The 56,885-nt window shown below is 65.3% G+C and carries 50 protein-coding genes (1 of these 50 running past the window's edge); 13 read left to right on the top strand and 37 right to left on the bottom strand.

Annotated features, from left to right (window positions below):
* Window positions 1-672 carry the 3' portion of an IclR family transcriptional regulator gene (locus ACGLHR_RS15100; RefSeq protein WP_400094842.1) on the top strand. It extends 183 nt beyond the left edge of the window, so the window shows 672 of its 855 coding nt (coding positions 184-855); the start codon falls outside the window, past its left edge; it ends in the stop codon at window positions 670-672.
* Between the two features lie 530 nt (window positions 673-1,202).
* Here ACGLHR_RS15100 and ACGLHR_RS15095 read toward each other — a convergent pair.
* The 13 genes from ACGLHR_RS15095 to ACGLHR_RS15035 form a co-directional block, all read right to left on the bottom strand.
* Window positions 1,203-2,429, bottom strand: coding sequence for a polyhydroxyalkanoate depolymerase (locus ACGLHR_RS15095; RefSeq protein ID WP_400094840.1), 1,227 nt, complete (start codon window positions 2,427-2,429; stop codon window positions 1,203-1,205).
* A 202-nt stretch (window positions 2,430-2,631) separates the two neighbouring features.
* On the bottom strand, window positions 2,632-2,832 hold the full coding sequence (locus ACGLHR_RS15090) for a DUF2905 domain-containing protein (RefSeq protein WP_400094838.1): 201 nt from the start codon (window positions 2,830-2,832) through the stop codon (window positions 2,632-2,634).
* 135 nt (window positions 2,833-2,967) lie between these two features.
* On the bottom strand, window positions 2,968-3,288 hold the full coding sequence (locus ACGLHR_RS15085; protein ID WP_267602403.1) for a non-heme iron oxygenase ferredoxin subunit: 321 nt from the start codon (window positions 3,286-3,288) through the stop codon (window positions 2,968-2,970).
* Window position 3,289: 1 nt separating this feature from the next.
* The gene (locus ACGLHR_RS15080; RefSeq protein ID WP_400094836.1) at window positions 3,290-3,658 is read right to left on the bottom strand and encodes an SUF system Fe-S cluster assembly protein; all 369 of its coding nucleotides are present in this window, start codon (window positions 3,656-3,658) and stop codon (window positions 3,290-3,292) included.
* A gap of 4 nt (window positions 3,659-3,662) precedes the next feature.
* Window positions 3,663-4,112, bottom strand: coding sequence for a Fe-S cluster assembly sulfur transfer protein SufU (gene sufU / locus ACGLHR_RS15075; RefSeq protein WP_400094834.1), 450 nt, complete (start codon window positions 4,110-4,112; stop codon window positions 3,663-3,665).
* Window positions 4,112-5,380 (bottom strand): SufS family cysteine desulfurase, encoded by a 1,269-nt coding sequence (locus ACGLHR_RS15070; RefSeq protein ID WP_400094832.1) that lies wholly within the window; start codon window positions 5,378-5,380, stop codon window positions 4,112-4,114. The genes sufU and ACGLHR_RS15070 overlap by 1 nt, the downstream gene beginning before the upstream one ends.
* Window positions 5,377-6,705 carry a Fe-S cluster assembly protein SufD gene (gene sufD / locus ACGLHR_RS15065; RefSeq protein ID WP_400094830.1) on the bottom strand — a complete coding sequence of 443 codons (1,329 nt, stop codon included), beginning with the start codon at window positions 6,703-6,705 and terminating at the stop codon, window positions 5,377-5,379. Before sufD ends, ACGLHR_RS15070 begins: the two co-directional genes overlap by 4 nt.
* Window positions 6,702-7,472, bottom strand: a complete 771-nt coding sequence (gene sufC, locus ACGLHR_RS15060) for a Fe-S cluster assembly ATPase SufC (RefSeq protein ID WP_318236406.1) — start codon at window positions 7,470-7,472, stop codon at window positions 6,702-6,704. The genes sufD and sufC overlap by 4 nt, the downstream gene beginning before the upstream one ends.
* Before the next feature lie 74 nt (window positions 7,473-7,546).
* The gene (sufB, locus tag ACGLHR_RS15055) at window positions 7,547-8,995 is read right to left on the bottom strand and encodes a Fe-S cluster assembly protein SufB (protein ID WP_400094828.1); all 1,449 of its coding nucleotides are present in this window, start codon (window positions 8,993-8,995) and stop codon (window positions 7,547-7,549) included.
* A gap of 23 nt (window positions 8,996-9,018) precedes the next feature.
* Window positions 9,019-9,489, bottom strand: coding sequence for an SUF system Fe-S cluster assembly regulator (locus ACGLHR_RS15050; protein ID WP_318236404.1), 471 nt, complete (start codon window positions 9,487-9,489; stop codon window positions 9,019-9,021).
* Between the two features lie 415 nt (window positions 9,490-9,904).
* Window positions 9,905-10,180: a hypothetical protein gene (locus ACGLHR_RS15045; protein WP_318236403.1), complete on the bottom strand. Its 276-nt coding sequence runs from the start codon at window positions 10,178-10,180 to the stop codon at window positions 9,905-9,907.
* 309 nt (window positions 10,181-10,489) lie between these two features.
* A complete protein-coding gene (locus tag ACGLHR_RS15040; RefSeq protein ID WP_318236402.1) occupies window positions 10,490-10,861 on the bottom strand; it encodes a hypothetical protein in 372 nt (123 codons plus the stop codon).
* Between the two features lie 762 nt (window positions 10,862-11,623).
* Window positions 11,624-12,310: a hydrolase gene (locus ACGLHR_RS15035; RefSeq protein WP_267602396.1), complete on the bottom strand. Its 687-nt coding sequence runs from the start codon at window positions 12,308-12,310 to the stop codon at window positions 11,624-11,626.
* Between the two features lie 502 nt (window positions 12,311-12,812).
* Between ACGLHR_RS15035 and ACGLHR_RS15030 the strand changes: the two genes are divergently transcribed.
* Window positions 12,813-16,241 carry an adenylate/guanylate cyclase domain-containing protein gene (locus ACGLHR_RS15030; protein ID WP_400094826.1) on the top strand — a complete coding sequence of 1,143 codons (3,429 nt, stop codon included), beginning with the start codon at window positions 12,813-12,815 and terminating at the stop codon, window positions 16,239-16,241.
* A gap of 103 nt (window positions 16,242-16,344) precedes the next feature.
* Here the strand turns inward: ACGLHR_RS15030 and ACGLHR_RS15025 are convergent, their stop codons facing one another.
* The 3 genes from ACGLHR_RS15025 to pedF form a co-directional block, all read right to left on the bottom strand.
* A complete protein-coding gene (locus ACGLHR_RS15025; protein WP_400094824.1) occupies window positions 16,345-17,394 on the bottom strand; it encodes a patatin-like phospholipase family protein in 1,050 nt (349 codons plus the stop codon).
* Between the two features lie 398 nt (window positions 17,395-17,792).
* Window positions 17,793-18,686 carry a substrate-binding periplasmic protein gene (locus ACGLHR_RS15020; RefSeq protein WP_400094822.1) on the bottom strand — a complete coding sequence of 298 codons (894 nt, stop codon included), beginning with the start codon at window positions 18,684-18,686 and terminating at the stop codon, window positions 17,793-17,795.
* A gap of 129 nt (window positions 18,687-18,815) precedes the next feature.
* Window positions 18,816-19,295, bottom strand: coding sequence for a cytochrome c-550 PedF (pedF, locus tag ACGLHR_RS15015; RefSeq protein ID WP_400094820.1), 480 nt, complete (start codon window positions 19,293-19,295; stop codon window positions 18,816-18,818).
* Window positions 19,296-19,555: 260 nt separating this feature from the next.
* Between pedF and ACGLHR_RS15010 the strand changes: the two genes are divergently transcribed.
* Window positions 19,556-21,610, top strand: a complete 2,055-nt coding sequence (locus ACGLHR_RS15010; protein ID WP_400094819.1) for a sigma-54-dependent Fis family transcriptional regulator — start codon at window positions 19,556-19,558, stop codon at window positions 21,608-21,610.
* 86 nt (window positions 21,611-21,696) lie between these two features.
* On the opposite strand, the gene ACGLHR_RS15005 is transcribed toward ACGLHR_RS15010, so the two are convergent.
* Both ACGLHR_RS15005 and ACGLHR_RS15000 read right to left on the bottom strand, forming a co-directional pair.
* Entirely contained in the window at window positions 21,697-22,656 is a 960-nt protein-coding gene (locus tag ACGLHR_RS15005) for an MBL fold metallo-hydrolase (protein WP_400094817.1), read from the bottom strand.
* Window positions 22,656-23,594 (bottom strand): alpha/beta fold hydrolase, encoded by a 939-nt coding sequence (locus ACGLHR_RS15000; RefSeq protein ID WP_400094815.1) that lies wholly within the window; start codon window positions 23,592-23,594, stop codon window positions 22,656-22,658. Before ACGLHR_RS15000 ends, ACGLHR_RS15005 begins: the two co-directional genes overlap by 1 nt.
* Before the next feature lie 85 nt (window positions 23,595-23,679).
* Here ACGLHR_RS15000 and pqqA point away from each other — a divergent pair, with 85 nt between their 5' ends.
* From pqqA to pqqE, 5 genes are all read left to right on the top strand, one after another.
* Window positions 23,680-23,754 carry a pyrroloquinoline quinone precursor peptide PqqA gene (pqqA, locus tag ACGLHR_RS14995; RefSeq protein ID WP_318236424.1) on the top strand — a complete coding sequence of 25 codons (75 nt, stop codon included), beginning with the start codon at window positions 23,680-23,682 and terminating at the stop codon, window positions 23,752-23,754.
* Window positions 23,755-23,880: 126 nt separating this feature from the next.
* The gene (gene pqqB / locus ACGLHR_RS14990) at window positions 23,881-24,798 is read left to right on the top strand and encodes a pyrroloquinoline quinone biosynthesis protein PqqB (RefSeq protein ID WP_400094813.1); all 918 of its coding nucleotides are present in this window, start codon (window positions 23,881-23,883) and stop codon (window positions 24,796-24,798) included.
* A complete protein-coding gene (pqqC, locus tag ACGLHR_RS14985) occupies window positions 24,795-25,487 on the top strand; it encodes a pyrroloquinoline-quinone synthase PqqC (RefSeq protein WP_400094811.1) in 693 nt (230 codons plus the stop codon). The genes pqqB and pqqC overlap by 4 nt, the downstream gene beginning before the upstream one ends.
* Window positions 25,484-25,756 (top strand): pyrroloquinoline quinone biosynthesis peptide chaperone PqqD, encoded by a 273-nt coding sequence (pqqD, locus tag ACGLHR_RS14980; RefSeq protein WP_400094809.1) that lies wholly within the window; start codon window positions 25,484-25,486, stop codon window positions 25,754-25,756. The genes pqqC and pqqD overlap by 4 nt, the downstream gene beginning before the upstream one ends.
* Window positions 25,728-26,912 (top strand): pyrroloquinoline quinone biosynthesis protein PqqE, encoded by a 1,185-nt coding sequence (gene pqqE / locus ACGLHR_RS14975; RefSeq protein WP_400094807.1) that lies wholly within the window; start codon window positions 25,728-25,730, stop codon window positions 26,910-26,912. Before pqqD ends, pqqE begins: the two co-directional genes overlap by 29 nt.
* A 142-nt stretch (window positions 26,913-27,054) precedes the next feature.
* Here the strand turns inward: pqqE and ACGLHR_RS14970 are convergent, their stop codons facing one another.
* From ACGLHR_RS14970 to ACGLHR_RS14920, 11 genes are all read right to left on the bottom strand, one after another.
* Window positions 27,055-27,384, bottom strand: coding sequence for a c-type cytochrome (locus ACGLHR_RS14970; protein WP_400094805.1), 330 nt, complete (start codon window positions 27,382-27,384; stop codon window positions 27,055-27,057).
* Window positions 27,385-27,491: 107 nt separating this feature from the next.
* Window positions 27,492-29,234: a PQQ-dependent methanol/ethanol family dehydrogenase gene (locus ACGLHR_RS14965; protein WP_400094804.1), complete on the bottom strand. Its 1,743-nt coding sequence runs from the start codon at window positions 29,232-29,234 to the stop codon at window positions 27,492-27,494.
* A gap of 193 nt (window positions 29,235-29,427) precedes the next feature.
* Complete coding sequence (locus ACGLHR_RS14960) at window positions 29,428-30,360, bottom strand: quinoprotein relay system zinc metallohydrolase 1 (RefSeq protein ID WP_267602389.1); 933 nt, start codon at window positions 30,358-30,360, stop codon at window positions 29,428-29,430.
* Entirely contained in the window at window positions 30,357-31,127 is a 771-nt protein-coding gene (locus ACGLHR_RS14955) for a quinoprotein dehydrogenase-associated SoxYZ-like carrier (protein WP_400094802.1), read from the bottom strand. The genes ACGLHR_RS14960 and ACGLHR_RS14955 overlap by 4 nt, the downstream gene beginning before the upstream one ends.
* Window positions 31,124-31,948, bottom strand: coding sequence for an ABC transporter permease (locus ACGLHR_RS14950; RefSeq protein ID WP_400094800.1), 825 nt, complete (start codon window positions 31,946-31,948; stop codon window positions 31,124-31,126). The genes ACGLHR_RS14955 and ACGLHR_RS14950 overlap by 4 nt, the downstream gene beginning before the upstream one ends.
* Window positions 31,949-31,966: 18 nt before the next feature.
* Entirely contained in the window at window positions 31,967-33,148 is a 1,182-nt protein-coding gene (locus ACGLHR_RS14945) for an ABC transporter substrate-binding protein (protein WP_400094798.1), read from the bottom strand.
* On the bottom strand, window positions 33,141-34,151 hold the full coding sequence (locus ACGLHR_RS14940; RefSeq protein ID WP_400094796.1) for a PQQ-dependent catabolism-associated beta-propeller protein: 1,011 nt from the start codon (window positions 34,149-34,151) through the stop codon (window positions 33,141-33,143). Before ACGLHR_RS14940 ends, ACGLHR_RS14945 begins: the two co-directional genes overlap by 8 nt.
* Window positions 34,148-34,924 carry an ABC transporter ATP-binding protein gene (locus ACGLHR_RS14935; RefSeq protein ID WP_400094795.1) on the bottom strand — a complete coding sequence of 259 codons (777 nt, stop codon included), beginning with the start codon at window positions 34,922-34,924 and terminating at the stop codon, window positions 34,148-34,150. The genes ACGLHR_RS14940 and ACGLHR_RS14935 overlap by 4 nt, the downstream gene beginning before the upstream one ends.
* On the bottom strand, window positions 34,924-35,907 hold the full coding sequence (locus ACGLHR_RS14930; RefSeq protein WP_400094793.1) for a tripartite tricarboxylate transporter substrate binding protein: 984 nt from the start codon (window positions 35,905-35,907) through the stop codon (window positions 34,924-34,926). The genes ACGLHR_RS14935 and ACGLHR_RS14930 overlap by 1 nt, the downstream gene beginning before the upstream one ends.
* 228 nt (window positions 35,908-36,135) lie before the next feature.
* Window positions 36,136-36,759, bottom strand: a complete 624-nt coding sequence (locus ACGLHR_RS14925) for a response regulator transcription factor (protein WP_267602382.1) — start codon at window positions 36,757-36,759, stop codon at window positions 36,136-36,138.
* Window positions 36,756-38,174, bottom strand: coding sequence for a histidine kinase (locus ACGLHR_RS14920; RefSeq protein WP_400094791.1), 1,419 nt, complete (start codon window positions 38,172-38,174; stop codon window positions 36,756-36,758). The genes ACGLHR_RS14925 and ACGLHR_RS14920 overlap by 4 nt, the downstream gene beginning before the upstream one ends.
* 169 nt (window positions 38,175-38,343) lie before the next feature.
* On the opposite strand from ACGLHR_RS14920, the gene ACGLHR_RS14915 reads away from it, so the two are divergent.
* Complete coding sequence (locus tag ACGLHR_RS14915) at window positions 38,344-40,794, top strand: TonB-dependent receptor (protein ID WP_400094790.1); 2,451 nt, start codon at window positions 38,344-38,346, stop codon at window positions 40,792-40,794.
* 604 nt (window positions 40,795-41,398) lie between these two features.
* Here the strand turns inward: ACGLHR_RS14915 and ACGLHR_RS14910 are convergent.
* The 3 genes from ACGLHR_RS14910 to ACGLHR_RS14900 all read right to left on the bottom strand — a co-directional run bounded on the left by ACGLHR_RS14910 (window position 41,399) and on the right by ACGLHR_RS14900 (window position 44,969).
* The gene (locus tag ACGLHR_RS14910) at window positions 41,399-43,390 is read right to left on the bottom strand and encodes a diguanylate cyclase domain-containing protein (protein ID WP_400094789.1); all 1,992 of its coding nucleotides are present in this window, start codon (window positions 43,388-43,390) and stop codon (window positions 41,399-41,401) included.
* Window positions 43,391-43,871: 481 nt separating this feature from the next.
* Window positions 43,872-44,174 (bottom strand): GNAT family N-acetyltransferase, encoded by a 303-nt coding sequence (locus tag ACGLHR_RS14905; protein WP_400094866.1) that lies wholly within the window; start codon window positions 44,172-44,174, stop codon window positions 43,872-43,874.
* 480 nt (window positions 44,175-44,654) lie between these two features.
* Window positions 44,655-44,969 (bottom strand): hypothetical protein, encoded by a 315-nt coding sequence (locus tag ACGLHR_RS14900; protein ID WP_400094788.1) that lies wholly within the window; start codon window positions 44,967-44,969, stop codon window positions 44,655-44,657.
* A gap of 434 nt (window positions 44,970-45,403) precedes the next feature.
* Here ACGLHR_RS14900 and ACGLHR_RS14895 point away from each other — a divergent pair, with 434 nt between their 5' ends.
* From ACGLHR_RS14895 to ACGLHR_RS14885, 3 genes are all read left to right on the top strand, one after another.
* Window positions 45,404-46,132, top strand: a complete 729-nt coding sequence (locus ACGLHR_RS14895; protein ID WP_400094787.1) for a helix-turn-helix domain-containing protein — start codon at window positions 45,404-45,406, stop codon at window positions 46,130-46,132.
* Window positions 46,133-46,278: 146 nt separating this feature from the next.
* A complete protein-coding gene (locus tag ACGLHR_RS14890; RefSeq protein WP_400094785.1) occupies window positions 46,279-47,292 on the top strand; it encodes a response regulator transcription factor in 1,014 nt (337 codons plus the stop codon).
* A gap of 146 nt (window positions 47,293-47,438) precedes the next feature.
* The gene (locus ACGLHR_RS14885) at window positions 47,439-48,875 is read left to right on the top strand and encodes an amidase (RefSeq protein WP_400094783.1); all 1,437 of its coding nucleotides are present in this window, start codon (window positions 47,439-47,441) and stop codon (window positions 48,873-48,875) included.
* A gap of 163 nt (window positions 48,876-49,038) precedes the next feature.
* On the opposite strand, the gene ACGLHR_RS14880 is transcribed toward ACGLHR_RS14885, so the two are convergent.
* From ACGLHR_RS14880 to ACGLHR_RS14860, 5 genes are all read right to left on the bottom strand, one after another.
* On the bottom strand, window positions 49,039-50,238 hold the full coding sequence (locus ACGLHR_RS14880) for an ABC transporter permease (protein WP_400094782.1): 1,200 nt from the start codon (window positions 50,236-50,238) through the stop codon (window positions 49,039-49,041).
* Window positions 50,239-50,240: 2 nt separating this feature from the next.
* Window positions 50,241-51,449 carry an ABC transporter permease gene (locus ACGLHR_RS14875; RefSeq protein ID WP_400094780.1) on the bottom strand — a complete coding sequence of 403 codons (1,209 nt, stop codon included), beginning with the start codon at window positions 51,447-51,449 and terminating at the stop codon, window positions 50,241-50,243.
* A 10-nt stretch (window positions 51,450-51,459) separates the two neighbouring features.
* Entirely contained in the window at window positions 51,460-52,170 is a 711-nt protein-coding gene (locus ACGLHR_RS14870) for an ABC transporter ATP-binding protein (protein ID WP_400094778.1), read from the bottom strand.
* Window positions 52,167-53,375 carry an efflux RND transporter periplasmic adaptor subunit gene (locus tag ACGLHR_RS14865; RefSeq protein ID WP_400094777.1) on the bottom strand — a complete coding sequence of 403 codons (1,209 nt, stop codon included), beginning with the start codon at window positions 53,373-53,375 and terminating at the stop codon, window positions 52,167-52,169. The genes ACGLHR_RS14870 and ACGLHR_RS14865 overlap by 4 nt, the downstream gene beginning before the upstream one ends.
* Window positions 53,376-53,659: 284 nt before the next feature.
* Window positions 53,660-54,058: a hypothetical protein gene (locus tag ACGLHR_RS14860; RefSeq protein ID WP_400094775.1), complete on the bottom strand. Its 399-nt coding sequence runs from the start codon at window positions 54,056-54,058 to the stop codon at window positions 53,660-53,662.
* 544 nt (window positions 54,059-54,602) lie between these two features.
* On the opposite strand from ACGLHR_RS14860, the gene ACGLHR_RS14855 reads away from it, so the two are divergent.
* On the top strand, window positions 54,603-56,576 hold the full coding sequence (locus ACGLHR_RS14855) for a phosphatase PAP2 family protein (protein WP_400094773.1): 1,974 nt from the start codon (window positions 54,603-54,605) through the stop codon (window positions 56,574-56,576).
* Window positions 56,577-56,885: the final 309 nt, after the last annotated feature.

Here is a 56,885-nt window from a genome sequence, read left to right as displayed (position 1 = left end):
GGTCTGCCGCGCCCCACCGTCAGCCGCCTGACGCGCTCGCTGGTGGACGGCGGCTTCCTGCGCTATGACACCACCGAGCGCGCCTACCGGCTGGCAGCCGTGGTGGTGAGCCTCGCGGACGCCTTCCACCATGCCACCGCGGTGCCTGATATCGCCCTGCCACTGATGCGCAAGATCGCCGAGGCGGAAAAGGTCAATGTCGGCCTGGCCGTGCCCGACCAGACCGCCATGGTCTACCTGGCCGCGGTGCGCCACAGCCGCGACAGCGTGTCGCGCACCCGGCGCGTGGCGCCCGGCACGCGGATTCCAATGGAACTGACCTCGATCGGCATGGCATGGCTGGCCGCGGTGCCAGCCGGCGTGCGCGACAATTTCCTCGCACGGATCGCGGAAAAGGCCGGCGACGAATGGCCGGCCTTGCACAAGGAACTGTCGCGCGGCATTGCCCAGGCCCAGGCGCAAGGCTATTGCACCGCCAACTACCAGCCGGGCCACCTGACCGCCGTGGGCGCGGCGTTCCGCGGGCCGGACCACCAGTGGTACGGACTCAACATCAGCTTCCCGCACAAGCCCAGCGAAAAGCCGCGCGATGTGGCGCGCTATGCGCCGCTACTGCTCGGTCTGATCGAGAAGATCAGCGTGTCATGCGGGGTGGAGGATGGCGTGGAGTAAGCATGACGGCCGGCGTAGCGCGCTACCTGATCGCACAGTGCGGTGCCTTTGTCGCATCACCAAGTCATGTCGTCGCACGACCTGATGGTCCCCGATCTACCGAAAACCGGATGGGAGGCGCCGAGCTACGTGCGGCTTTCCGGCCACTGCGCTGAACCCGGTGCCGTCCACGCGCTCGAAAGCCCGCCAGGTTAGAGCAAAGCTTGCTTGCCATCTCGGCGTCCAGATATGGAGAAATCCGCACGTGCCGGACATGAAATCGCTATTCAGCGTTGGCATACAACAACATGTGAATTAAGAGACGTCTATATCAGATCTTGATATGTTTAAATTCGTCCCTCGCAGCGTTGCTGCACCACTTACGCGCACGCTGCGCGAAACCGGAATGGGCACCCCCGCACAGTTCCGGTTTTTTTTCGCTTTCTGCGGTCCCATGTGGCAGGCGCGATGACAATGCGCGGGCCGGCCTGTCCTCCCCGTCCCTCATCAGGGAAGCGCCCCGCCGGGTCGGCAGGCACAGCACCAGGCTGCTAGGCGTATTGCCGGATCAGGTCGCGGACGCGGGGATAGATCTCGCTGCGCCACGACGGCCCCGAGAACAGCTCATAGTGACCGCACTGGCGTGCCGTGATATGCCGCTTGTTGCACGCAGCGATACCGCTGCACAATTCGTGCGCAGCCTGGGTCTGCCCGCGGCCGGCAATGTCGTCCAGCTCTCCCTCGACGGTGAGCAGCGCGGTGTCGTGGATGTCCTGTGGCCGCACGGCCTGCCCCCGCACGTTCCAACTGCTGCGGGCTAGCTGAAACTCGCGGAACACGATGCGGATGGTATCCAGGTAAAACTCGGCCGCCATGTCGAGCACCGCGTTGTATTCATCGCAAGCGCGCCGGTGTGCCAGGGCGTGCTCCGCGTCACGCTGCAGCAGATCGAGATAGTAGTCCCATTGCGCACCCACCATGCGAGCCGGGTGCGCCATCACCAGGCCGGCATGTTGCAGGAAGCTCGGGTACACCTTGCGGCCCGCACCGGGATATCGGGCCGGCACCGCGTAGATCAGGTTGCGTTCAAACCACGCCAGCGGTTGGCGGGCCGCCAGGCTGCCGACCGCTGTCGGGTTGCTGCGGGCGTCGATCGGGCCGCCAATGAGGACCAGGCTTCTTGGTGTCGGCTCGCCAGCGCTGGCCAAGAGAGAAACCGCCGCCAATGCAGGCACGGTCGCCTGGCAGACGGCAAGCACGTGCAGGCGTTGCCCGCCGATTTGCCGGATGAACGCCTGTATCTCGCCGACGCAGTCGTCCAGGCGGAACGGCCCCTCGGCCACGGGTACGTAGCGCGCATCGCGCCAGTCCGTCACATAGACCTCATGGGCGGGCAGCAGCATTTCCACGACTTCACGCAGCAGCACGGCATGATGGCCCGCCAGCGGCGCGCACACCAGCACGGCCGGCTTTCGTCCGGGCGCGGCAACCGGGTCGTGTGCGAAGCGCAGCAGGCGGCAAAATGGCCGCTCCAGCACGACCTGCTCGTCCACAGCCACGACACGGCCGTCCGCGTCGAACGCGGTGATGCCAAAGGCGGGCTTCCCATATGTCTTGCCTAGACGGTAGAGCATTTCATAGCTCGCGGCGAAGCAGGACGCCCCTGGAATATGGGCAAGGAAGCAGTCGCGGTCGGTGAACGCGTTGGTGGCCTGCGCCGCCCACGCCGTCCACGGCTCGATCAGCGAACGCTGATACTCGATGAACTGGTAGAGCATACGGGCTTCTGGAAGCTTGCACTGGAAGGACTTTCAATATATGCCGGACCAGCGCCGGCACAAGGCCAAACAACAACGCCACAGTCCGAGGACTGGCTGTTCTGTCCTATGAAGGGCAGGCTTCGGGGAAGACCAGGCCAACCAGGCGCGGTTCCTGCCGCAATCACGCGCCGACACCCGGGTAACAGGCCAAGCGCCCGCTTCACCGACCTATTAACCAAAGAATGAACGACGCCGCCGCACTGAGGAGCAGCGAGGTCGTAAAGGGAAGGTAGAGGTGAAAGTGATGGCGATGAATAACGATATCCCCGGGCAAGTGACCGAGTCCGAGCCCGGACAGCCAGGGCCAGAGGAGTCCTCCAGCTACCAGGATCAGGCCGAGGCCGATGAGCATGCGCGACATGGGAGCGCCTTTCGCATGTTGGTTAGTTGACGGTATCCCCTCTCGCCGATGTCGCAAAGCGCGCGACCGTGAGCTGGATCTTCTGCCCGGAAAGCTGAAGAGGGATTTCGGATTGGAGAAGCAGCACGTTGCCCCCTAGTCCCAGCGATCATCCTTGACCTGTACCTTGCCGTCCACGACCCGGACCGGGAAAATCGCCACCGGGTCGTAAGCCGGCGGGGACAGCGCCGCCCCCGTGATGAGGGAAAAATGCGCACCGTGGCGCGGGCAGACGACTTCCTCGCCTTCGATGTCGCCACCACATAGCGGCTCCGCCTCGTGGGAACACATGTCCTCGACGGCGTAGTAGCTCCCGCGCACATTGAATACCGCGACCTGCAGGCCGTCGACGTCAACGCTGCGGCAAGTCCCGGGCGCAAATTCGTCGGCCGGAGCGACATCGATCCATTCGCTCATTTCAGAGCAACCCCAGTTCCAGCCGCGCCGCCTCGCTCATCCGCTCTCGCGACCAGGGCGGATCCCATACCAGTTCAACCTCGACTTCGTCCACGCCGCCGACTTCCATGACGGCACTCTCGACCACGCCGGGGAAGGTCTGCGCCACCGGGCAGCCCGGCGCGGTCAGCGTCATGCGGATGCCCACCTTGCCGGCGGCGTCGTCCACGGACAGGCTGTAGACCAGGCCCAGGTCGTAGATATTGACCGGGATCTCCGGGTCATAGACGGTGCGCAGCGCCTCTATCACCCGTCCCTCCATCGTATCGAGGCCAGGCTCGAGCCTGGCTTCGTGTGCCTCGGCCTTGCGCAGCCAATCGATCATGCTCATCGCATCACTCCGTTGAGACCGGCTGGGCGCTGCCTTGCAGGGCGGCGTGCATGGCATGCCAGGCCAGCGTCGCGCACTTCACACGCGCCGGAAACTCGCGTACGCCGCCCAGCACGGCCAGCTTCCCCAGCGGCGCGCCGGCCTGCGCCGGGCCAGATCCGGTCACGAGCGCATGGAAGCCGGAGAACAACGCCTGTGCCTGCGCCTCGGTCTTACCCTTGAGCGCCTCGGTCATCAGCGATGCCGAGGCGGTGGAGATGGCACAGCCGGAACCCTCGAAGCTCGCATCCTCGATCACGCCGTCGCTGACCCTCAGGTACAGCGTCAGCCGGTCACCGCACAGGGGGTTGAACCCCTCGGCGCTGCGGTTCGCGCCCATCAGCCGCCTGCAATTGCGCGGCGAGCGGCTGTGGTCGACCACAACTTCCCGGTAAAGATCGAGCAGATCGGACATCAGGCAAATACCTCCTGTGCCTTGCGCACGGCGCGCAACAGCGCATCCACCTCCTCCCGCGTGTTGTATAGCGCGAACGACGCACGCACCGTGGCAGGCACGCCGAACCTCTCCATCACGGGCATCGCGCAATGGTGGCCCGCACGGACCGCCACGCCTTCCAGGTCGAGGATGGTGCCTGCGTCATGGGGATGCACGCCATCCAGGACGAACGAGAGAATGCTCGCCTTGTCCGCCGCCGTGCCGATGATGCGCAGGCCGGCAATCTGCGCCGCCTGCCCGGTGGCGTAGGCGAGCAGCGCGTGCTCGTGGGCCGCGATGGCGTCCAGGCCCACCGCACTCACATAGTCGATCGCAGCGCCCAGGCCGACTACGCCGGCGATATTGGGCGTGCCGGCCTCGAACTTGAAGGGCAGGTCGTTGTAAGTGGTCTTGCGGAAAGTGACTTCCCGAATCATGTCGCCCCCGCCCTGGTAAGGCGGCATGGCATCGAGCAGCGCGGCCTTGCCGTAGAGCACGCCAACGCCGGTGGGGCCGTAGAGTTTGTGCCCCGAGAATGCGTAGAAATCGCAATCCAGCGCCTGCACATCGACTTTGAAGTGCGGCACGGCCTGGGCCCCATCGACCAGTACCGGAATGCCCCTGGCATGCGCCAGTTCGATCAGGTACCGCACCGGGTTGACCGTGCCAAGGGCGTTGGAGAGATGGGTCACTGCAACCAGCCTGGTGCGGGGGCCAAGCAGGCGCTCGAATTCTTCCAGCAGCAGTTCGCCCGCGTCGTTGATCGGCGCCACCCGCAGGATGGCACCCGTGCGCTCGCACGCCAGTTGCCACGGCACGATATTGGAATGGTGCTCCATCGCGCTGACCAGGATCTCGTCGCCGGGCCGCAGGCGTTGTCCGAAACTGGCCGCCACCAGGTTGATCGCCTCCGTGGCGCCACGCACGAACACGATCTCCTCGCGCCGGGCCGCGTGGATCAATCCTTGCACCGCGTCGCGCGCCGCCTCGTAGGCATCGGTCGCGAGCTGGCTCAGGGTGTGCACGCCACGATGGATGTTGGCATTGAGCGCGGCGTAGTAATGTGCCTCGCAGTCGATCACGCTCTGTGGCTTCTGGCTGGTGGCTGCGTTGTCCAGATAGACCAGCGGCTTGCCGTTGACCATCTGCCGCAGGATGGGGAAATCCCAGCGCAGCCGCATGACGTCCAGGCCCGCGGCCGGGGCCGTGCCCCACAGTGCCCTGAATTCATGCGCGGCCGTGCTCATGTCAGCACCTTCACCGGCTCGGGCAAGTGGCCGCGCAAGAGCGTCTCCAGCCGCGTGCGCAAGGAGGCCAGGCCTAGCCGGTTGACCATCTCTTCCGCGAAGGCGAAAGTCAGCAGGGCCCGCGCCGAGGCGTCGTCCAGCCCGCGCGAACGCAGGTAGTAGATCTGGTCGGGTTCGAGCTGGCCGACGGTGGCGCCATGGCTGCATTTGACGTCGTCGGCGTAGATCTCCAGCTGTGGCTTGGTATCGACTTCGGCGTTCTCGGACAGGAGCAGGTTGCGGTTGGATTGGTGCGCATCGGTATGCTGGGCATCGGCATGCACCACCACCTTGCCGTTGAACACGGCGCGCGAGGCGCCGGCCAGCACGCCCTTATAGAACTCCCGGCTCTTGCCTTGCGGCCTGGCGTGGTCGATGCGCGTGTGGTGGTCGATATGCTGCCGCCCGCCGGTCATGTACAGCCCGTCGAGCGAGCATTCGGCGCGCTCGGCGTTCAGCCCGACCTGGATGTCGACCCGCGCCAGGGCGCCGCCCAGGGCGAAGGCACTGGAGGTGAAGTGGCTGCCGTGCTGCTGGTCCATCTTCACGCCGGCAATGTGAAACGCCTTGAGGCTCTCTTGCTGCACTTTGTGATGCTCGACCTGCGCGTCACGCGCGGCAACGATGTCGGTGACGCTGTTGGTGAAATAAGCGAGGCCGTCCACACCCACGTGGTGTTCCACGATGCAGACCCGGCTGCCTGCTTCCGCCATCACGAGATTACGCGTATGGGTGACCTGCTCCGGTGCCGTGGCGATGAACAGCAGGTGGATCGGCTGGTCGGGAGTGGTGCCTGCGGCCAGGCGGATATAAGCGCCATCGACCATGAACGCGGTGTTCAAAGCGGCAAAGCCGGACGGGTAGTCGCTCACGCCGCGGCAAAGCAGCGCTTCCACGGGCTCGGGCGTGCGCTCCAGCATGGCGGCGAGGCTGAGGAGTTCAACCCCTGCTGGCAGCATGCCGATGCGCGACCATTGCGGCTGGTGGTGGCCGTCGAGGAATACCATCAGGTGCGCGCCGGGCAAGGCGAGCGACTCGATCCGCGCAGCCAGGGCGTCCGGCTTGGCGTCGGACTGCGTCGGCCCTGCGGTAAAGCGGCTCCTCTCGATCGCGGCCACACTGGTGTATTTCCAGTCCTCGTGGCGCAGCGTCGGAAACCCGGCTTGCGCGAAGTGTTCCCGCGCCTGTTGGCGCATGCGCGCGAGCCAGGGCAGCCGCCGGCCGGGCAACGCAGCCTCGACGCGGGCGAACTCGGCAAGATAGTGTTCCACCCCGGTTGCGCTCATGCCGACGCCTCCGTAACGGTGAAGGCCTGCGCCTCCATTCCCACATAGCCATGACGCTCCAGTTCCAGCGCCAGTTCGGGCCCGCCGGACCTGGCAATGCGGCCCTGCGCCAGTACGTGCACACGATCCGGCACGATGTAGTTGAGCAGCCGCTGGTAGTGGGTAACCAGCACGATGGCGCGTTGCGGGCCGCGCATGGCGCCGATGCCGCTGGCGACGATCTTGAGCGCGTCGATGTCGAGGCCGGAGTCGGTCTCGTCGAGAATGGCGAGCCGGGGTTCGAGCACCGCCATCTGCAGAATCTCGTTGCGCTTCTTTTCGCCACCGGAGAAGCCTTCGTTCACCGAGCGGTAAAGCAGGCTTGGGTCCATCTCCATGAGCCGGAGCTTGTCCTTGACCAGCGCGAGAAAGTCCATGGCATCCAGCTCCGGCTCGCCGCGATGCTTGCGGATCGCGTTGAGTCCCGCCTTGAGCAGATAGATGTTCGAAACGCCGGGGATTTCCACCGGATACTGGAAGGCCAGGAAGACGCCCGCGCGCGCCCGCTCTTCGGGCGGCATGCCAAGCAGGTTCGCGCCGTCGTAGAGGACTTCGCCCGCGCTCACGACGTAGCGGTCCCGCCCGGCCAGCACATGGGCAAGGGTGCTCTTGCCGGAGCCGTTGGGGCCCATGATGGCGTGCACTTCCCCAGCCTTCACGGTGAGGTCGATGCCGTGCAGGATGGGCTTGTCGTCGACTGAGACGTGCAGGTTGCGGATTTCAAGCATGGCTGGCTTGTTGCTCCAATGTGGCTCCGACATGACGCCAATGCGGCTCCGAGGCGGCGCGGCCCGCGCGCTCCCTAGCCGATGCTTCCCTCCAGGCTAACGCCCAGCAGCTTCTGTGCTTCCACCGCGAACTCCATCGGCAGTTCCTTGAACACTTCCTTGCAAAAGCCGTTCACGATCATCGATACCGCGTCTTCGGGGCCGATGCCGCGGCTTTGGCAATAGAACAGCTGGTCCTCGCCGATGCGCGAGGTGGAGGCCTCGTGTTCGACGCGGGCAGTGGCATTCTTCACCTCGATATACGGAAAGGTGTGGGCCGCGCATTTGTCGCCCAGCAACAGCGAGTCGCACTGCGAGTAGTTGCGCGCGCCGCTGGCGCTCTTCGCCATCTTCACCAGCCCACGGTATGCGTTCTGGCCGTGGCCGGCCGAAATGCCCTTGGAGAGAATCGTGCTCCGGGTATTCCTGCCGAGGTGGGTCATCTTGGTGCCCGTGTCGGCTTGCTGGTAGTGGTTGGTCAGCGCCACGGAATAGAACTCCCCGACCGAGTCGTCGCCCTGCAGGATCACGCTTGGGTACTTCCAGGTAATGGCCGATCCGGTCTCGACCTGGGTCCATGAAATCTTCGAACGGGCGCCACGGCAGTCGCCGCGCTTGGTCACGAAGTTATAGATACCGCCCTTGCCTTCCTTGTCGCCCGGATACCAGTTCTGCACCGTCGCGTACCGGATCTGCGCATCCTCCAGCGCGATCAGTTCCACCACCGCGGCATGCAGCTGGTTTTCGTCGCGCATCGGGGCGGTGCAGCCTTCCAGATAGCTGACATAAGCGCCCTCGTCGGCAATGATCAGGGTACGCTCGAACTGACCGGTCTTCTGGGCATTGATGCGAAAGTAAGTGGACAACTCCATCGGGCAGCGTACTCCGGGGGGGATATAGCAGAACGACCCGTCGCTGAACACAGCCGAGTTGAGCGTGGCGAAGTAGTTGTCGGTGTAGGGCACGACCGTGCCGAGGTACTGCCGCACCAGTTCGGGGTGCTCCCGCACCGCCTCCGAGAACGAACAGAAAATGATGCCGAGCTCGCCCAGTTTCGCCTTGAATGTGGTGGCTACCGAGACGCTGTCGAATACCGCATCCACGGCGACGCCCGCGAGCAACTCGCGTTCCCGCAGGGGCACACCCAGCTTCTCGTAGGTGCGCAGGAGTTCTGGATCGACCTCGTCCAGCGTCTTGGGCCCGGCCTTTTGGGAGCTTGGCGCGGAATAGTACGCAATGGCCTGGTAGTCGATGGGCGGGTGCCTGACTGTCGCCCAGTGCGGCTCGGACACCGTCAGCCAGTGACGATAGGCCTTGAGGCGCCAGTCAAGCATGAATTCCGGCTCGTCCTTCATGGCCGAGATCATGCGGATCACGTCCTCGTTCAGCCCGCATGGCACCGTGTCCGTTGCCACGGACGTGTAGAAACCGTGCTGATAGCCTTGGCTGATCAGTTCGTCGAGCTTGTGCGCCGGGGTTGCCATGTTCTGCCTTCGATTGCCATGCGTCACTCGAACGCCTGCTTGCGGCCTGCCGCCTTCCAGGCGTGCAGCGTGCCGATATCGACCGGATGCAACGTCGGTTGCGTCATGTCCGCCAGCGTTACGCCATCCAGGGCATGAAAGATCGCCAGGCTGATCCGCTGCCAGTTCGCACGGATGGAACAGGTTCCTTCCTGGGCACACAAGCCGGCTGCAATGCTGCATTCGGTCATGCCGGCAGGGCCTTCCATGGCGTCGATCACCTGCGCGATCGAGATCTCCTGCGGCGGCCGTGCCAGCAGGTAACCGCCCTTCGCGCCGCGCAGCGAATGCAGCAGCTTTTGCCGCGCAAGCATCTTGAGGATCTTGCTCGCTGTGGGCATCGGCACGCCAATCTCGGCCGCAACCTCGGCGGCACTGCAGATCCGGCCCGGCTCCCGCGCCATGTGCGTCATGATCACCGTGCCGTAGTCGGTCAGTTTGCTTAGTCTGAGCATCTTCACCCCAAACTATCGTTGCTAATTAGAACTGAATTGGTTCTGTATAGTTCCTGTGAAGGACTCCGCGGCGATGCGACGTCCAGTCCACCGCTTATCGAATCCGGCAAGTCACGCGTGGCTCGGCCGGCAGTCAGAGGATGTCGGCCTCAGGGGATCGGCGGAGACCCTTATTCGGATGATCGCCCTCTATGTGGACCCGATGGAGGTGATGGAGGTGATGGAGGTGATGGAGGTGATGGGAGGAGACCTTTGGGTAAGGCTTCGGCGTTGCTCAAGAACGGGTCGCATTCCGGGCCGGGACCTCTCTAAATCATGGCCTTGCAGCATTGTCATTGCTGTCGCCCACGCGGAGGGTCCGGTGGGCCGATGTCATTGCCCTGTCGGTGGTACAGCCGGCGCAGGCGGTATCAACCTAGTCGTAGGTTTCCCAGAAAAAGCCGCGATCGAGGTCTCGCTCGAACTCGACGGTCCAGGACGTACCGCTTCCAGCAGCGTAGTGCTGGCGGGCACCGGTGAGATTTGCCGCCACGGTCACCTCACGGGAAATGGGGCTTACGCCGTCCTTGGAAGGGTTGCCTTCGTCAAAGACGATCGTAAATTCTTCGCGGATCCGGCCATGCTTCTTGCACGCCGACTCGAAGTCCTCTTGCTCGTCCACCGGTAGTTCTTCGAATAGCTTCTGAACCATGACATCTCCCAATGACCGACACGATCCTAGCATGGCCCTCGATACGCGCTACCAAGGCGACTGCCGCGTCGTGATTGGCCACTTGACCGCCACAGGCACCCGGCCAGATGGTCGGGACACCGCCCGAGCGGCCGGGACCCCAAGGCCAATGTGCCCTGGACCTCAACGAGGCATCGCACCGCCACTCGTCCCGAGAGGCGGTGCAGTGCGCCGCGCTGCTGTCCATCGCGGAACGCTGCCCGGCTTACCGGACGCTACGCTCCGCAGTGGTGGTCCAGACTTTCAGCGTGCAAGAAGGCTGCGAGGTGCTCAGGCGCCGTCGAGGAAAAGATTGCGCTGGCCAAGGCGCGTTCCGAGCGCATCGGGTGCCAGGCTCATACTGGCGGGGTCCATTGCCGGGCTGGGGCTGCGGGCCAGTGTCGGGTCGACTGGTGCGGGCGCCATGGCCGGCTGAGCCGACTGTCCGGCACCCTGCGCATAGGGATCGCGTGCGGCTGGCAGCGCCCCTTGGGCCAATGGCGCTGCCGAGGGCATGGCTTGCATAGGTTGGGCGGATTGCATCGGCTGAGTCGTTGGCATCGGCTGGGTCGGCTGAATGGGCTGGGCCTGCTGCGCGAACAGCGGGTAGGACGCGATCATCGCGCCAGCCATCAACAGGGATTTCGCCAGATGTTGCTTCATTCGTGTACCTCCTAGAATGCCTTCAGGCATGGGAATGGCCACTGTAGCGCCGAGGTACCTAACATTCTGTTCGAATTTGCAACGGGCATTTACCAGCCTTGCCATTGACACCAAGGTGGGTTAGTTGCGCGCGCGAGTTTGCTTTTTGCCGGTCTGAGGCGCGCGTGGGCTGGCGAGGCCAGTGCAGATGTGTTCGGCTTCGCCATGCTAACCATCAACTCGGACAATGATCCGCAGCCATGCCTCGAGCGCACGGCCATTGACCGTCACCGTCACTATCGTGCCCCTGCGCCAGGACCTCGCTGAGGCCGCCCACGTCGCACCTACCCAGCCCGAATGCCTCTTCATAAGGAGACGCGACGCAGAGCCTGAGAAATGCGCCGCAAGCAACGGCGATGGCGAGAATGGTTGTCATGGGTCGGAGATCGGATGCAGATGTTGAGGGCAAACAGGCTACCAGCCCTGACCAACATCAATTGCAAAGAATAGTCAGCAAAAGACCGCGGTGCTCGCATGATCCGACGCGGATACACCGCCTTCGGCATTTGCACAGGCATGTGCACAGGCATGGGCGGCTGCGCCGGCGATGGCACCGAGGGCTGTCGGGATGCGCTGCAGCGGCCACGACGATCACCCGACTTGGAAAATAGCGCTGACCTCCCCTCTCTTGGGGGGGATTGCGCACGCCATCAGATTGCGCATCATGGGCGTCGCACCCCCGGCGTAGCGGCCCGCTGATAGGCCGCCACGCCTGTCGCCCTGTCAGCGGGCCGGCACCGGCGCGATGGACTCGTGCGGCGTGGCCGTGCGCTGGGCGGCCTTGTGCACCATGGTGTAGGCGTAGTCCACGCCCATGCCGTAGGCGCCCGAGTGTTCCTTGACCAGTTTCATCACCGCGTCGTAGGTGTCGCGGTGGGCCCAGTCGCGCTGCCATTCGAGCAGCACTTGCTGCCAGGTCACCGGCACCACGCCCGCCTGCACCATGCGCTGCATGGCGTAGTCGTGCGCTTCCTTGCTGGTGCCGCCGGAGGCATCGGCCACCATGTAGATCTCGTAGTCGCTGTCGTGCATCGCGGACAGCGCGAAGGTGGTGTTGCAGACCTCGGTCCACAGACCGGCCACGATGATCTTCTTGCGGCCGTTGGCGGCCAGCGCGTCGCGCACCTTCTGGTCGTCCCACGAGTTCATCGAGGTGCGTTCCAGCGTCTTCTGGCCGGGGAATACGTCAAGCAACTCGGGATAGGTGTAGCCGGAGAAGGACTCGCTCTCCACCGTGGTGATGACCGTGGGGATGTTGAAGATGCGGGCGGCCTTGGCCAGGCCCACCACGTTGTTCTTCATCGCCTGGCGGTCCATCGACTGCACGCCGAAGGCCATCTGCGGCTGGTGGTCGATGAAGATCAGTTGGCTGTTGTCCGGGGTCAGCACTTCGAGCTTGGCGTTGGTCATGATCATTTCCCTTTGCTTGTCCATTTGATTGATTTTTTTGAACGTCGTCTTTGTTGTTACGCCGTCCATGGGTTGAACTTTATGGCAAAGAACGACGGCAAAGTGATGAATTAGTCGTAGCAGTTGTTCAATATTATTGATGAATATTAGGGCGCGCCAAAATGAGCCCGGGACGCCGCGCTGCCGGCGCGCCTGCTCCCTTCGGCATGGATGTACGAATGCGCCCGGCGGGGTACTCGGCCTGAGCCTTATGCAATGTCGGGCCCTTCGCTGGCCGCTTCACCGGTGGTCATCCGCGCGCTGGCGCGCGCCCTTCCCCGCCACCTCATGCTGCCCGCCTGGCTCGGCGCAGCAGGGGAACGACAAACTCCCGTCACCGCCAACAGAATAATCCTCGCCACTCGCAATTCATTGCGCCAGGGCCATCGCCCCCCCCGCCTTGCTAACGAAGCCAATGACGCGTCTAATCATCTGAGGCAGGCGATTGCAGTCAGGAGGCGATATGCGCTGCACAGATTGCGGGGGCGAGAACCTCGCGAGGGCCAACTTCTGCGAGCATTGCGGGGCCAAGCTTGCACGGATCTGCCCGCGTTGCGGCGAGGAGTCCAGCCCTGCCGCAAATTTCTGCAGCGCATGTGGCTCGCCCCTGAACGGCGACCCGTCAGAGTCGCTTCCAGCGCCTAAGTCCGCCGCTTCGGCCCCTGTTCACTACACGCCTCCCCATCTGGCCGAGCGCATCCGGGCGGAGCAGGCGGCCATGGAAGCCAGGGGCGGGACGGACGGCGAACGCAAGACCATCACGGCGCTGTTCGCCGATATGGCTGGCTCGACGGCATTGATCCAGGACCTGGATCCCGAGGAGGCGCGTCACCTGATCGACCCCGTCGTGACGCTGATGATGGGGGCCGTGCACCACTATGAGGGCTACGTAGCGAAGTTCCTGGGTGACGGCATTCTCGCCCTGTTCGGCGCCCCCATTGCCCACGAGGACCATGCCCTGCGGGCACTATTCGCAGCGCTACGCATGCAGGAAGCGATGCGTAGTCACAGTGACCGAGTGCGTTTGGACAAAGGCATACCGCTTCAGATCCGCGTCGGTGTCCACACCGGCGAGGTGTTGGTGCGCTCGATCCGCACGGACGACCTGCACACGGACTACGATCCTGTGGGCCACACAATCCACATCGCCTCGCGCATGGAAGGCATTGCCACACCGGCGTCCATCCTCGTCAGCGAGTCTACCCATAAGCTCACCGAGGGGTATTTCGAATTCAAGGCGCTGGGGACCACCCACGTAAAAGGCGTCCGGGATCCGCTTGCGGTCTATGAGGTACTGGGCCTCGGGGCATTGCGCACGCGCATGCAAGTGGCGGCGCACCGCGGTCTGGCCCGCTTTGTGGGACGCCAGAGCGAAATGGAACAATTGCACAACGCCTTGGAGCTGGCCAAGGCAGGGCATGGACAAGTCGTCGGGGTGGTGGGCGAGGCCGGGGTAGGAAAATCGCGGCTATTCCACGAGTTCAAGGCACGATCACAGCAAGGCTGCCTTGTGCTGGAGACGTTCTCGGTTTCGCACGGCAAGGCCTTTGCCTATTTGCCGCTGATCGAGCTGCTGAGAAATTACTTTCAAATCACCCCGCAGGACAACGATCGAAGCTGCCGTGAGAAGGTCACCGGCAAGCTACTCACCCTGGAGCGGGCGCTGGAAGACCATTTGCCCTACCTGCTCTACCTGCTCGGATCCGTCGAGCCCGGCTCAGCACTGCCGACCATGGACGCTGCCATCCGGCGCCAGCGCACGTTCGAAGCGATTGCAAGCCTGCTGGTCCGCGAAAGCCTCAACCAGCCGCTCGAACTCCTTTTCGAAGACCTGCAATGGCTGGACAGCGAAACCGAGGCCTTCCTCAATATCCTCATCGACTATGTGCCGGGTGCGAGGATCGTCCTGCTTGTCAACTACCGTCCGGAGTACTCCCATGACTGGGACCCCAGAGGCTATTACGTCCAACTGCATCTGGAGCCTCTGGGCCCGACCGAAGCCCAGGGACTGCTCACCGCGCTGCTTGGCGATGATCGCGCTCTCGCACCCCTGAAACGGCTCATCCTGGACAAGACCGAAGGCAACCCATTCTTTATGGAGGAAGTGGTCCAGACCCTGGTCGAGGAGAAAGCCCTGCTTGGCCAGCCCGGGTGCTACCGCATTGAGACGGCGCCTACCTCACTGCATATCCCCACCACCGTCCAGGGCGTGCTTGCAGCCCGCATCGATCGGCTCCCCCTCGTCCAGAAGGAACTGCTGCAGAGCCTGGCCGTGATCGGCAAGGAATTTCCTTTGAGTCTCATCCAGCACGTCACCGCGCTGGATGACGACAAGCTGCGCCCTCTTCTCGCCGACCTGCGGGCGGGCGATTTCATTTACGAGCGACCCGCATTCCCGGATGTGGAGTACGCTTTCAAGCACGCACTCACTCAGGAAGTTGCCGGCAACTCCCTGCTTACCGAGCGACGCAGCGCGCTTCACGAGCGCACCGCCGAGGCCATCGAGACCCTGTTCGGGAGTCGGTTAAAGGACTACTGCAGCGAGCTCGCACACCATTACAGCCATAGCGGCAACATCCCGAAGGCAGTGAAGTACCTGCACTGTGCCGGCCAGCAGGCCCTCGAGCGTTCTGCCCAGGGCGAAGCGATGCATCACCTCAGCACAGCCGTTGAATTGCTCAAGCGACTGCCCGACACTCCCGAGCGCGCATGCGAGGAACTCACGCTGCTACTAACGCTCGGGCCGGCCTTGATTGCCACCCGGGGTCAGGCCGCCCCGGAAGTGGAGGCAACTTACAGGCGCGCGCTGGCATTGTGCGAACAAGGTGGGCAAACGCCATATTTCTTCTCGGCGCAGCTTGGACTATGGGCGTTCTATCAATTGCGGGCGCAGTACAAGGTTGCGCAGCCGCTTGGGGAACGGCTGCTTGGCATGGCTCTGGATACGCAGAAGCCGGAGCAGCTCGCGGAGGCGCATCGCGTGCTCGGGGCGACCACATTCCGTCTGGGCCAGCTCAGTGTGGCCCGCAGCCACATGGAGCAGGTGCTGGCACTGCACCGCCCGGACCAGCCGGCCTATGCCTTTCTTCTGGGTTATGGGCGAGACCCAGCCGTACATGCCAGGAGCACGTTGGGTTGGATTCTTTGGTATCTGGGCCTGCCGGATCTGGCTCGCACGCGCTGCCACGAGGCATTGGCTCTGGCCAAGCAGCGCCCTGACGCCTTTAACCTCGCACTTTGCCTTGTCTTCGCGGCCGAAGTGCACCGATGTCGGCGTGAGGTGCAATTGACCCGCGAGTACGCTGAGGCCGCCATCGCTGTCTCGGGTGATCAGGGGTTTCCCATTTATCTCGCGTGGGGAACAGTCCTGCAAGGCTGGGCGCTGGCCGAACACGGTAGGCATGAGCAGGGAATTGCCCAGATTCACCAGGGCCTCACCGCCTACGAGGTGACTGGCGCGGCACTGGGAAGGCCGAACCTACTGGCTCTGCTCGCTGAAGCCTATCGGACAGCCGGGGACCTCCACGCCGGACTGGAGGCGCTGACCGAGGCTCTAGCCTTGACGGAAGAGACGGGAGAGCGGCTTGACGAAGCGACGCTGCATCGGCTCAAAGGCGAACTGATACTCCAGCAGTCGAGCGTGGGATCCCGCGCGTTCGCCGGCCGCGAAGACGCTGAGGCTTGTTTTCACAAGGCAATCGCCGTCGCCCGCGATCAGGGTGCCAGGTCACTGGAGTTGCAAGCCGCGCTGAGCCTGGCCCAGCTATGGCGACGCCAGGGAAAGATGGACGCCGCGCGCCAGACCCTGACCGCGATCCATGGAGCCTTCAGCGAGGGCTTTGACGTCGCCGACTGGCAACAAGCCAAGGCACTACTGGCTGATCTGACCTGAAGCGATGGCCCTCCCGATTGGAGAGCGGGGGACAACCCACCAATGACGATCCGGTGGCCCCGTGAGTTACCCTGCCAATTCATCGGTGGCCCAATCGTAGCCCTCAAAGGAATTCCTTTCCGATGTCAATGCTCGAGCGCTGGCCGACATTCTCGTAGTTTTCTTTGATCCATGCATCGGCCTCAGTCCTCCCCTTGTCACGCAGGTCGCAAAGGAAGTCCCAGTCTGCGTTGTACTTGCTCGACACACCGAGAGCGCTCATCGTCTCATCGGACCTGATTGAGTGAATCAGCATTTCCTTCATCTCGCCCCGCTCGACCTTGCCTCGCTGGATGAGCGAAGTCACGAAGGCAATCGCGCGCATCTCTCGCATGAGCGATGAGTTGAAGCTCACTTCGTTGACGCGATTGAGGATTTCGGCGGCAGTGGTTGGCACGCCATGGCGTACGATCGGATTGATGTGGACAATCACGACATCGCTTGTATTGCAGTGATAGATCAGCGGGAAAATGGCCGGATTGCCAACATAGCCGCCATCCCAAAAGTACTCACCATCGATTGACACAGCCTGGAACAGGGTTGGCGGACAGGCGGAAGCCAGCACGGCTTCAACGCAAATGTCCTCGCTCGAAAAGATGCGTATTCTGCTGGTCTCAACATTGGTCGCACACAGATAAAGCTGTATCGGGCATTGCTTGCGTAACACCGCAAAATCGACCTGCTTCTCCAGCACATCCCGCAGCGGATTCATGTTATCGGGATTGAACTGGTATGGCGACAGGATACGAAGAACGATGTCCGCCATCGCATACAAGGGCGAGTGGTTCAGCCCAAAGCTATGCGACCCTTTCAGCCACGGCATCCAACGCAGCGGGCTATACCTCTCTGCCGATTGCGCGATGGCGAGCCAGAATTCGTGCAGCGCCTCGCGCGCCCGGTCGTGCCCGCCTTGCAGCAGACCGTAGGCGAGCACGGCGGCATTCATCGCCCCCGCACTCGTTGCACTGACGCCTTCGATGGCAAATCTCCCATCTTCGAGCAACCGGTCAAGGACTCCCCACGTAAACGCACCGTGCATCCCGCCGCCCTGCAAAGCGAGTGCAATTGGCTTTTGTTCGCCATTACCGGTCTGCTTACGGATATTCCCAGCCATCCCAAAGCTCCCTAGTGACGCGGACCGGAGCATACCCGCCGGGTACCGGCTTGCGCGGGTGTCGCGTGGAGTGTCGTAACCAGCGCTTGCTCGAGCGTTGGCTCGGGACCAACGCTGATGGAGGCCCACCAAACAAGACTTCCAGCATTGCGTCGGATGACGGGATCCGCTCTCCTGAAGTGTAGTAAAGATGTGACGTTCGAGTAGTCAGGTGGCAGCCGGCCCCCAGGGCCATTTCCGAGACACGCGCCAGAGGACCATTACAGGCCGAGCCGCTGGCACCGCTTTGCGCTCGATCACTTCAACGGCCATGACCTTGAGAGGCTGCGCGCCCTACCCTTTGGCCAATCCTCACTTGATGCCAGGTCGAGTTCCGCACGCCCAACAGCAGGAGAATCTCATGGCGTTTGCAACGACACACCGTACTGCGCGAAGATCTGCTGCAGCTCGCCGCTGCGGCGGAGCTCATCCAGCGCGTTGCGCAACGAATCGGCAAGCTCGCGCTCGTCGGCCTTGACGGCCATGCCGATGGCCCAGCCGCGCGCGGGCAGCAGTGGCGAAGCCACGTCCACCGTGGCAAAGCGCGCGGCAGACTGGCCGGACGCCTTCAGTGCGCTTTCGTATTGGGCGCGCGTGACCATTGCAGCGGCGATCTCACCGGCAAACAACGCGCGCAGGGCCACATCGGCTCCGGCATAGATCTTCACCTTGTCGCGCAGCGCGCCCTGCGCCCCTGACAGCAGAGCGTTGGCGCCGGCCGAGCCCGCCTCCGCGCCGGTCGGCTGGCCGGCCAGGTCCTCCAGGTGCCGGACCTCGGGAATGCGCTCCCGGTCATGAACCAGCACGAACATCTCGCGGTGGTAAGGCGCAAAGATCAGCGCCTTGTCGTTCTCGCGCATGAACGCGCGGTCGACCGGCACGTGCAGCATCACGTCCGCCGGCCCGTAGCCCAGGTAGTGGCCACGCCAGACCATACTGCGCAAGTCGTCCGACATGTTCTCATCGGCATCGAAGGGCAGCAGCGATACGGACAGCCCCATCTGCTTGCCAAGGGCCTTGGCCAGCGCGACGTCAATGCCGGGCAGCGGGTTGCCCTGCTCGGTAGAGAATGGCGGCAGGCCTTTATAGACCGCGACCTTCAAGGTACCGCTCTGGCGGATCTTCGCCATATCCGCCAGCGAGGGCTGTGCGCAAAGCAGCGCTGCGAGCGCCAACAGGGCGCCGCCCAGGCGACGGGAAGGCAATGGGACGGGCTTGGACGGAGCGGCGTCCCGGACAGGACAGGCGCGCATGGGAAGTCTCCTGGTCTCTTGTATTGATCGTGAATCCGTGAATCCGTGAATCCAGTCATTCCTGGATCAGGCCGGCAATGCCGTCCGGTTTCCGGCTCAACGCCCTTGGGCGCCGGGGGGCCAACACCCTTATTCGCGCCGCGATTCCAGATAGGTCTTGATCGCCCAGACCGCTTCCTGGCTCAGCACGCCTTCGAACGGCGGCATGTAGACCCGGCCGTCGCGAGTGCGCCCCTTGCGCACGGTGGTGGTGAAGTACTGCGAGATCTCGCCCATGCACGCCTGCTTCTTCTTCGCGTCGGCCAGCGACGTGCAATCGCCGTCGAGCTTGCGCAGGTCCGGCGCGATGCCGCCCGACACCGCTTCCAGCCCATGGCAGCGCGCGCAGTTCTGATTGTAGGCCGACGTACCGATACGCATGGCTTCTTGCTGCGCATCTCCGGTCCGGTATGGATTATCCGGACGCCATTGCTCACCTAGTTGAGGTAGTGTCTTGGTATCCACGGCTTGCGGCGTGACGTCGCCATGGGCGGAGACAGTCGCGGGGATCGCCCCGGACAAAAGCGTGCAGACCGAGAGCAGGACAAGCATGCGGCGTGGTGTTTTCATCAGGGTCACCTCCAGTCGTTGAACCATGTTTTGGAGGTGACTTCCGCAAAAGCCATACCAAGCGCTATGTGGGCCATAAACCGGCCCCGGCCCCGGCAAATGGCTGGCGTGCAGCGCAGCATTCCTGAACAAGTGCCCTGGAATGCAACACCTGGCAAGCGTTTTGCTTCATGACGCAACACTTCCGGGCCCTGTCGACCACGCCAGGACCCGGCGCGACCCGCGCACAGATCGCGGGCGATTTCCACAGGAGACAGAAAATGACTTTCCAAGCGGCCGCCGGCCAGCATGAGCCCGTCGCCACGCCGGCCGCATCGGCCAGCGCGGAGGAGGGCAACCGGCCCGACCTGATCGCCCAGGCCCACCAGCGTTCCGAGTCCTATGGCTTGCGTCCCTATGAGTCGCCGGACTTCTGCCCGGTGCTGCAGAGCGAGCTGAAGACCCAGATAGAGCGCAGCCAGTCGCTGTTCACCTACGCTCTGCCGGTGATGGAGACGCTCTATGACCAGATCGTCAACACGCAGAGCATGGTGATCCTGACGGACGCCGCCGGCCTGATCCTGCACTCGCTGGGCGATGACGATTTCCTGGCCAAGGCCAACAAGGTGGCCTTGCAGCCCGGAGCGCTGTGGTCGGAGGAAAGCCGCGGCACCAATGCCATCGGCACCGCGCTGGCCGAGAACAAGGCCACGCTGGTACACGGCGCGGAGCATTTCCTGGAGGCCAACCGCTTCCTCACCTGCTCTTGCATGCCCATCCTCGACGCCTACGGCAAGACCGTCGGCGCGCTGGATGTAACGGGCGATCAGCGCGGATTCCACAAGCACACCATGGCGCTGGTGCGGATGTCCGCGCAAATGATCGAGAACCAGCTCTTTGCCAATGCCTTCCAGGACATGGTCTGCGTGCGCTTCCACTCCCGCGCCGAGTTCATCGGCACCCTGGTCGAAGGCATCGCCTCCTTTACGCCGGGCGGCCGCTTCCTCTCCGCCAACCGTAGCGCGCAGTTCCAGCTCGGGTTGTCGGTTAGCGCACTGCACGCGCACACGTTCTCTTCGCTGTTCGGCCTGTCGATGTCGCAATTGTTCGACACAGAGCGCAGGGCGCCCGCAGGCATAGTACGCTTGCCGCTTCCGAGCGGTGTCAAGGTCAGTGCGCGCATTCAGTGGAAGGCATCCACTGCCACCGTTCCCGGCGGTGCCATCGACAGTGGCGGTGCCGAGGCGCGGGAAGCGCACGGCATGCATGAAGCCGCCGCCCTGCCCCGCCGCCCGGCCACAGCCCCGGCGCAGCGGTGCGCCGGCCTGGACGACCTCGACACCGGCGACGCCCAGATCAAGGGCGTCATCACCAAGCTGCGTAAGGTAATCGGAAAGGATATTCCCGTTATGGTGCTGGGGGAAACCGGCACCGGCAAGGAACTGCTGGCGCGCGCCATCCACGCCGACAGCCCGCGCCATGCCGGGCCCTTCATTGCGGTCAACTGCGCATCGATTCCCGAGACGCTGATCGAATCCGAGCTGTTCGGCTACGAGGAAGGCGCCTTCACCGGCGCCCGCAAGAAGGGCGGCATCGGCAAGATGCTGCTCGCCAACGGGGGCACCCTATTCCTCGACGAAATCGGCGATATGCCGCTGCACCTGCAGGCGCGCATGCTGCGTGCGCTTCAGGAGCGCGCGATCACGCCGCTGGGCAGCAGCAAGGTGATCCATGTCGATGTTTCGGTGGTTTGCGCCACCAATCGCAATATGCGCGATCAGGTAGCAAATGGCCTGTTCCGGGAAGACCTTTACTATCGCCTGAACGGCCTCGTGGTGCGGTTGCCGGCGTTGCGCGAACGCAGCGACCTTGATGTAGTGGCCAACAAGTTGTTGCACGAGGGCCAGGAAGCCAGTGTGCTGCGCATCAGTGAATCGGTGATGGAGATGTTCCGCACCTATCACTGGCCGGGCAATATCCGCCAGCTTGGCAACTTGCTGCGCACCGCGCGGCTGATGGCCGAAGGCGAGACCGAGATCACCGAGGACCACCTGCCCGATGACTTCCTGGAAGACCGGCAGGCGCGCCGGGTCGCCAGCGTGCCCCCCGGCGCTGCGGTGGCACCGGACGCCCCACCGGATCGCACTTGCGCCTTGGAAATGGCGCCGCGCGCCCAACCGACCCGCCTGGCCGACGTCGAATCGCTGGCCGTCATCGCCGCGGTCAAGGCGCACCACGGCAATATCTCCGCAGCAGCCAAGGCGCTGGGCATCTCGCGCAACACGGTCTACCGGAAAATGGATGAGGCCAGCGCGCTGCCCCATCACGAAGGCTGAGCGCCCCCTAAGCGCCGGTCGCTACCCCTGGTGGGGCGCGGTCCGTGCGCACTTGCCCCCAACACCCGCTACGCCGCGGGCGGCGCTCAGGCCAGCGGCTCGCCGTGCATCCACAGGTCCTCCAGCTCGCGCCAGGCGTGCTGCACGTTCAAGGGGTGGCGCGAAGCGAAATAGCGCCAACGGCAGTAGGGCTTGCCTGCCGCCGGGCCGGGCATCCGCGCCGCGTCGCCGCCCGCTGCCAGCGCGCCGGCAATGCCCTCGGCCAGCGCATCGAGATAAGCCAGCGTCGGCGCCAACATCTGCGCCGGCGTCCCCACCGCGGTGCCCACCACGACATCGGCCGGCAGGACCGAGAGTGCACGAAGCGCGCGCCGCCAGCCCTGCAAGGAAGCCTCCTGCATCTCCGGAACGCGTTCGCGGTAAGCCAGGCCGCCCACGCATAGCAGCCGCCGCCGCGGTGCATACAGCACCGTATCCGAAGCGCTGTGTGCCGCCGCGTGGACCTGTACCTCCCATGCCGTGCCGCCGGTAGCCAGCCGGTCGCCATGCCGCAAAGCGGGGTCCGGCAGCACGATCTGCGTGCCTCGCATGACGGCCGGCCCCAGTTGCTCGGCAAGCCTGGCCAGGCACGCCTCGCAGCGCTGCCCCATCAGGCTGGCGGTGGCTGCCGACGCCAGGAACACGGGGCGCGGCCGCAGGCACGCCAAGGCGGCGTTGGCCAGTACGTTCTCCGGATGCGCATGGGTGTTAACCACCCAGCGCACCGGCTCGGGGGTCACGGCCCGGATCGCCGCCAGCAAACCGTTCCCCCAGGTCAGGTGCGGGCCCGGATCGACCACCAGCACGCCAGCGCCGGTCACATGGACCAGGGTCGGCACCACTTCCCCGGCGTTGGCGCGCGCCACCTCGGCATTGCCGGCACGAGCCACATACACACCCGGCTGCAACCGGTCCAGCACCACACGGCCAGCGACAGCGGCCGGGCCGGCGCCATTGAGCGCCATCGCCAGCAGGGCGCCCATGAAACCCCGGCGGGCGGGATCCATCACCGCTGCCAACCCGACTCGCGGATGGCGGTGCGCACGGCCTCGGCCATGGCACCTGAAGCCAGGTGTCCGCCGGGTACCCAGACCATCCGTGCCCGGGGCATGACCGCCTGCAAACGCAGGGCATTGGCTGGCCGGCAGACCGTATCGGCGCGGCCATGCAGCAGCGTCACTGGCGCCTCCCGCGAGCCGATCTCCGCCGCCGCCTTCAGCAGCGCCGGCTTGCCCAGCCCGGCGCGGCGGCGCAGGTAGTGCGCCTGGACCCGATATTTGTCCACCACCGCCATGCGCTCGCGCCTCGGCTGCCGCCGCCCCGGCTGCATCGGGCCAAGGCCCAGCAAGTGTCGCTCGATGCGCTGCCAATGTCCCGCAGTGTCCAGTTTTTGAACAGTCGTACCACTTTGCAACACCCTGGATACAGTAAGCAGGCGCGCCCGGGCATCCGACACGCGCTCGCCTTGTCCCGTGACGCGGCGCAGCATGCCGGCGCCACCATGGCGCGGTGAAAAAAGCCGATGGATGTCGTCACGCCCGGTCAGGAACGTCCCCCGCAAGACCAGGGCTGCCACCGCCGCTGGAAAGCGCGCGGCATAGGCCAACGCCAGCGATGCCCCCCAGGATCCGCCCACCACGCCCCAGCGCGGAATGCCAAGCGCCTCGCGCAGTTGTTCCAGGTCCGCCAGCAGCGCGCCCTCGGTGTTCCGGCGCAGCCTTCCGGCGGGCCGCGAGCGCCCCGCCCCGCGCTGATCCGGCATCACCACACGGTGCCACGGCAAATCGAACCAGGCCAGCATCGACGGGCTGCAGCCGCTGCCCGGCCCGCCGTGCAGCACCAGCCAGGGCTCGCCCGTGGAGAGCCCGGCCTGCCTCACATGCACGCGGTGGCCATCCCGCGTACGGAGAAAAATGCAGGATGTTGACGCCGGCGTTGTGGGCATGGATGTTGCCTCGGAGATAACGCGGCGATCGCCGCAAGAAGAACCGATGATGCATTCATTAACTATGCCACCCAAAGGAAGAGACATGAACTGGACCACCCCCTCCTACAAAGAGTTGCGCCTGGGTTTCGAGATCACGATGTATATCGCCAACCGCTGATCACGTTTGCCTGACCGTGCCGTCCCGGCAAGGCCCGCCCCCGGCGGGCCTTTCTTCTCGCTGGCGGGCTTTTTGCTCATGACTTGCACATTGACCCCGCCTTTCGACTCAGTTTCTGACTCAGCCATGACAACAATCCGGGTTCTGGGCTCGGCCGCCGGCGGCGGCTTTCCCCAGTGGAACTGCAACTGCCAGAATTGCGATGGCGTGCGCAACGGCACGCTGCGCGCCACGCCGCGCACCCAATCTTCGATCGCCTTGACCGACGAAGGACAGGACTGGGTGCTGGTCAACGCCTCGCCCGACATCCTCGACCAGTTGCGCCACGCGCCGGCGCTGCAGCCGGCGCGCCATCCGCGCGACACAGGGATTGCCGGCGTGGTCCTGATGGATGCGCAGATCGATCACGTTACCGGCCTCTTGATGCTGCGCGAGCACCGGCAGGCGCTGCCGCTCTACGCCACCGCGGCGGTATTGCAGAATCTCGGCACGGCGTTCCCGCTCACGCGCATGCTGTCGCACTACTGCGGGGTGGACACGCACACACTGGCTCTGGATGACACGCCCTTCACGGTGCCGCCGCTTCGTGGCGTGATGCTGACCCCGGTGCCGCTGGAGAGCAAGGCGCCACCCTACTCCCCGAACCGCAACGCGCCACAGCGCGGCGACAATATCGGCTTGCGCATCGTCGAGTCCGGCACCGGCCGGCGCGCCTTCTACGCGCCCGGGCTTGGCCGCATCGAACCCCATGTGCTCGACGAACTCCGCCGTGCCGACGTGGTGCTGGTGGACGGCACCTTCTGGCGCGCCGACGAAATGCAGCAGCTTGGCTTCTCCGCCAAGACCGCCGCCGACATGGGGCATCTCGCGCTGTCCGGCCCCGGCGGCATGATCGAGGCACTCGACCGCCTGCCTGCGGCCCGCAAGATCCTGATCCACATCAACAACACAAACCCGATCCTGGTGGAAGACTCGCCGCAGCGCAGCCTGCTGGCGGACCACGGCATCGAGGTCGCATACGACGGCATGGAAATCACGCTATGACACAAGCCACGGCCTGGAGCACCGCCGAATTCGAAGCGCGCCTGCGCGCGAAAGAAGCCGACTATCACATCCACCACCCCTTCAACCTGCGCCTCGCGGCCGGGCAATGCACGCCGGAGCAGATTCGCGCGTGGGTGGCCAACCGCTTCTACTACCAGGCCAGCATCCCGCTCAAGGACGCCGCCGTCCTCTCCAACTGCCCCGACCGGGCGACGCGCCGCGAGTGGGTCGTGCGCATCCTGGACCATGACGGCACCGAGACCCAGGAAGGCGGCATCGAAGCCTGGCTGCGGCTGGGCCTGGCGGTGGGGCTCACGCGCGAGGAACTGTGGTCGCACCGGCATGTACTGCCCGGCGTGCGTTTCGCCGTCGACGCCTATGTGAACTTCGCGCGCCGCGCGCCCTGGCAGGAGGCCGTGTGCTCCTCCCTGACGGAGATGTTCGCCCCGCGGATCCACAAGGAGCGCCTCGCCGGCTGGCCTGGGCACTATCCCTGGATCGAAGCGCAAGGTCTGGATTATTTCCGCTCCCGCATTCCGCTCGCGCAGCGCGACGTCGATCACGGCCTGCGCGTGACCCTTGGCTACTTCCGCACGCACGAGCAGCAGCAGCGCGCGCTGGAGATCCTGAAATTCAAGCTCGACATCCTGTGGTCGATGCTCGACGCCATCCAACTCGCCTGCCCATGACCCCGACCGAAGCCGACCTGACCAAGCCAACGCTGCACCGGAACTTCCGCCTGCAGTGGGAAGACGCCCAGCAAAGCTGGATCCTGCTGTATCCCGAAGGCATGGTCACGCTCAACGACAGCGCGGCCGCCATCCTGCAACGCTGCGACGGCAGCCATACGCTCGACATGCTGATCGACGACCTGCAGTCCGCCTTCGGCGTGCAGGGTATCGCACCGGAGGTACACGCCTTTGTCAAACATGCCATCGAACGCGGCTGGCTGGTCTGAGCCACCAGCAGCCATAGCGCCGCCCGGGCCGCCGCTATGGCTGCTGGCGGAACTGACCTACCGCTGCCCGCTCCATTGCGCCTTCTGCTCCAACCCGGTGGACTATGCCCGGCACGACGCCGAGCTCGACACTGCGCAGTGGCGCGACGTCTTCACCCAAGCGCGCGCGCTGGGCGCCGTGCAACTGGGCCTGTCGGGCGGCGAACCCCTGCTGCGCAAAGACCTGGAAGAACTGGTCGAACATGCCCACGGGCTCGGCTTCTACACCAACCTCATCACCTCCGGCATCGGTCTGACGGATGCCCGGCTGGCCGCCTTGCGCACCGCCGGGCTTGACCATATCCAGCTATCGTTCCAGGACTCCAGCCGCGAGCTCAACGACTTTCTCTCCAGCACCCGCACCTTCAACCTGAAGCAGCGTGTGGCCCGCCTGATCAAGGCGCACGGCTACCCGATGGTGATGAACTGCGTGCTGCACCGGCACAACCTGCCCCACGTCGGCGCCATCATCGAGATGGCACTGGAGATGGGCGCGGAATACCTGGAACTGGCCAACACCCAGTACTACGGCTGGGCCTGGGAGAACCGCCAGGCGCTGATGCCCACGCACGAGCAGCTGCGCGAAGCCGAGGCGCTCGTGAATGCGTACCGGGCACGCATCGGCAACCGGTGCCAGATCCTGTTCGTGGTGCCTGACTACTTCGAGCAACGGCCCAAGAAATGCATGAACGGCTGGGGCACCACCTTCCTGGGCGTCGCGCCAGACGGCCTCGCGCTGCCCTGCCACGCGGCCCGCATGCTGCCGGGGCTTGACCTGCCGAACGTCACCGCGCGGCCGCTGCGGGAGATCTGGCGCGAGAGCGACGCCTTCCAGCGCTTTCGCGGCACGCACTGGCTACCCGAGCCTTGCCGTTCCTGCGACTCGCAGGCGGAAGACCATGGCGGGTGCCGCTGCCAGGCGTTCCTGCTGACCGGCGATGCCGCCGCCACGGATCCGGTCTGCGATCGGTCGGGAGAACATGGGAGGGTCATGGAGATCGTGCTACAGGGAAGGCTGGCCGAGGTACAGGCGCGCGGGATGGTCTTCCGCAGCGACGGGAATTCGCTCAGGCTAAGCAGCGAAGCGGGCCGTGCTGGTAGCGAAAGCCGGAAGTAAAAAAGCGGAGCACAAAAAATCAAAGACGTTTCACGCCGTGCCTGGGCAGCCGTTCGGGCCGATGTGAAACGTCTTTGCAAATTCTTCCTTCGTATCCGGCTTTTCTCCGACCGTCAGGTCAGGCACCGGTCTCTTCCAATGCTCATCTGATACTCAGAACCCACTGTGCCAGCTTCCTGGCATCCGCTTCACTGATATTTTCGTGCGACGGCATGGGAATTCGCCCCCAAACCCCTTTTCCGCCCTCACGGATCTTCTTTGCGAGCCGCTCGGGCGCTTCCCCGTCCCCCTTGTACTTGTCCGCTACCTCGGCAAAGCCCGGCCCCACTACCTTGGCCTTCATGCTGTGACAAGAAAAGCAACCGCTCTGGTCCGCCAGCGCCTGCATATCGGGCGCTGCTTCGGCCCGAGCCACACACAGGGCCACCAGCACCGCGACCGACAACGATAAGAGTCCTTTCACCTTCTGCATGCACACATCCCAATTCTCTGTTGATCGACCAACCCCTGCGTGTGCCGACATCGGTGTGCGATGCCGGCACGCGCAGGGCAGTTTCACTGCTTGGCTGCCGGCAACGTTCAGCTCTTGTGCAGCTTGAACACCCACACCGAGCCGCCCTGCTCCAGGAAATTCACGCGCTTGGCAACTTCCCCGCCCCACAGCGGCACGGCGCCGCCCCAGCCCGACACCACCGCCACATACTGCTCGCCGCCGTCTTCCCAGGTGACCGGGGGCGCCACCACGCCGCTGCCGGTCTGGAACTTCCACAGTTCCTTGCCGGTCTTGGCATCGGCCGCTTTCAAGTAGCCTTCCGGCGTGCCCCAGAACACCAGGCCGCCAGCGGTGGTCATCACCCCGCCCCACAGCGGCGCGTAATTCTTGACTTCCCACTCGATCTTGCCGGTCTTGGGATTGATCGCGCGCAGCACGCCGATGTAGTCCTCGTTGAGCGGATGGATGGTGAAGCCGGCACCGAGGAAGGCGGCGCCCTTCTTGTACCCGACAGGTTCATTCCAGATATCCATGCCCCATTCATTGGCCGGCACATAGAACAGGCCGGTCTGCGGGCTGTAGGCCATCGGCTGCTGGTTCTTGCCGCCAAGGAAGCCGGGGGCGGCGAAGACGGACTGGCCCTTCTTCGGATCGCTGCCGGCGGCCGGATCGCCCGGGCGGCTTTCCGCGATCATATTGGGCCGTCCGGTCTTCAGGTCGATGCTGCTTGCCCAGGTGATCTTCTTGACGAAGGGGAAGGCGTTGACCAGTTTGCCGTTCCGGGCGTCATTGACGTAGAAGAAGCCGTTGCGATCGGCTTTGCCGCCGAGCCGCTTCCCGTCCTGGTCAAAGGTCACGAACTCGTTGACGCCGTCAAAGTCCCAGCCATCGTTGGGGGTGTTCTGGTAGTGCCAGACGATATTGCCGGTAGCCGGGTCGAGCGCCACGGTCGAGGCCGAGTACAGGTTGTCGCCCTTGCGGATGTGGCTGTTCCAAGGCCCGGGATTGCCGGTGCCGAAGTAGACCAGGCCAGTCTGCGGATCGTAAGTGCCGCCGAGCCAGGTGGCGCCGCCGCCGGTCTTCCAGGTCTCGCCGGGCCAGCTGGCGTTCAGGGTGCCAGTCACGCCGTTCTCGGTCTTGTTGCCGTCCTTGTCGTACTTGTAGCCCATATGGCCTTCCACCACCGGCCTGGACCACACCATCTGGCCGGTCCTGGCATCGCGCGCCTCGACCCGGCCAACTACGCCGAACTCGCCGCCCGAGACGCCGGTCAGCACCATGCCTTTGACGATCAAGGGCGCCGCGGTGTAGGAGTAGCCTGCGGCATAGTCCTCGATTTTTTCCTTCCACACCACCTTGCCGGTCTTCTGGTCGAGCGCCACCAGTTGCGCGTCGAGCGTGCCGAAGATGACCAGGTTGTCGTACAGGGCCGCGCCGCGGTTGACCACGTCGCAGCAGGGCATGATCCCTTCGGGCAGACGGTGTTCGTATTTCCACAGCTTGCTGCCGGTCTTCAGGTCGAGGGCGTAGATGCGGGAGTAAGAGGCGGTCACGAACATCTTGCCGTCGTGAATCAGCGGCTGCGATTCCTGCCCGCGCTGCTTTTCGCCGCCAAAGGAGAACGACCAGGCCGGCACCAGTTGGCTGACGTTCTTTGTGTTGATGCGGGTCAGCGTGGAAAAGCGCTGGCCTTGCGTGCCCATCCCCCACGACAGCACGTCGCCCGCCGACTTCGCGTCGTTCTCGATCATGGCATCGGTCACGGCGGCGTGTGCCGCCAGGCTCGCGGCTGTCGCCGCGACCACCATCATCACCCTTAACGTCCTCATTGTCTGCTCCTCTGTCTTGTTGTCGATCTTCCACGGTGCGCCACGCACACCAGACAGACTCCTGGCAATTCCCATGCCAGTGGAAAACACTGGCAACTGGCCCCTGCCGTGGCCTGCGTTCACCCCGGCGGCGTACCAGCGCGGGACACTGCGTTGACGCTGTTGCGGAATTGAACAACTCAACGGACCCGCTTCAATGCGTCAGCGCGGCGTCCTCATAAGCCGGGTAGAGATGCGTCACGTTGCGCAGGTACTCGGCAGGCATGGCGCCCCAACGGGCATACTCGTTCGGCACGGGCATGGCGATCACCTCCGCCAGGTCGCGCCCTTGCGATGCCGCCCCGGTCATGCGGGCGTCCAGCCAGTGCAGGTAGCCGCGGGTCTGCGCGATGGCATCCGCGCTGCCGAGCGCCGGCCCGTGGCTGGGGATCAGCAGCCGCGCGCCGCTCTCTCGCAGCAGCGCCTGCAGCCGGTCCAGGCTCGCCAGCCAGCGCTTGAGGTCCGCATGCGGTGTGGTCGGCACCCGCTCGCGGAATGCCACGCCACCCGCGAACACGATGCCAGCGCTGCGGTCCAGCACTACCAGGTCGTCAGCGGTATGACCGTCCATCCGCAGCAGTTCGAAGGTGTGCCGGCCCATGGTGCGCTTGCCCGGCATCAACGACTGGCCCGGAGGCGCTGGTTCGGTGCCGCGCATCCAGTCGCCGCACATGCGGTAGAGGTTGTCGGCATAGGCCGGACCCTCGCGCTGCGCACCGGCGATGGTGCCGGCCAGGGCGCTGGCACCCACGTCCGCATAGGCCTGATTGCCGAAGAAGTAATCAGGATGCAGGTTGAGATTGAGGACCAGCCGCACCGGCGCCGCCGTGACTGAGGCGATGGCACGGCGTTGTTGCTCGCCGTACAAGCGCGACGGCCCGGTGTTGATCACCACCACGCCGTCGCCGGTATCGACAAAGGCGGTATTGATGATGTTGCAGCCGTTGTCCGGTGAAAAATCCGCGTTGGCGCCTTCCAGCAGCCACACGTCGGCGGCGATCTGCCGGGGCGCGAGGCGGTAGTCCCCAACCTGCGCACCCGCCGCCTGAGCCGCCAGCAACAGCAGGATCCCCAGCGCTCGTCTCATGGTGTCACCTGTGCAGCGAAGCGGTTACCGTTGTTGTCCCGGCCGGATACCATCATGCCGCGCTCCATGACCTCGCGCAGGTCAAAGGAGAAGATCGGGTTCTCCGCCACCGGCTCATGCAGCGCCAGACGCAACATTGGCTGCCGGGCGGCGTCGGAGATGGTCAGCGACTCGATATGGAAAGCCGGGATGCCAGCCACGAGACCGGTGTCCATCGGGTGCATCACACGCAGCCGCACCCGGCCTCCACTGCCGCCGAAGCCGGGAAACACGCGCGATTCGACCCGGTTCAGCGTGGTGCTCCACGAACCGTCGCGGCGGGTGGCGCCGGGCACCGTGCAGCCGCCGCCGCTGGCATCCACCATCACCCCGCCGACATGCCATATGCCGTCCCGCGTGCGGGCTGCGACCCGCACAGGCGACGCCTGCTCCAGCTTGAAACGGAACGACAGCGAGGGGCGCACCTTCAGCGGCTCGAACTCCAGCATCGTGCGGATCGGGTTGCGGTCCACCGCCACCACGACGCGATCCACCTCTCCCAGCGCCGAGGCGTCGAAGGCGACCGGCACGCGCATCGGGTCCTCCGCAAAGGCCGGCCCGGTCACCTTGACGCGGGTGTCGAACACGACCGGGGCCAGTTGCAGGACTTCCCTGTGAATCAGTGTCCATTGGGGCGACTGGAAGGGGTCGCGGCTATCCGACGCCCACGCGCCCGCCACGGCGAATGCGAGGCCAGCCGCCATCGGCAACGCAGCGGCACGCCTCATGTCAGCCCCCCGGCCTGGCGCGCGCGACGCACCATGCCACGTTGGGGATCGTAGCCAAGCAGCGCCAGTGCGAAGAACACTGCCGCACAGCCGGCCATCACCGCAAGGCTAACCGGCGCGATCTGCCCGTACAAGGCGAAGCGGGTCGCTTCCACGGCGTGGGCAAAGGGATTGAAGCGCGCGAGCTGGTAGACCACCGTGGCGCCGGACTCCTCAAGCTTCCAGAGCGGATACAGCGCCGAACTGATGAAGAACATCGGGAAGATCACGAAGTTCATGGTACCGGCGAAGTTCTCCAGTTGCCGCACATGCACCGATAGCAGCAAACCCAGCGCACCCAGCATCAGGGCGGCTAGCACCATGACCGCCAGCGCGCCGGGGAGAAAGGCGGGCGCGAACGTCACGTCGAAGGCCATGGCGACAAGCAGGAAGGCCAGCATCTGCAACAACGAAAGCAACGTGCCGGCGGCCAGTTTGCAGGCAAGCAGCCAGGCCCTGGGCAGCGGCGCAGTCAGCAGCAGGCGCATCACGCCCATCTCGCGGTCGTACACCATGGCCAGCGAGGACTGCATGCCGTTGAACAGCGCGATCATGCCGAGCAGGCCGGGCGTCACGTAGACCTTGTATTCGACATAAGTGTCGTAGGGCGGCACGATGGCAACGCCAAGCGCGTTCTGGAAGCCCGCCGCGAACACCAGCAGCCACAGCAGCGGCCGCACCAACGACGAGAACAGCCTCCCGGGCTGCCGGAAGAACTTGTGCAGTTCGCGCCCGGCCACCGCGCGCAAGGCGCGCCAGGCGTGGATCAGGGTGGTAGTCATGGTCTGGGTCTCGCTCCCTTATTTGCCGGGCCGGCACGCGGTGTCGGCAGCGTCTGCGCCCAGCGTGTCGAGATGATTCCTGGGATGCAGCACGCCCTCCACGGGCGCCACGCCGATCACCCCGTCGGGATGCGCCAGCAGGACCGGCTGGCGCAACTGGCGGTCCCATTGCCGGAAGGAGAGCGGCGGCCCCTTGAAGCCGTCCACCACCACCGCCTCGGAGACCAAAGCCTCGGCCTGGCCGGCAAAGCCGGCCTTGGGCTGCCGCGCCACACTTTCGGCAATCGCCTTCACCGCCACCCACGCGGCCCAGTCGTAGCCGGTCATGGGACGGCCTGCTGCCTTGATAAAACGCCGGTTGAGCTGCGGGCCGCCGTTGCGCTCCCACGCCCAATGCCAGGCCTGGGCGGTCAGCCCGCTGGCGCCCACCACCGGGCGCGGCAACTGGGCCGCATAGGGCACGCTGCGCGCGAACTCGCCGTCGGCGTCGGCCACTACCACCACGTCATAGTCCACGCCGGTGGTCAGCAGGTTGAGGTTGCCCTGCTCCCGCTCGCGCGGATCGTTCGACAGCTTGAACGCGCGCTGCGCCGACCATGCAATGCCGAAGCGGCGGGCAGCCTGCGTGAGCGCCGCGCGCTGTTCGGCGTCCGCTGGCGACGGGCCGCTCAGCAGCAGGGCGCGGCGCCACTTGCGCAGCGCCAGGTATTGCATCAGCGCGTCCGCCTGCATGCGCCGGCTAGGCAGCGTATGGAGCAGATGCGGCGCGCAGCCGGCGCCGCGCAGTTCGTCGTCGTCGGCGGAAACGTTGAACAGCAACGCTTCGCCGGGCTTGACGGCACGGGCTGCGAGCCTGACCGCCGGAGCCGGCAGGTCGAGCAGGATAAAGCGCGTGCCCTGACGCGCCAGGGCGGCCACCAGGGGCGCCACCTCGGCTTCGCCACTGGCCTCCTGCGCATCGAGCCGCAGGACCTGCCCGGCGGCTTCCAGCGCAAAGCGCGATTCCGCCACCGCCACGCGCGCGCCCTCCAGCGGACGGCCTTGTGGCTGGCCGGGATAGCGCTGCTCCATCCGCCGGGGTTCATAGCGCGCGTCTGCGGCCATGGAGACTACGGCCACCCGTACGTCGGCAGCCCGTGCGGCGCTCGCCAGCAGGGCGAACACGGCCAGCCAGCGCAGTCTGGTCAGCGAACTAATCATCGATCGCCACCGAATGCGGCACCCTGCCCACTTTGAGCGTGGCTACGGCCTTGTTGCTTGCGGTGTCCACCACGCTGACGTCGTCCGACAGCCCGTTGGCGACATAGAGCAAGGCGTTGTCGCGCGTCAGCGCCAGGCCCCAGGCGCGGCGGCCCACCAGTACGTAGTCCAGCACCCGGTACGAAGCCACATCGACCACGGCCACGTGGTTGGCACGGCCCAGCCCGATATAGGCGCGCTTGCCGTCGCTGCTGGCGGTCAATCCGACTGGCGTCACGTCCTCGGCGCGCAAGCCCTTGGGCGCGAAGGCGATGGTCCGCACCACTTCCAGCGTATCGGTGCGGATCACGCTGACGCTGGCGGCCAGTTCATTGGTCACCCACAACTCCTTGCCGTCCATGACCAGCAGCAGGCGGCGCGGCCGGTTGCCGACCCGGATATTCCTGACCAGCTTGCGCGACGCCACGTCGATCACATGGACCAGGTTGGCCACTTCCGAGGCCACGTACACCCGCTTTCCGTCCGGGCTGGCTTTCACACCCTCAGGCTCCTCACCTACGTTGATCGCGAACACCCTCTTGCCGGACGCGATGTCATAAGCCGACAGCAGTCCGTCTTCCTCGTTGGAGACGTACAGCGTGCGGCCGTCCGGGCTGAGGTCGAACAGTTCCGGATCGTCGCCGACCGGCAGCGAGGCCACGGTCTTGCGGCTGGCCACGTCGACCACGTCCACACGGTTGTCGTCGCTGCAGGCCACGTACAGGCGCCGCCGGTCAGGCGACAACTGCAGGTGGCGCGGGCGCTTGCATTGCCGCCAGACGGCGATCAGTTGCCTGCTGGTGGCGCTGTAGGCGGCCACGGCATCGTCCTTTTCGCTGGAGACGAAGACCTGCCCGGTGGCGTTGCGGCTGTCGGCGGCACCGGCCACGCCGGCGGCAATCAGCAGTAGCATGGCGGCCAAGGTGGCGCAGGCGATCCAGCCCAGGGTTGGCGGCTTGTTCATGCGGGGACGCGCTCGGTGGCACGGGTCGGCACCGCGGGGAAGGTGGTCAGGGCCAGGAAGGCCTGCTCCAGGCTGTCGCACTCGGCGGCGCCACGCAGCGCGCCCGGCGTGCCGTCGAATCGCACCGCGCCGCGATGCAGCACAATCACGCGGTCCGCCTGCTCGACCTCCTGCACCAGGTGCGTGGCCCACAGCACGCCGGCCTGCGCCTGCACGGCAAGCCGGCGCGCATCGGCAACGATCTGCGCGCGCGATGCGGGATCGAGCCCGACGGTGGGCTCGTCCATCAGCAACACGGCGGGCTCGTGCAGCAGCGCGCGCGCCAGTTCCACCTTGCGCCGGTTGCCGCCGGAGAGCTCGCGCACTGGTGCGCCGGCCCGCTCTGCCAGGCCGAAGTCGCCCAGCAGCCGGGCGATGCGCGGCGCGGCAACGCGGCGCGGCAGCCCGTGCAGGCCGGCATGGAAATGCAGGTTGGACAAGACCGACAGGTCCAGGTCAATTGCCGGCTGCTGGAACACGATGCCGAGCCGTGCCAGCGCGCGCACCGGGTGGTGCTGCATCTCCACCCCCATGACCGTGACCCGCCCCGCGTCGGCGACGAACAGGCCGCTGAGGATCTGGAACAGCGTGGTCTTGCCCGCGCCGTTGGGCCCCAGCAGCGCGACGAACTCGCCGCGCCGCACGTCGAGCGAGACGCCGTCCAGCGCATGCTGGCTGCCAAAGCGTTTGCGCACGGCCTCGCAGTGCAGCGCCAGCGGGGATTCGGCGGCCATCACAGGTGCTCCTTCGGCTGCGCCGTGCCGACCCGCTCGGCGAAGCGCCGCTCCGCCTCCCAGGCGCGTTGCAGGTAGGTCTCGTACCCGGCGGTGTTCAGGTAGGTCAGTTCCTGGTCGTACCTGGCCAGCTCGGCTACGTGCCGGGGCTGCTGCATGGCAATGCGCAACGCATCGTGCAGGCGGCTGACGATCAGGGGGTCGGTGCCGCGCGGCACGCCGATGCCATAGGGCGAGTTATGGATCGCATGATCGAAGCCCAGTTCGCTCACCGTGGGCACGTCCGGCCAGCGCGCAGAACGCTGTGCGCTGAACACCGCCAGCAGGCGCATCCTGCCGCTGTCCACGAAAGGCGCGAAGCCGGTCGAATTCACGCCCGCCATCAGCGAGCCGTTGGCCACCGCCAGCATCTGGTCCGCGGTGCCGCGATAAGGCACGTGCACGTAGCGCACGCCGCTGCGCCCGAGCACATCTTCCATGGCGAAGTGGGCGGTGGTGCCGATGCCGGTGGAGCCCACCGTCAGCGCGCCGGGATGCGCGCGGCCCCAGGCGATCAGGTCATCCAGCGTGTGGAACTGGCTGTCGGCTGGCACCACGATACCGAAGGTATAGCCGGAGATCATCAGCACCGGCTGGATGTCGCGCAGAGGCTGCCACGATGTCTTCTGCTGGGGCGCAAAGCGATAGACCGTCAGCGGCAACTGGCCGATGGTGTAACCATCCGGCCGCGCGGCGGCGAGCGCGCCGCCCACCAGCGTGCCGCCGGCGCCGGGCTTGTTCTCCACCACGATGGGCTGCCCGAGCTCACGCCCGGCCAGTTCCGCCAGCACGCGCATCGAGATATCGGTGGCGCCGCCCGCCGGCCATGGGACGATCAGCTTGATCGGGCGCACCGGATAGCGGTCCGGGCCGCCTGCCCTTGAGGCTGGCGCATGGGCAAGGCCGAAGCAGAGCAGCAGCGCGAGAGCAAGGCGACGGAGCATGGCGTGGCGCAGGACATAAGTGTGCATGCGGGCAAGAGAAGCAAAGCCGATACCATGTGCAGTGCAACATGCGCGCTATTGCGGGCACGGCGTTGTCCGGCATGGCTTCATGGGCCGGCAGGCGCTGCTGCCGGGCCGCGGCTTGTGCAATGCGCTGCGCGCCGCTGTCCCGCCATGGAACACGCAGCAGGCGCTCACGCCAGGCCTGTCCCGTTTTGAAACAGGCGATCAGCCGAAGCCGTGCTCCACCGCATAACGATGCATTTCCACCCGGTTGGCCAGGCCCATCTTCTTGCGGATCAGCGTCTGGTAGTTCGCCACGGTCTTGGTACTGAGATAGAGTTGGGCGGCCACTTCCTCGATGGCCGTGCCACGGGCGAACAGGCGGAACAGGTCGAACTCGCGCGGCGACAAGGCCAGATGCGGTGGTGGTCGGCTGCCGGCATCGACCATGCCCGCCACATCGTCGGACAACACCTGCCGCCCCTGGGCCACCTTGCGCACGGCGTCCACCAGCGCTTCCGGCGCACTGCTCTTGGTCAGGTAGCCGGCGGCGCCGGCCCGCATGGCCTGGCTTACGATGGCCGCGCTGTCGTGCATGCTGAACACCAGGATCCGCAACGCGGGCACCCTCGCGCCCAGCCGCTGCAGCACTTCCATGCCGCCGCGCCCTGGCATCGACAGGTCCAGGATCAGCACGTCGGCCGGATACTGTGTCAGCCAGGCATAGGCGGCGTCGCTATCGCCGAACTCGGCCACCACGCGCACGCCCTCCTCCAGTTCGAGCAGCCGCCGGTATCCGGTGCGCACTACCGCGTGATCGTCGGCAATGACAACGTCGATGGTGTTCATTCGCTATGGCTCCCATGCAGTTGGGTTGGCTGGGCAGCGGCTTGCGGCGCGAGCGGAAAGCTCGCGCTCAGGCGGCAGCCCGGCGTGGCAGGCTGGGTTCCCGGCGCCGCAACCGGCTCGATGCGCAGCGTGCCGAGATGCGCCCAGGCGCGCTCCTGCATGCCCTGAAGACCATGACTGCGTTGCAGCGCCGCGGCGATGTCGGCAATGCCCTTGCCGTCGTCCTCCACACTCCAGCGCACCTCGCCGCCCGCCGTGGCGGCAATGCGGATCGCCACGCGGCGCGCGCCGGCATGGCGCATCACGTTGGTCAGCGCTTCCTGCGTCATCCGGTACAGCGTCAGGACCAAGTCGGGACCTGGCGCCGCGCCGCCAAGCGCCACCTCGCAGTCCACCCGCACCTGCTGGCCCGGCTGGCCGCGCCAGGCCTGCACCAGGTCTTGCAGCAGGCGTTCCACCGAGGCCAGCCGGCCGTCGGGCTGCACGCCGTGCGGCCGCAGCCGGTGCAGTAGGTGGCGCACCTCGTGCTGGATCCTGGCGCAATGCCCGGCCAGGTCGTTGGCCACGAGTTGCAGCACGGGCTCATGCGCGCTCTTGCGCACCAGGTAGGCGGTGTCGGCGCGCATCGCGGTGAGCACCTGGCCGAACTCGTCGTGCAGTTCCCGCGCCAGGCGTGCGCGCTCGCTTTCCTGGGCTGTCAGCAGCTTGCGGCTCAGGGCGCGGCGCTCGGCCTGGGTTTCGTCCGGCGCGCCAGCCAGGTGGTTAAGCGCACGGCGGATCTGGTCCATCTCGCGTGTGCGCATGGACGGCAGGCGCACGCTGTAGTCCTTGTCTTCGTAGCGCCGGATAGCGTCCAGGATCTGTTGCAGGGGGGCGAGGGCCCGTCCCAGAGCCCAGTGGATGCCAAGCAGCAGCAGCGTGCTGTAGACCGCAAGCACGGCGAGGTTGCCCGCCATGTCGTCGCGGGCTTCCTGGATTTCACTCTCAGGATTCCAGCGCAAGGCGGCGCGGTAGGCGGTGCCGTCGCGGGCGCGGATCTCCCAGGTGCCTTCCAGCCTCGCCGCATCGGCCCTTGGGCTCGCAAGGGCGAGCAGGCGGCCCCAGGCGGAGCTATCCCGTGGCTGCGGCGCGCTCACCAGCACCTGGCCCGTGGCGTCCTCCAGATGCAGCCACAAGTGGCGCATTTGCGCCGAGGCATTGATGGCGCGCAGGGCTGCAAGCTGCCCCTCGCGTTCGGCCGGCGCCGCCACCTGCAAGGCCGAGAGGCGCGGAATCAGTTGCGCCATCGCGTCGGCGCCACGGCGCTCGTCGCCGATGGCGCGCACCGCGAGCCACAGCGCCACCGCCAGCGCGCAGCACAGGCAGGCCGCGCAGATCCAGATGGCACGGTTTAACAGATAGCGAGACATCGTCATGGCAATGACGCCTCCCGGAAGGTTGCAGTGGCCGGTGGGCATCGCTTGGCGGATCGGGAGGTTTTCCCGAAACCCGAGGTACGGAACCTGCTCCCTGTCCCTCAAGTTGTTTCCACCAAGCCGGCACCCAACGCAGGTGCCCCGGCCGATCATTCCGAGGAGATGCAAGATGCCAGCCAACCTACCCCCGCCCAGGCGCAGGGCCGTGCCGGGAGGCGCTGCCCTGCGCCTGGCGCCGCGCCGTGGCGCGCTTTGCCGCCGCGCGGCCACCGCCATCGCACTGGCCGTGGCACTGCTGGCCGCCCTGCCCGCTGTTGCACAACAGGACAATGGTGTGCAAATCGGGGACAATGCCACGCTGCCTGAAGTGATGGTAGTGGCAACCGCGCCGCTGCCCGGCATCGGCGTGGACCGCGATCTCGTGCCGTACACGGTGCAGACGGTCAGCGGCGACGACCTGAACGGCAAGCGCGCCGGCACCCTCGCCGAATACCTGGCGCGCTACCTCACCGGTGTCAATATCAACGACATCCAGGGCAGCCCCTTCCAGTCCGACCTCACCTACCGCGGCTTTCGCGCCTCGCCGATCCCCGGCGCGTCGCAAGGCCTGTCCATCTACCTGGACGGCATCCGCGTCAACGAACCCTTCGGCGACGTGGTCAGCTGGGACATGATTCCCGAGGCCGCGCTCGAGAGCGTCTCGCTGGTCTCCAGCGCCAACCCCGCCTACGGCCTCAACACGCTCGGCGGCGCGCTGGCCATGACCACCCGCTCCGGCCTGAGTTCGCCCGGCTTCACCGCCGACCTGTCCTATGGCAGCGGCAACCGCAAGCGCGCCGACCTGTCGGGCGGCATCCGCAGCGGCAGCGGCTGGCACGCCTTCGCCGCCGGCACCCTGTTCCAGGAACAGGGCTGGCGCGATCATGCCGAAGGCCGGCTCGGCAACCTGTTCGTCAAGGCCGGGCATGAGGGCGAGACCACCAGCTGGGACGTGTCCCTGCTGCACGGGCGCAGCACCCTGATCGGCAACGGCCTGGTGCCGAGCTACCGCGCGAGCGGCAATGCCCTCCTGCCCGGCCTCTATGAAAGCAACCGCGCCGCGGCATACACCTACCCGGACAAGACCCGCAACCAGGTCACCCAGGTAGCCCTCAACGGCCGCCACTGGTTCGACGACAAGACCAGCGCCGCGATGCTCGCCTACGTGCGCACCAGCCGTCGCGACACCACCAACGGCGACATCAACCCGGACTACGACACTTACACGGAAGACTGCGAAGACGGCTTCACCGCCGACGGCAGCCCGCGCAAGTCCCGCTGCGGCTTCACCCGGGCCGAAGGCGCCGCGCTGGACCCGGCGGTGCTCAACACCACGCATATGTGGCAGCAATCCATCGGCATGGCGCTCAGCGCGGCCAAGGAAACCGAGCACCACCTGCTCAACGCCGGGCTGACCTTCGACCGCAGCCGCCTGACCTACTCGCAGTACGAGCAGCTCGCCACCTTCACCGACGACCGCGGCGTGGTCGCCGACCCGAACGCGCCCAACCAACTGTTCTCCGGCGTCAGCGGTACCTCGCGCGCGGTCGGCCTGTACCTGTCCGATACCTGGTCCTTGACGCCCAGCACCTTCCTCACCGCCTCGGCCAGGTGGAACCACGTCACCGTGAGCAATACGCTGCGCAACAGCGACGGCAGCGAGCAACCGCAGGAGAGCTTCACCTACCGCCGGCTCAATCCCGCGCTGGGCCTGACCCAGAAGCTGGGCGGCGGAGTCTCGGTGTTCGGCGGCTACGCCCAGAACAACCGGGTGCCGACGGTGCTGGAGCTGGGTTGCGCCGATCCGGCCCAGCCCTGCCGCCTGCCCGCCGGCCTGCAGGCCGACCCCTACCTCAAGCAGGTCGTGTCGCACTCCTACGAGGCGGGCGCGCGCTGGCGCCCGTCGAAGGACACCGAGGTGTCCGGCACGTTCTACCGCATCGACAATCACGACGACATCCTGTTCCTGCGCGCGCCCAACACCCAGCAGGGCTACTTCGCCAACTTCGACCGTACCCGCAACCAGGGCTTCGACCTCTCCGCGCGGCAGCGCCTGGGCGACTTCACGCTGCGCCTGGGCTACAGCTATCTGCAGGCCACCTACCAGGCCAACGGGCAGCTCGCGGTGGGAGAGCGCACCATCGACGTCAAGCCGGGCATGCGCAGGGCAGGCGTGCCGCGACACACCATCAAGCTGGGCGTGGACTGGCAGGCGCTGGCCGGCCTGACCCTGGGCGCCGACCTGGTTGGCGTGTCCAGCAGCCCTGCCAACGGCAATGAAGACGGCCTGCGCGCCAACCCGCAGCCCGGCAAGGCGCCCAAGTACGCGGACTGGAGCACGCCCGGGTACGCGACGGTGAACCTGCGTGCGTCCTACCGCGTGAACAAGCACTTCGAGATCTACGCACGCGTGGCCAACCTGTTCGACCGCCGCTACGAGACCTATGGCCAGATCTCCAACGACCTGTTCCCCGGCAACCTGCTGCGCCCGCACGTCACGCCGGAGGACAACGCCAGCGCGCTGTTCGTCGCCCCCGGCGCGCCGCGCAGCGCCTGGGTCGGGGTGGTGTATCGCATGTAGCCAGGCAGCTACGCCGCGCCACCGAATCGCCGCCAGACGGTCGCCCACCTTGATCGCCAATCCGGCGCGGCAACGCATTGCCAAGGGTTGCAACCGAGACTTCTTCGACTCGACTGTCAGGTGGCGTCCAACGCGACGAAGCGGCTGATCTTGGAGCGTCTTGTTTCGTTTGCAGTGATTCCCTCGAACATTGAGCCCACCCGGTAGACTGGAAAGCCGGAAACTCCCCCTAGGACTTGGGAGGCAGGGAGCGATAGGCAAGGATCCAGGTGCAGATCAGCGGGCCGATGATGGGGAGCAATGCGAGGTAGGCGTAGTAACCGTTAATGCGAGCAGCTTTGAAGGCCCTGCTATAGGGAATGAACCACAGAGCTTCGAAGAGTAGAAATCCTAGGAATTCAGTCACTAATGTCATGCACTTGCTCTACTCAGCACTGTTGCAAGGAGAGAAATTGGGTGTAGGTGGAAAAGATAGCCTACCGCCTATTAAAGGTAGCGAGTCGCGATTCGCCCGGTGGATTCTGGCATGGGATGAAAGCAGGAATGGTGAACAATTGTGAGAAATGCCTGTGCACCTCTTGGGTGCCGCGGCATTGAGACAGTCTCAATCCGCTTCAGCCTCGCATACCAAGAATCTACCTTTCCCATCGTGCTTTGCCCCATATAGCGCAGCGTCGGCGCGAGAGAACAGTTCTGCGGCAGTCTGACCGGCCGCAACCCGACCACTGTCGCGGCGGCGCAGCGCTATGCCAACGCTTGCGCGAGCCGTCACCTGATACCCCGGATAAATGTAAGGGTGGGCTGAAAATTCCATGATGGCTTGTGCAACCCGCTCCGCTTCATCCGAGGATTTGACATTGTCCAGAACGACGGCAAATTCGTCGCCGCCGATGCGTGCGGTGGCGCCCGCTTGCGGGACAATCAAGGCGAGCCGCTCGGCGAAAGTAACGAGCAGCTTGTCCCCGACCGCGTGCCCGTAGCTGTCGTTCACGCATTTGAATCCGTCCAGGTCCACCAAAAGGAGCGCCATCGAGCTCTGGTTTTGGTCGGCACGCTTGATGGCCGCGGACAGGTAGCGATCAAAGCCTTTCCGATTGAGAAGTCCGGTCAGATGATCCGCAAGGGTCAGTTGTTCCAGCCGGTTGACCTGTGCGCGCTCCACTGTCACATCTCTCACGAAGACGTGCAGGCCTTGCACGATGTCACAACCTTCAACCAGAGCCGGCTGATAGGTGATCTCAAGGCATTGATATTCGCGAGTGTCACGGGGAACCCGATCAAAGGTCAGGCTCTCCCCAGCATAAGCGCGGTCCAGGTAGGGTTTCATCTCGGCATAGGCGGGCGCACCCCACAGTTCTTGCATGGAAAGCCCGACAATGCTGGCAGCCGGCAGCCCGAATCGGCGCTCGTAAGCTGTGTTGACGAAGACATAGCGTCCCTGCGCATCGACGTAGGAGATGAGGTCCGGCACCTGGTTGGCGATGGTTTGGATGCGCCTCTCTGACGCGTGCGCCTCCTCCTTCGCCTTTTGCAGCGCCGATTCGCGCTCCACCAATTGCCTGATAACCCGCGAAAAAGTGATTGTCAGCTCGCTTACCTCATCGCGCGGTGTATCGGCTTTGGGTAAAAGCTCATTGAGGTTGGCAGGGTTCCGCTGGATCGCACGATGCAGCCGCTCCAGCGGCACCAGCAGGTGCCGGACCACGATCCACATCAGGCCAACTGCAACGAGCAGGCCGATACCTGCCGCTAGCACAACCTTGCGACGGACTTCGGTCAGCGGCGAGTACGCTTCTTTTGCGGGAAGCGTGGCCACGAGTTCCCAGCCGTTGGATTTGAGCAGGTACCTTGCAACGATTGGCTGGGTCGGCTGGAGAATCTCGAAGGGGGAATACGCTTTTTCCGTGCCGCAGGACTCGCCCACGGCGCTAGCAATTTTCATCAACTGCGCCCGGTCGGCATGCATCACGTAGAGGGGATTCTGTCCGGACGACACCAGGCAAAACATGCCGGTGGCACCCACGCGATTGCGCACGACGTCCAGCAAGAAGTTGTCGCGAAGCAAGTTCAGGCTGCCAATCACGATGGCTCGCAACCGACCGTCTGGCGAGCGAAGTGCGACGGCAATCACGAAGCCCGGTGCGCCATTGTTGCGGCCAATCAATGGCTCGGAGAAGAATGTGGATGCACCTTGCAATATGCCTTGCACGTAGTCCCGGTCCGCCAACTGAAACTGCTGGCCGGTTGGCATGGCCGTGTTGAAGGCGAGTCGGCCATCCGGCCAGATCAGCGATACCGAGTTGAATGCCTCGGGTATGGAGGCGGCCTGGCTGGCAAACGCCTTCAATTCCTCCGGCGAACGCTCCAGCATTGGCGCCAGTTGTCGCGCGAGGGTGCGCAGCAGGACGGCACGTCCTTCGAACTTCTCATTGAGTTGCTCAGCGACAAGCTTGACCTGGGTGTACTGCTGCGCTTGCAGAAGCTCTTTCAGGCTGGTATAGGCGTAATACTGTGCGATCGCGGCCAGTGCAACGCTGAACAGCGACACCACCAGTGCCGTCGCCAATGCCGCGCGGTTTTTCAAGGTCCAGCGCACGAGATGCTCTTCTTTCAGATCCCGGGTTCATCCCGAATCCCGGTCGGGACCACCATCACCAGGTTGTTTGCGCCGAAGTCCCACGCTAGCGACATCAATCGCTCAGTGCATGGATGTGCCTAACATAGGACGCCGTGCGGAAAAGGATCGAGGATGTTATTAAATCCGCACATCCCCCAAGAACGATCCTCTACCTGTCGCCCCGTAGCTCGCGGACCTTCTCCGAAGCTCAACAGCGCGATTGGTTTGATAACGGCACCATGAGTCCGAACTTTAGGCGTGCCGCTCGGTCACCCAGACTGGATGACCCTTCTTGACCCGTTGTCGCGTTTGCCAAGGTCAATGGACTCCGCTCGCACCGATTACGCGATTTAAACGCCTGCAGCGCTAACGCACGCTTTAGCAATTCCCTCACCTGCGTTTTTGAGCGCGTACTTTCTCGGGGAAGCCAATATATCTTGGGCAGAAAGCTGACGACGCCTCAGTCAAGGCGACGACACATATAGTTTGTGCTCGCACCAAAGCGTCGTTGAAACGTCTTGGATAACTCCACCTGTTTCAGAATCGCATCCACGGAGGTGAGCGAAAAACCATAGCGCGCGAAAAAAGCTGGATGTTCCGTTGTGAGGAGGACCGCCTTTGTGCAACCGTTGGCCCGGGCGCGCATTGGTAGGGATGCTACGAGATGCGTGGCAATTTGCCGTTCGCGATATTCCTGAAGGACTCCAACGGCTCGGACGAAAAATGTTGCATCGAACTGCTCACCACATGCGCAACCAATCATGGCTTTGCCGAGTTGAAATGACCTCGACAAAATCATCTGATGCAAATAAATGCACACGCCACCGAGATGGCAAAGCGAGTGGTAGCAGGACAGCAGAGTTTAATGTAGCGCATACTTAAACCCAAGTTATATCAGGGTTAACACATAGGTTTTTGAGCGGTATTTTTCATGCGCTTGTCATGGACCAAGGTCCTGGCGGAACGCCGAATAAGTTACGTACAGCGCATATTGCGTCGAGGCCTTCAGTAAAATATATTCCGAAATCCTTCTTGCATCACGCGCGCACGAGCAGCGCTCCGGCGTCCAACACGGCTAGCAGGGCATCATGAATGCCTGGTCCCTGGAAGTAGTCCTTTCGTCACCGAGATGAAGAGAAGTTCGACGCCTCGAACCCACGCGGTGCCCGGTGTCCGTGTCGGTAGACCCGGTAGTCTGTTCACGAAACGTGCAGCGCAGAACCAGGCCAATAGTCTGGTCCAGTTAGTCGGTACCTCGCAGGTTAATGAGGACTCTGTTTTGGCTAGCCTTCCAGTTGTAGTTGGCAATGAGGATCCCAATAACGTGCCCTGTGGCAGGCCCTCTGGGAGAAAATGCCAGCAGGCAGTATGTAAAGGCGTCGTCGAATGCGGAGTGTGTACCCTCCAGCCGCAAATCGCCGTTTTTGACCTTGCTATACACCGCAAAACCGTGGGCGATCGACTTTTCCACCCACTGGATTCCGGTCACGTTAAAGTGGACGGCTCGGATTTCGAGCCGTCCAACGATCACGCGAAATCCCCTCTCCCCTACGTGCATGCGAGTCTCCCAAGATTTCGTCGAACGGCACGGCATTTCGCGCAAGCAAGCTGTGTGCGCACAACCCTGACTGGTACTGGCTCTGGCTGACTCTCCATGACCTCGGAATGGTTGGAGGGATCGCACCGCTTGGGGTAAGTCTGCAAGAGACACCCACGACTGACCGACTTCTCTGTCTTTCGTCGCCTTCTCTATTGTATGAATGTGCCGGACTTGTCTTCTGGGCGTTGGTGCGCTAGCGCACCAACGGTAGATAATAGCGGCAGTCGTCGCCGGCTATTTATGTAAAGATATGAAATAGATTATCTCGGGTGACCGACGTTTCCAGCAAAGCGTTCTCTTCAACCTGACACCTCCATTGCCTGGAAATATCAAAGGTCTGGTATTCCCCCCCTCAATTCTCCAATGTTGGCTTACCCAATCCGGAGGCCCTCGTGAGCTACAACTGTGAATCTGATCTGACCGGACAACTAGCTGAACTGGGCGCTAGGATCAGGAAAGCGAGGGATTTCCGTCGACTAACGCTATACGGCCTGGCGAATCAGAGCGGCGTGTGCGTACAGACGCTGATTTCTATCGAGCAAGGCAACTCCGGGGTGGCAGCACCCCAACTGCACAAGGTACTCCGCACACTTGGTCTGCCACAGACCCTCGTACCTCAAGACGTACCGCCAGGCCAACGAGAAGCATGTCATTCGCGCCACCTTGGCTCGGTCGATACTGAAACTGCGATCAACAACGCGGCACAAAAAGCTTGCGAAGTCCTGGACGCGTGGTTGGTTGCGATAAACCCCGGGCAAGCTATCGATTCCAACTTTCAACGGCACCTGCGCGAACACATCGCGGCCATGCTGTGTGGTCGTCCTGGGTCCATGCGCCCGGCGCGGATAAGACGTCGAGTCTATTCGGATGATTTCGTTGGCGGGCCAATAGCCGCTGAATCTGAAGACTGCCGCGGATGGGCGTTGCGTGTTCGTGGTGAGACGCTGATACTGCAAGGCCAATGCGCCTTGGACCTCAACGATGCCGCGTTTGAGCCCTACTCGTCCCGAGAGGTGGCGCTGCGCGCCTTTCGAGAATATGTCGAGAAAGGAGGCATTCCTCCCGAGGCATTGGATGCCGTTCCAGTCTTTTGGAGCGAGAGCGGGCAATACTACTTCTAGGGAAAGTCTGAAGAGCCGGGATTTCGCCGAACACGCAACCGATGCCGCCGGCCTGGAAACTTGACCGTGATAGAGTGGTTTCGATTTCTTCATCACCACATCCCACGCGATCGACCCAGCAACCTGACAATGCCCAGGAGATGACAATGCGTCAGCACATCGCGCGCGATACCGCGGCGCAGGCCCGCGAATTCCAACTGGCGGGCAGTGTCAGCCGCCTGCTGCTGCTGTCGCTTTACCAGCTTGCAGCCACTGAGCGCATCGGTGTGTTTGAACAACGCGTCTTCGACCTGCTGCACGAGCATATGGATTTCGACAGCGCCTGGCTCGGGCATTCGACGCTCACGCCGCTGGGGCCGCGACTGCACAGCAGCCATACCCACAACGCAGCCCCTGACTTTCTCGCCGACTGGGAGCAGGTGAAGGGACAGGATCCGCTGGTGGGCCTGGTAGCCGGCGGGCCGGGCAGGACGGTCGCGCTATCGGTGCCGCGCGAGCCGCTGGCCCTGCCGCTGCGCGCGCTGTGCCGGCGGCATGGCATCGCCCATGTCCTGTGCGGTGCGCACTTTGCCGCGCCGGCGCATCGCACCACCCACCTGTCGCTGTATCGCAAACCGCGGCGGCAGGCCTACGCCGAGCGCGACCTTTGGGTGCTGGAATGCGTGATCGCTCACCTGGCTGCGGCGCTGGAGCAGAACCGGCTGTGTCGGATGCGCGAGATGCGCAGCCAGGGCAACGCCACCGAAGGCACGGCGATCGCGCTGTTCGACGCCAGCGGCTTCCTGCAGTACGCCGACGAATCGTTCTGTGAACTGATGGCGCTGGAATGGCGGGAATGGAATGGGATCACGCTGCCGGGCGAAGCGCGCCATGCCCTGCTGCACGCGCATGGCGCGGGCTTCACCGGTGCATGCGTGTGGCTGTCGGGAGAAAGGGTGGGGGATCTGGTACTGCTACGCGCGGGCACGCGCGGAGCAGTCAGCGTGCTCACGCCGCGCGAACTGGCCGTTGCTCGACTGTTCGCGGCCGGGCAGACCCACAAGGTAGTGGCCCGGCAGCTCGGCATCGCCCCGACCACGGTGCGCCACCATCTCCGGCAGGCCTACGCCAAGCTGGGCATCGGCGACAAAGGCGCACTGGCCGGGCGGCTTCGCCCCTAGCTGCCAACCGGCTGGAGCCGGGACCCGGGGTCCTGCAATTGAACGGTTTCCTCCGTTCCGCTGCGCTGTTCAAATGCCTGTACCGCCAGCCACGACTGGCGGCGCGGAGCCGATCGTGACTCCGCCCGGACAGGGGACAGCACACAATGAATATCACTGAATATGCAGGCTACGATGCCACCGGTCTCGCGCAGGAAATCCGCGCGCGGCGCGTATCCCCCGCCGAGGTGCTGGCGGCCGCGCGTGCCGCCGCGGCCAGCATCAACCCCCAACTGAACGCGCTGATCGAAGCCTTTCCCGTGGCGCTCGAATACTCGCCCGACGGCCCGTTTGCCGGCGTGCCCTTCCTGCTCAAGGACCTGGTGCTCCATGCGCGCGGCGTGCATTGCGATCATGGTTCGCGAATGACGGCTGGCCGGGTCGTGCCGGCGGCCGATACGGAACTGATGGCGCGGTTCCGTCGGGCCGGCTTTGCCACCTTTGGCCGCACCACCACGCCGGAGTTCGGATTCAATGCCAGCACCGAATGCCGGCTGCATGGCCCGACCCGCAACCCTTGGCATCCGGACCACAGCCCCGGCGGCTCCAGTGGCGGCGCCGCGGCCGCTGTGGCGGCCGGCATCGTGCCGGTGGCGCATGCCAACGACGGCGGCGGCTCCATCCGTATCCCGGCCGCCGCGTGCGGGCTGGTCGGCCTCAAGCCTTCGCGCGGGCGCACGCCGGCCGGGCCGGACCACGGCATGCCGCTGCTCGGCCTGGGCGCCGAGTTCGTCTTGACGCGCAGCGTGCGCGATTGCGCGGCCATTCTCGATGCGGTGGAAGGCGCGGACACCGGAGCGGTGTTCCATATCGAACGCCCCGCCCAGCGCTATGCCAGCGTCATCAACACCCCGCCGCGCCGCCTGCGCGTGGCCGTCTCGACCCGCTTCCCCGGCACCGGCGAAACGCATGCGGACTGCATTGCCGCGGTGCAGACCGTGGCGCAAGCGCTGGAAGCGCTTGGGCACCAGGTTGAAGACGCCAGCCCCGAGTACTGCGCCGAGTCGTTCGCGCGCGCCAATATGACTGCCTGGACTTCGTTTCTTGCGGCCAGCGCGCTGGGTGCCGGCCAATGGATCGGGCGGCCTTATGACGGCAGCGGCGTGGAAGCCTGCACGCGCGCCTGCATCGAGCACGGGCTGACGTTGAAGGCGCTCGACCTTGAACTGGCGCTAGCCGCCATGAACACGGTCTCGCGCGCGGTCGGCGAGTTCTTTACCCGCTACGACCTGTTGGTGACGCCGGTCACGCGCGTGCCTACCGCCCCGCTCGGCCTGCTCGACCAGGACGACACCTCGCTGGACGCGCGCGGCTGGTGCGACAAGGTATTCGACTACTGCCCCTTCACGCCGCTGTTCAACGTCACCGGCACGCCGGCGATCTCGCTGCCGCTTGGCATGTCCGGCGAACTGCCGCTAGGCGTGCAATTCGCCGCGCCGATGTGCGACGAAGCGACGCTGCTCCAGGTAGCGGCGGCGCTCGAGGAGGCACTGCCGTGGCGAGCCAGGCGCCCGCGCATCCATGCCTCTCGCATCCAGGCCTGATTGGGCGCGTTCGATAAAGCCGACTTATCAAAGGCCCTGGCGCGCGCTGCAAGCCTCATGAGATTCAATGACCAGTTCGCAGCGAGGTCTGGCATCTCTGTGAGTGCGGCTATGCATCCCGCCGCACGGGGCTGATCGAGGGCATGGCGAGCGTGGCCGTGCCCTACTCGGAACGTAGCGCCTCCTGCGGATCCAGCTGCGCGGCCTTGCGCGCCGGGAGGACGCCGGCAGCCAGGCCGACCACCACCGCCACCAGTTCGGCGAGCACGGCATACGACCATGGGGTGTGGACCGGCAGAGCCGGCAACGCGGCTTCGATCAACAGGGAGAGGCTCCACCCCAGCAGCAAACCCGCCATGCCGCCGACGGCCGCGAGCACCGCCGCCTCGCCGAGAAAGAGCAGCATGACGCGGCGCCGGGTTGCGCCGACGGCGCGCAGCAGGCCGATCTCCGAAGTGCGTTCGGCCACCGCGATGGTCATCATGGTGAGAATCCCCACGCCGCCGACCACCAGCGAAATGGCACCGATCGCCGCTACCGCGAAGGTGATGGCATCGAGCACTGCGCCGAACACTTCGAGCATCTTTTGCTGCGGCGTGACGGTGAAGTCCTCAAAGCCATGGCGCGCGCTCAATACGTGCTTGATGCCTGCTTCCACCTCGGTGAGCGGCGCAGTCGGGTCGTAGGTGACCTCGATCTCCACCAGGCTCTCCCGGTTGAACAGGTCCAGCGCCCGGCCGGCCGGTATGTAGACGGTATCGTCCAGGTCGAAGCCCAGCATCTGGCCTTTGGCTTGCATCACGCCAATCACGCGGTAGCGTTCCCCGCCGACACGGATGCGTGCGCCCAAAGGGTTGTCGCTGCCGAAGAGTTCGCGTGCCACGGTTGCGCCGAGTACGGCCAGGGTCCGCGCGGCGCGCGGATCGTCGTCGGGCAGGAACTGGCCGGTGGCCACGCGCATGCTCAGCGCCTCGGTGAAGCGGTGCCCGACGCCATACAAGGTGACGCGGCGGCTCTTGCCGAGGTAATCGATCTCGGCATTGCCTTGCACCAGGGGATTGGTCACGCGCACGTGGGGGGCATGGCCCAGGGCGATGGCATCGTCGATGGTCAGCGGGCGCACCGTGTTGATCGACCCGAGCGAGGCGCCGTGGGTCTGGGTACGCCCCGGTGTCACGCCGATCAGGTTGGTGCCGAACTGGGTGAACTCCTGGATCACGAAACGATGCAGCCCTTCGCCGATCGAAGTCAGCAGGATGACCGCGGCAATGCCGACGGCAATGCCCAGCGCGGTGAGGAAGGTACGCAGCCGGTGGGCGGCCAGTGAGGCGAGCGTAAAGCGGATGAAGTCGGCGTAGCGCATGGTCATCTCCGCGACAACGCCTGCACGGGGTCGAGGCTGGCCGCGCGCCGTGCCGGCGCCACCGTGAACACCACCGCCGTTACCACCGCAGTGGCTGGTGCCGCCAGCAAGGCCCACCAGGGCGCGGTGAACGGGATCGCCGGATAGAGCCGGGTAGCCAGGCTGCAGCCAGCCTGCCCCACCGCCAGGCCCGTCGCCGCACCGCCGAGCGCCAGCAGTGCCGCCTCGGTGAGGAAGAGCAGCCGGATATGGCCGGCGGTCGCGCCGAGTGCCTTGAGCAGCCCGATCTCTTGCCGCCGCTGGGTCACGGCAATCAACATCACGTTCATGATGAGAATGCCGGCCACGGCCAGGCTGATGGCGGCGATGCCGCCCACGGCCAGGGTGAGCGCCCGCAGGATGCGGTCGAAGGTGGCGAGCACCGCGTCCTGGGTGATGACGGTGATATCGCGCTTGCCTTCGTGGCGCTGCCGGATGATCTCCTCGGCGTCGGCCTTGGCGTGCGGGATCTGCTCGCGGCTCCTGGCTTCGATCAGCACGCGGAACAGCGCATCGGTATCGAACAGGGCCTGGGCCGCGGAGAGCGGCACGATCACCATCTCATCGGTATTGAAGCCCAGCGACTCGCCCTGCCCGGCCAGCAGCCCGATCACGCGGAAACGCCGGTCGCCGATGCGCAGCCATTCACCCAGGGCCGGGCGCGCGCCGAACAGCTCCGCCGCCACCCTGGTGCCGATCACGCAGACGGGCTGGCTATGGTGGGGGTCGCCTTCTGGCAGGAAGCTGCCCTGGGCCAGGGCCATATGCCGCACCGCCAGCAACTCCGCGGTGGAACCCAGCACCGGCGCTTCGCGCCGGCGCGCGCCCACGCGCAAGTCACCGTCGCCGACGATCAGCGGCGCGATGCGCAGCACGGCAGGACTGCGCTTGAGCGCAAGCGCATCGTCCAGCGTCACGTCGCGCGTGGTCGCGCCCAGCACGATCCCGGGTGCCGCGCCCGCCGTTTCGCTGCGTCCGGGCAAGACGATGACCAGGTTGGTGCCCAGCGCGCCGAACTGGTTGACCACATACAGCCTGGCCCCCTCGCCGAGCGCGCTCACCGTCACCACGGCGGCCACGCCGATGCTCATCGCCAGCAGCATCAACAGGCTGCGTGCGCGGTTGCCGCGCAGTACCTGCCAGGTGAAATCGAACACGTCGGCGATGCGCATGTTGGCGGACCTATCGGGGCTGGGTTCGGGGCTGGGTTCGGGGCGGGCATTGGGGCTGGTCGCTGACGATGGCGCCATCCACCATGCGCAGCTGGCGTGCCGCGCGGGCACCGAGCTCCGGGTCATGCGTGATCAGGATCAGCGTTCCCCCCTGCGCGTGCAAGCGTTCCAGCACCGCAAGGACATCCTGGCCCGTCTGCCGGTCCAGGTTGCCCGTTGGCTCGTCGGCGAGGATCACCGGCGGATGCATGGCCATGGCGCGGGCAATGGCAACCCGCTGGCACTGACCGCCCGAGAGCTGGTCCGGCCGGTGCCCGGCGCGGTCCTGCAGGCCGTATTCGCCAAGCAGCGCAGCCAGGCGGCGGTGGCGCTCGGCCGGATCCATGCCCGCCAGCACCATCGGCAGCTCGATGTTGCCCGCGGCGGACAGCCGCGGCACCAGGTGGAAGAACTGGAACACGAAACCCATCTTCTGGCGTCGCAGCCGGGCCAGTTCGTCGTCCGGCAAGGCGGTCACGTCGCGGCCGTCAAGCGCATAGGTGCCGGCATCGGCACGATCGAGCAGGCCCAGGATATTGAGCAGCGTGGACTTGCCCGAGCCCGATGGGCCCATGATCGAGAGATATTCCCCCTGCGCCACCGCGAGGTCGATGCCGCGCAGCGCATGCACCGTCTCGCCGCCGAGCGCAAAAGCGCGCTTGATGCCCTGGAGCCGGATCATTTCGCCGTGCCTCCCGCGGGGGCCGGCTGTTCTTCGACAGCGGCGGCGCCAGCGCGGACACCGCTGCGGTCCAGCGAGGTGACCACCCGCGCGCCGCGCTCCAGGCCCGCTTTTACCTCGGTGAACTCCCAGTTGGATAGCCCGGTATCGAGCTTGCGCGTTTCCAGCTTGCCCCCGGCGGTCAGCACCAGTACCGCATTGCCGGATCTCAGGGCCGTGGTGGGAACGCGCAAGACCGGGTCGTGCGCGTCGGTCACGATCTCCACGTCCGCGCTGTAGCCGACCAGCAGGTAGTGCGCCGGGTCCGGGTTGTCGAGTTGCACCTCGACCTCGACGGTGCGGGCCTGCTTCTCCTGGGCCAGCACATAGGGCGCGACGCGCCGCACCTTGCCCACAAAGTGCTTGCCCCGATAGGCGTCCAGGGTGACGCGTGCCGGCATGCGCACCCGCAGGCGCGCCGCGTCGATCTCGTCGATCGGGGCCGACACGTAGAGGCAGGAGTCGTCGATCAGGTCCACCGCCGGCAGTGTCGGGATGCCGGGCGGCGACGGCGTCAGGTACTCGCCTATTTCGCCATTCACTTCGGCGACCACGCCGTCGAAAGGCGCCTTGAGGACCGTGCGCGCGATATCGGCGCGGGACCCCGCGATCCGCGCACCAGCCTCTTTCACCTGGGCCTTGGAGGATTCGCACGCCGCGCTCCTGGAACTGGCGTCGGCATCGGCCCGCTCCAAGGCCTGGGAGGATATAAAGCCCCTGGCCACCAGCCCGCGCGAGCGCCTGGCGTCGCTGGCCGCCACCTTGGCCAGTTCGCACACTTCGCGCACATGCGCCGTGGCCGTCAGCAACTGCTCCTGGGCAAGGCGATCGCGCGCGAGCAGGTCCTCGTTCCAGAGTTCCAGCAGGACCTGGCCAGTCTTCACGCGATCGCCCTTGCGGATTTTCAGCACCTCGATGCGCCCTGCCGCCGGCGGCGCCAGCTTTGCCCGCCGGCAGGCGGACACCGAACCGGCCCGGGTATTGGCGACAGTGGCCTCGACCCGCCCCGTGTCGACCCTGGCTGTCTGCACCGCCACCGGCTCGGCCCGGGTCGCATACCAAGCTGCGCAGACGATGAATGCAAGCACCGCGGCGGCAGCCGAGAGGCGGATGGCAAGCCGGCGGCGCGTTGCCCGGTCCGGCGCTGAGGGGGAATGGTCTGTCATGGGGTAATGAGTAGCAAGCCTGGTCCGCTTTGCGTTGGACACGACGATGCACTCTCACCACTAAGAATAGGCAGACATGTGACGAACTGGAACCCTGCGGCCAACAGTGTGCTTTTAAGCCTGGCGCGCGTCACCAGGAGGATTGCAAGGCATCCTCGGTATCGATGTGACGGATGCAGCTTGCCGCCCCGCGCAAGCGCCGGGGCAAAAAGAAGCAGACGAAGAAGGCGCGTGCCGTGCCGTTTCCGCTATTGGTGGCGGGACTGCCGATTTCGTTGGGCGCTTCAGAGCGCGGCATCGACCACCAGCGAAGCCCTAAGCTGGCGAATCCGTCGGTCAACGAAATAGCCGCCGCCCTCGACGTAGCGCAAGAAGTGGCGGCCGCAAACGGTACATTCCCAGACGTCGCACCGGTTATATGGAAAATACCGCGGGGCGATCGGCGCAGCCGGAGACCAGAACTGCGTGCGGTCCGGATGGTATTCGCCAAACGTCGGTTCGTCGTCTGATTCATCGTCAGCTGCCCGCAGCGTGCCGGCTTCGCGGAGTTGTTCCTCCGGATAGGAGACGGGCTGGCTTTCCCAAGCGGACGAAAGCGTCTTGCAGCACGAGCACGCCTGCGCGACGCTCTCTGAGTGAGCGGCAAGCGCCATCAGGGCGGGGTAATCGAGGTACGGCGGCATTTGGGCCATGGCTCATTGTTGGCGGGCATTGGCAATGCGCACCATGCCCGCGTGGTCTCGGATAAACGGCTTGGTCGACGGGCCAAAACAGTTGACGTGCTGACTTCCCTCTCGATTGCCAGGCCACGGAGTCAATGGGCCCGCGTCATATCAGCCGACACCCTCTTCCGCGGTCGAACAGGAAGACGCCATCGTTGCCAGCTTTTTCGCATGCCTTCTGTCTTGATGCGTGTCGGCGGGAAGGATAGCACCCGCGCGACAAGGGTCTCGTGCGCTGCAACCTATGCGAATGGCATACGGTGCCTTGACATCGTGGCCCACCGGGTAAGTTGGGAGGGACCTGCACTCGCGTTCCCATCGCGATGCCCACCGAGCAGTTGTCCCTTTTCGAGCGTCATACGGGCGGCGATCGACCGTCGGCTGAGACGAAGTGGCTCCCGCTCCGAAGCGCACCGCAGAAGTGCATTAATAGTCATAAGGAGTACACAATGGCTGCGTAGCATTCCGCCGATCCCAATGCCACCGGCCCTAGCGCCAGCGCCTCATGTTTCCTCCAAGCTCCCTCCGTGCCCTGACCGCCGCGCTGATCGGCGCCATGTTGCTGACCGCCTGCGGCGGTGGCGACGATGCCACCACCTCCGCGCTCGCGCAGCCGCTGTCGATCCCCGCCGCGCCCAAGGACCTGGGCTTCGCCGACTCCGCACCGGTAGCCGACCAGGCCGCCGTGCTGCCCTTCGTGGACTACGCCTACACCAACCAGCGCGGCGACGCGCGCTACGCCACCAAGGAAACCAACGCCGGGGTGCGCGTGCTGAGCGGCTTCCTGGACCTGTGGAAGCCCACCACGCTGATCGTCGATGCCGGCGTCACCGCGGCCGCCAACGGCAGCTTCCCCGCCGTGGTCGCGTCCAGTTGGACCGGCATCCCCCGCGACAGTACCGACGGCACCATCCCCAACGCCAGCGTGCTCGGCGCCAACATCCAGTACGTGGCCAACGTGACCGCGCAGCGCACCGCCGCGCAGGAACTGGCCGCCTACCTGGACGACCGCCGCAACAAGGGCTACAGCGTCAGCGACGGCCTGGGCCCCCTGACGGCCACCTGGCAAGCCGCTGCGCAACAAACCACCACCATCACCAGCATCGCCAGCGACGCCACCACCGTGCTGTACAACGACGGCGGCAACAACGTCGGCGTGGGCGGCAGCACCAACGCCAGCTTCGGCACCGTGGTGGATTTTGTCAGCAACATCGGCGAGAACGGCTCCACCGAGCCGGCCAAGCGCTTCTACAAGTACGCGCGCCCGTGGCGCTGGAGCAGCAGCGTCAAGGTGGTCCCCGCGCTGGAGCCGGCCAAGAGCGGCACGCCCGCCACCGATGGCGGCTTCACCAGCGGCCACACCGCCGAAGCCGTGCGCGACGCCATCGCCATGGCCTATGCCGTGCCCGAGCGCTTCCAGGAAATGGTCACGCGCGGCCTGGAACTGGGCGAGAACCGCATCGTCGCCGGCATGCACTCGCCGCTGGACGTGGTCAGCGGCCGCATGCTGGGCCAGGCCACCGCTGCCGCCAGCATCGCCACCGGCGCCAACGCCGCGCGCAAGGCCGCCGCTTATGACCAGGCCCACGGCACGCTGATGGCCGCGGCCAAGACCGACACCAAGCTGGCCTTCAACGACTTCGCGCACTCCGGCACCACGGCCACCGACCGCTTCGCGGACTACGCCACCAACAAGGCCAACTACAACCGGCGCATGACCTTCGGCTTCGCGCAGATCGCCGACACCACCAAGCCGGCGGTGGTGCCCAAGGGCGCCGAGGTGCTGCTGGAAACGCGCCTGCCTTACCTGGATGCCAACCAGCGCCGCGTGGTGCTGAAGACCACGGCGATGCCGTCGGGCTATCCGGTGATGGACGACGCCGAAGGCTGGGGCCGCCTCAACCTGTTCGCCGCGGCGGACGGCTACGGCGCCTTCAACGGCGACGTGGTGGTCAACATGGATGCCTCCCAGGGCGGCTTCAATGCGCTCGACACCTGGCGCAACGACATCGGCGGCGCCGGCAAGCTGAACAAGCAGGGCAGCGGCACGCTGCGCCTGGGCGGCCAGAACAGCTACACCGGCGGCACGCAGGTCGCCGCCGGCACGCTGCAGGCCCTCTCGGCCTCCGCATTCGGCAAGGGCGACCTCTATCTCGGCGGCGGCACGCTGGCTTCCAGCGCCGACGCGCAGTTGGTGATCGCCGGCGCCTACACGCAGCTGGCCAATACCACGCTGCAACTGGACCTGGGCAGCGGCGGCGCCGGCCGTCTCGCGGTCAGCGGCATCGCCACGGTGGCGGGCGGCACGCTGACGGTGAACTTCCGCAGCGGCTTCCGGCCCGCGATGGGGGACACCATCAGCCTGCTTTCCAGCGCCAGCCTGAAGGGCCAGTTCACCACCATCTCGGTGCCGGGGTACAAGACCACGGCCATCTACACGGCCACGGGCTTGTCGGTGCGGATCGACGGGACGGCTTGATGTTGTGACAACGAAGAAAGCCGCCTTCGGGCGGCTTTCAGCCTGCCGACAAACCTGAAGCATTAGGCAAAGCCGCCGAACAGGCCAAAGCCGCGCGCCATGACGACGGCTGTCTCTCCCTCTCCCCTCAGAGCTTAGGTTTGCCCACAAATCGGCGTCCTCGATAAGGCAGTGCTACTTGTAAACACAATCTGACGGTGTTAACTTCAGTCGACCTCTTTGACCATGACGGATAGCTGTGACTGAGACCGATGACCTCGACGATTGGGCTAGCAACGAGTTTGGCGCTGCGGAATTGGGCGACGCCCG

This window comes from Cupriavidus sp. CuC1, from assembly GCF_044627735.1.
Classification (GTDB): Bacteria; Pseudomonadota; Gammaproteobacteria; order Burkholderiales; family Burkholderiaceae; genus Cupriavidus; species Cupriavidus ulmosensis.
This window is presented reverse-complemented; position numbering and strand designations above follow the sequence as displayed.

Bases quoted from the DNA above. Each gene is read 5' to 3' on its own strand.
- ACGLHR_RS15095 (WP_400094840.1), bottom strand. From the start codon at position 2,429: ATGCTCTACCAGTTCATCGAGTATCAGCGTTCGCTGATCGAGCCGTGG.
- ACGLHR_RS15090 (WP_400094838.1), bottom strand. From the start codon at position 2,832: ATGTCGCGCATGCTCATCGGCCTCGGCCTGATCCTGGTAGCTGGAGGA.
- ACGLHR_RS15085 (WP_267602403.1), bottom strand. From the start codon at position 3,288: ATGAGCGAATGGATCGATGTCGCTCCGGCCGACGAATTTGCGCCCGGG.
- ACGLHR_RS15080 (WP_400094836.1), bottom strand. From the start codon at position 3,658: ATGAGCATGATCGATTGGCTGCGCAAGGCCGAGGCACACGAAGCCAGG.
- sufU (WP_400094834.1), bottom strand. From the start codon at position 4,112: ATGTCCGATCTGCTCGATCTTTACCGGGAAGTTGTGGTCGACCACAGC.
- ACGLHR_RS15070 (WP_400094832.1), bottom strand. From the start codon at position 5,380: ATGAGCACGGCCGCGCATGAATTCAGGGCACTGTGGGGCACGGCCCCG.
- sufD (WP_400094830.1), bottom strand. From the start codon at position 6,705: ATGAGCGCAACCGGGGTGGAACACTATCTTGCCGAGTTCGCCCGCGTC.
- sufC (WP_318236406.1), bottom strand. From the start codon at position 7,472: ATGCTTGAAATCCGCAACCTGCACGTCTCAGTCGACGACAAGCCCATC.
- sufB (WP_400094828.1), bottom strand. From the start codon at position 8,995: ATGGCAACCCCGGCGCACAAGCTCGACGAACTGATCAGCCAAGGCTAT.
- ACGLHR_RS15050 (WP_318236404.1), bottom strand. From the start codon at position 9,489: ATGCTCAGACTAAGCAAACTGACCGACTACGGCACGGTGATCATGACG.
- ACGLHR_RS15045 (WP_318236403.1), bottom strand. From the start codon at position 10,180: ATGGTTCAGAAGCTATTCGAAGAACTACCGGTGGACGAGCAAGAGGAC.
- ACGLHR_RS15040 (WP_318236402.1), bottom strand. From the start codon at position 10,861: ATGAAGCAACATCTGGCGAAATCCCTGTTGATGGCTGGCGCGATGATC.
- ACGLHR_RS15035 (WP_267602396.1), bottom strand. From the start codon at position 12,310: ATGACCAACGCCAAGCTCGAAGTGCTGACCCCGGACAACAGCCAACTG.
- ACGLHR_RS15030 (WP_400094826.1), top strand. From the start codon at position 12,813: ATGCGCTGCACAGATTGCGGGGGCGAGAACCTCGCGAGGGCCAACTTC.
- ACGLHR_RS15025 (WP_400094824.1), bottom strand. From the start codon at position 17,394: ATGGCTGGGAATATCCGTAAGCAGACCGGTAATGGCGAACAAAAGCCA.
- ACGLHR_RS15020 (WP_400094822.1), bottom strand. From the start codon at position 18,686: ATGCGCGCCTGTCCTGTCCGGGACGCCGCTCCGTCCAAGCCCGTCCCA.
- pedF (WP_400094820.1), bottom strand. From the start codon at position 19,295: ATGAAAACACCACGCCGCATGCTTGTCCTGCTCTCGGTCTGCACGCTT.
- ACGLHR_RS15010 (WP_400094819.1), top strand. From the start codon at position 19,556: ATGACTTTCCAAGCGGCCGCCGGCCAGCATGAGCCCGTCGCCACGCCG.
- ACGLHR_RS15005 (WP_400094817.1), bottom strand. From the start codon at position 22,656: ATGGATCCCGCCCGCCGGGGTTTCATGGGCGCCCTGCTGGCGATGGCG.
- ACGLHR_RS15000 (WP_400094815.1), bottom strand. From the start codon at position 23,594: ATGCCCACAACGCCGGCGTCAACATCCTGCATTTTTCTCCGTACGCGG.
- pqqB (WP_400094813.1), top strand. From the start codon at position 23,881: ATGACAACAATCCGGGTTCTGGGCTCGGCCGCCGGCGGCGGCTTTCCC.
- pqqC (WP_400094811.1), top strand. From the start codon at position 24,795: ATGACACAAGCCACGGCCTGGAGCACCGCCGAATTCGAAGCGCGCCTG.
- pqqD (WP_400094809.1), top strand. From the start codon at position 25,484: ATGACCCCGACCGAAGCCGACCTGACCAAGCCAACGCTGCACCGGAAC.
- pqqE (WP_400094807.1), top strand. From the start codon at position 25,728: ATGCCATCGAACGCGGCTGGCTGGTCTGAGCCACCAGCAGCCATAGCG.
- ACGLHR_RS14970 (WP_400094805.1), bottom strand. From the start codon at position 27,384: ATGCAGAAGGTGAAAGGACTCTTATCGTTGTCGGTCGCGGTGCTGGTG.
- ACGLHR_RS14965 (WP_400094804.1), bottom strand. From the start codon at position 29,234: ATGAGGACGTTAAGGGTGATGATGGTGGTCGCGGCGACAGCCGCGAGC.
- ACGLHR_RS14960 (WP_267602389.1), bottom strand. From the start codon at position 30,360: ATGAGACGAGCGCTGGGGATCCTGCTGTTGCTGGCGGCTCAGGCGGCG.
- ACGLHR_RS14955 (WP_400094802.1), bottom strand. From the start codon at position 31,127: ATGAGGCGTGCCGCTGCGTTGCCGATGGCGGCTGGCCTCGCATTCGCC.
- ACGLHR_RS14950 (WP_400094800.1), bottom strand. From the start codon at position 31,948: ATGACTACCACCCTGATCCACGCCTGGCGCGCCTTGCGCGCGGTGGCC.
- ACGLHR_RS14945 (WP_400094798.1), bottom strand. From the start codon at position 33,148: ATGATTAGTTCGCTGACCAGACTGCGCTGGCTGGCCGTGTTCGCCCTG.
- ACGLHR_RS14940 (WP_400094796.1), bottom strand. From the start codon at position 34,151: ATGAACAAGCCGCCAACCCTGGGCTGGATCGCCTGCGCCACCTTGGCC.
- ACGLHR_RS14935 (WP_400094795.1), bottom strand. From the start codon at position 34,924: ATGGCCGCCGAATCCCCGCTGGCGCTGCACTGCGAGGCCGTGCGCAAA.
- ACGLHR_RS14930 (WP_400094793.1), bottom strand. From the start codon at position 35,907: ATGCTCCGTCGCCTTGCTCTCGCGCTGCTGCTCTGCTTCGGCCTTGCC.
- ACGLHR_RS14925 (WP_267602382.1), bottom strand. From the start codon at position 36,759: ATGAACACCATCGACGTTGTCATTGCCGACGATCACGCGGTAGTGCGC.
- ACGLHR_RS14920 (WP_400094791.1), bottom strand. From the start codon at position 38,174: ATGACGATGTCTCGCTATCTGTTAAACCGTGCCATCTGGATCTGCGCG.
- ACGLHR_RS14915 (WP_400094790.1), top strand. From the start codon at position 38,344: ATGCCAGCCAACCTACCCCCGCCCAGGCGCAGGGCCGTGCCGGGAGGC.
- ACGLHR_RS14905 (WP_400094866.1), bottom strand. From the start codon at position 44,174: ATGATTGGTTGCGCATGTGGTGAGCAGTTCGATGCAACATTTTTCGTC.
- ACGLHR_RS14900 (WP_400094788.1), bottom strand. From the start codon at position 44,969: ATGCACGTAGGGGAGAGGGGATTTCGCGTGATCGTTGGACGGCTCGAA.
- ACGLHR_RS14890 (WP_400094785.1), top strand. From the start codon at position 46,279: ATGCGTCAGCACATCGCGCGCGATACCGCGGCGCAGGCCCGCGAATTC.
- ACGLHR_RS14885 (WP_400094783.1), top strand. From the start codon at position 47,439: ATGAATATCACTGAATATGCAGGCTACGATGCCACCGGTCTCGCGCAG.
- ACGLHR_RS14880 (WP_400094782.1), bottom strand. From the start codon at position 50,238: ATGCGCTACGCCGACTTCATCCGCTTTACGCTCGCCTCACTGGCCGCC.
- ACGLHR_RS14875 (WP_400094780.1), bottom strand. From the start codon at position 51,449: ATGCGCATCGCCGACGTGTTCGATTTCACCTGGCAGGTACTGCGCGGC.
- ACGLHR_RS14870 (WP_400094778.1), bottom strand. From the start codon at position 52,170: ATGATCCGGCTCCAGGGCATCAAGCGCGCTTTTGCGCTCGGCGGCGAG.
- ACGLHR_RS14865 (WP_400094777.1), bottom strand. From the start codon at position 53,375: ATGACAGACCATTCCCCCTCAGCGCCGGACCGGGCAACGCGCCGCCGG.
- ACGLHR_RS14860 (WP_400094775.1), bottom strand. From the start codon at position 54,058: ATGCCGCCGTACCTCGATTACCCCGCCCTGATGGCGCTTGCCGCTCAC.
- ACGLHR_RS14855 (WP_400094773.1), top strand. From the start codon at position 54,603: ATGTTTCCTCCAAGCTCCCTCCGTGCCCTGACCGCCGCGCTGATCGGC.